Origin of the sequence: Streptomyces sp. CB02400, assembly GCF_001905725.1 — a bacterium.
Lineage (GTDB): Bacteria > Actinomycetota > Actinomycetes > Streptomycetales > Streptomycetaceae > Streptomyces > Streptomyces atrovirens.
The window spans coordinates 295,854-348,243 of sequence record NZ_LIWB01000008.1 but is presented as its reverse complement, the minus strand read 5'-3'; the positions used below and the strand labels follow the sequence as shown (position 1 = coordinate 348,243).

The 52,390-nt window shown below is 71.7% G+C and carries 46 protein-coding genes, 1 tRNA gene and 1 pseudogene (1 of these 48 running past the window's edge); 26 read left to right on the top strand and 22 right to left on the bottom strand.

Annotation, left to right across the window (positions count from 1 at the left end):
• Nucleotides 1-953 precede the first annotated feature (953 nt).
• The 7 genes from AMK33_RS21630 to AMK33_RS21600 all read left to right on the top strand — a co-directional run bounded on the left by AMK33_RS21630 (nucleotide 954) and on the right by AMK33_RS21600 (nucleotide 5,373).
• The gene (locus AMK33_RS21630; protein WP_073934534.1) at nucleotides 954-1,178 is read left to right on the top strand and encodes a cold-shock protein; all 225 of its coding nucleotides are present in this window, start codon (nucleotides 954-956) and stop codon (nucleotides 1,176-1,178) included.
• A gap of 93 nt (nucleotides 1,179-1,271) precedes the next feature.
• A tRNA-Phe gene (locus AMK33_RS42475) sits at nucleotides 1,272-1,335 on the top strand.
• A gap of 133 nt (nucleotides 1,336-1,468) precedes the next feature.
• Nucleotides 1,469-1,693 (top strand): cold-shock protein, encoded by a 225-nt coding sequence (locus tag AMK33_RS21625; protein WP_073934533.1) that lies wholly within the window; start codon nucleotides 1,469-1,471, stop codon nucleotides 1,691-1,693.
• 820 nt (nucleotides 1,694-2,513) lie between these two features.
• Nucleotides 2,514-2,717: a cold-shock protein gene (locus tag AMK33_RS21615; protein WP_073934532.1), complete on the top strand. Its 204-nt coding sequence runs from the start codon at nucleotides 2,514-2,516 to the stop codon at nucleotides 2,715-2,717.
• A 346-nt stretch (nucleotides 2,718-3,063) separates the two neighbouring features.
• Nucleotides 3,064-4,563, top strand: a complete 1,500-nt coding sequence (locus tag AMK33_RS21610) for a DEAD/DEAH box helicase (protein ID WP_073934531.1) — start codon at nucleotides 3,064-3,066, stop codon at nucleotides 4,561-4,563.
• Nucleotides 4,564-4,609: 46 nt separating this feature from the next.
• On the top strand, nucleotides 4,610-5,014 hold the full coding sequence (locus AMK33_RS21605; protein ID WP_073934530.1) for a CBS domain-containing protein: 405 nt from the start codon (nucleotides 4,610-4,612) through the stop codon (nucleotides 5,012-5,014).
• A 50-nt stretch (nucleotides 5,015-5,064) separates the two neighbouring features.
• On the top strand, nucleotides 5,065-5,373 hold the full coding sequence (locus tag AMK33_RS21600) for an SCO5918 family protein (protein WP_073934529.1): 309 nt from the start codon (nucleotides 5,065-5,067) through the stop codon (nucleotides 5,371-5,373).
• Between the two features lie 102 nt (nucleotides 5,374-5,475).
• Here AMK33_RS21600 and AMK33_RS21595 read toward each other — a convergent pair whose 3' ends face one another.
• Nucleotides 5,476-5,835, bottom strand: a complete 360-nt coding sequence (locus AMK33_RS21595) for a hypothetical protein (RefSeq protein ID WP_073934528.1) — start codon at nucleotides 5,833-5,835, stop codon at nucleotides 5,476-5,478.
• 1,085 nt (nucleotides 5,836-6,920) lie between these two features.
• Between AMK33_RS21595 and AMK33_RS21590 the strand changes: the two genes are divergently transcribed.
• Nucleotides 6,921-7,259 (top strand): MerR family transcriptional regulator, encoded by a 339-nt coding sequence (locus tag AMK33_RS21590; RefSeq protein WP_073934527.1) that lies wholly within the window; start codon nucleotides 6,921-6,923, stop codon nucleotides 7,257-7,259.
• Nucleotides 7,260-7,455: 196 nt separating this feature from the next.
• Here the strand turns inward: AMK33_RS21590 and AMK33_RS21585 are convergent.
• A pseudogene (locus tag AMK33_RS21585) lies at nucleotides 7,456-7,701 on the bottom strand (hypothetical protein); the annotation flags it as partial.
• 429 nt (nucleotides 7,702-8,130) lie between these two features.
• On the opposite strand from AMK33_RS21585, the gene AMK33_RS21580 reads away from it, so the two are divergent.
• On the top strand, nucleotides 8,131-9,573 hold the full coding sequence (locus tag AMK33_RS21580; RefSeq protein WP_073934526.1) for a hydrolase: 1,443 nt from the start codon (nucleotides 8,131-8,133) through the stop codon (nucleotides 9,571-9,573).
• 64 nt (nucleotides 9,574-9,637) lie between these two features.
• On the opposite strand, the gene AMK33_RS21575 is transcribed toward AMK33_RS21580, so the two are convergent.
• Together AMK33_RS21575 and AMK33_RS21570 are read right to left on the bottom strand one after the other, a co-directional pair.
• Nucleotides 9,638-10,324, bottom strand: coding sequence for an NAD(P)-dependent oxidoreductase (locus AMK33_RS21575; RefSeq protein ID WP_235618156.1), 687 nt, complete (start codon nucleotides 10,322-10,324; stop codon nucleotides 9,638-9,640).
• Entirely contained in the window at nucleotides 10,321-11,292 is a 972-nt protein-coding gene (locus tag AMK33_RS21570) for an EamA family transporter (RefSeq protein ID WP_073934524.1), read from the bottom strand. The genes AMK33_RS21575 and AMK33_RS21570 overlap by 4 nt, the downstream gene beginning before the upstream one ends.
• A gap of 80 nt (nucleotides 11,293-11,372) precedes the next feature.
• Here AMK33_RS21570 and AMK33_RS21565 point away from each other — a divergent pair, with 80 nt between their 5' ends.
• Together AMK33_RS21565 and AMK33_RS21560 are read left to right on the top strand one after the other, a co-directional pair.
• The gene (locus AMK33_RS21565) at nucleotides 11,373-12,284 is read left to right on the top strand and encodes a LysR family transcriptional regulator (RefSeq protein ID WP_073934563.1); all 912 of its coding nucleotides are present in this window, start codon (nucleotides 11,373-11,375) and stop codon (nucleotides 12,282-12,284) included.
• Nucleotides 12,285-12,545: 261 nt separating this feature from the next.
• Nucleotides 12,546-12,833 (top strand): DUF4190 domain-containing protein, encoded by a 288-nt coding sequence (locus AMK33_RS21560; protein WP_073934523.1) that lies wholly within the window; start codon nucleotides 12,546-12,548, stop codon nucleotides 12,831-12,833.
• A 65-nt stretch (nucleotides 12,834-12,898) separates the two neighbouring features.
• Here AMK33_RS21560 and AMK33_RS21555 read toward each other — a convergent pair whose 3' ends face one another.
• The 4 genes from AMK33_RS21555 to AMK33_RS21540 form a co-directional block, all read right to left on the bottom strand.
• The gene (locus AMK33_RS21555; protein ID WP_073934522.1) at nucleotides 12,899-14,035 is read right to left on the bottom strand and encodes a hypothetical protein; all 1,137 of its coding nucleotides are present in this window, start codon (nucleotides 14,033-14,035) and stop codon (nucleotides 12,899-12,901) included.
• 118 nt (nucleotides 14,036-14,153) lie between these two features.
• Nucleotides 14,154-15,146: a TAXI family TRAP transporter solute-binding subunit gene (locus tag AMK33_RS21550; protein WP_073934521.1), complete on the bottom strand. Its 993-nt coding sequence runs from the start codon at nucleotides 15,144-15,146 to the stop codon at nucleotides 14,154-14,156.
• Complete coding sequence (locus AMK33_RS21545; protein WP_073934520.1) at nucleotides 15,143-16,552, bottom strand: sensor histidine kinase; 1,410 nt, start codon at nucleotides 16,550-16,552, stop codon at nucleotides 15,143-15,145. The genes AMK33_RS21550 and AMK33_RS21545 overlap by 4 nt, the downstream gene beginning before the upstream one ends.
• Before the next feature lie 11 nt (nucleotides 16,553-16,563).
• On the bottom strand, nucleotides 16,564-17,235 hold the full coding sequence (locus AMK33_RS21540) for a response regulator transcription factor (protein WP_073934519.1): 672 nt from the start codon (nucleotides 17,233-17,235) through the stop codon (nucleotides 16,564-16,566).
• A 207-nt stretch (nucleotides 17,236-17,442) separates the two neighbouring features.
• On the opposite strand from AMK33_RS21540, the gene AMK33_RS21535 reads away from it, so the two are divergent.
• The 4 genes from AMK33_RS21535 (at nucleotide 17,443) to AMK33_RS21520 (ending at nucleotide 21,778) form a co-directional block, all read left to right on the top strand.
• Nucleotides 17,443-18,468 carry an amidohydrolase family protein gene (locus tag AMK33_RS21535; RefSeq protein WP_073934518.1) on the top strand — a complete coding sequence of 342 codons (1,026 nt, stop codon included), beginning with the start codon at nucleotides 17,443-17,445 and terminating at the stop codon, nucleotides 18,466-18,468.
• Nucleotides 18,469-18,572: 104 nt separating this feature from the next.
• Nucleotides 18,573-19,493, top strand: a complete 921-nt coding sequence (locus tag AMK33_RS21530; protein ID WP_073934517.1) for an amidohydrolase family protein — start codon at nucleotides 18,573-18,575, stop codon at nucleotides 19,491-19,493.
• Between the two features lie 3 nt (nucleotides 19,494-19,496).
• A complete protein-coding gene (locus AMK33_RS21525; protein ID WP_073934516.1) occupies nucleotides 19,497-20,870 on the top strand; it encodes an MFS transporter in 1,374 nt (457 codons plus the stop codon).
• Nucleotides 20,871-20,959: 89 nt separating this feature from the next.
• Nucleotides 20,960-21,778 (top strand): SAM-dependent methyltransferase, encoded by an 819-nt coding sequence (locus tag AMK33_RS21520; protein WP_073934515.1) that lies wholly within the window; start codon nucleotides 20,960-20,962, stop codon nucleotides 21,776-21,778.
• Nucleotides 21,779-21,873: 95 nt separating this feature from the next.
• Here the strand turns inward: AMK33_RS21520 and AMK33_RS21515 are convergent, their stop codons facing one another.
• Genes AMK33_RS21515 through AMK33_RS21500 form a run of 4 tightly spaced genes read right to left on the bottom strand, consistent with a single transcriptional unit; the run spans nucleotide 21,874 to nucleotide 27,645 of the window.
• Nucleotides 21,874-23,223: a DUF4407 domain-containing protein gene (locus tag AMK33_RS21515; protein ID WP_073934514.1), complete on the bottom strand. Its 1,350-nt coding sequence runs from the start codon at nucleotides 23,221-23,223 to the stop codon at nucleotides 21,874-21,876.
• The gene (locus AMK33_RS21510; protein ID WP_073934513.1) at nucleotides 23,213-24,742 is read right to left on the bottom strand and encodes a hypothetical protein; all 1,530 of its coding nucleotides are present in this window, start codon (nucleotides 24,740-24,742) and stop codon (nucleotides 23,213-23,215) included. Before AMK33_RS21510 ends, AMK33_RS21515 begins: the two co-directional genes overlap by 11 nt.
• A 7-nt stretch (nucleotides 24,743-24,749) precedes the next feature.
• Nucleotides 24,750-26,870 (bottom strand): hypothetical protein, encoded by a 2,121-nt coding sequence (locus tag AMK33_RS21505; protein ID WP_073934512.1) that lies wholly within the window; start codon nucleotides 26,868-26,870, stop codon nucleotides 24,750-24,752.
• Nucleotides 26,871-26,889: 19 nt separating this feature from the next.
• Nucleotides 26,890-27,645, bottom strand: coding sequence for a hypothetical protein (locus tag AMK33_RS21500; RefSeq protein WP_073934511.1), 756 nt, complete (start codon nucleotides 27,643-27,645; stop codon nucleotides 26,890-26,892).
• Between the two features lie 321 nt (nucleotides 27,646-27,966).
• On the opposite strand from AMK33_RS21500, the gene AMK33_RS21495 reads away from it, so the two are divergent.
• Entirely contained in the window at nucleotides 27,967-28,521 is a 555-nt protein-coding gene (locus AMK33_RS21495; RefSeq protein WP_235618155.1) for a hypothetical protein, read from the top strand.
• Nucleotides 28,522-28,547: 26 nt separating this feature from the next.
• Here AMK33_RS21495 and AMK33_RS21490 read toward each other — a convergent pair whose 3' ends face one another.
• The gene (locus AMK33_RS21490; protein ID WP_073934510.1) at nucleotides 28,548-29,267 is read right to left on the bottom strand and encodes a Crp/Fnr family transcriptional regulator; all 720 of its coding nucleotides are present in this window, start codon (nucleotides 29,265-29,267) and stop codon (nucleotides 28,548-28,550) included.
• An 88-nt stretch (nucleotides 29,268-29,355) separates the two neighbouring features.
• On the opposite strand from AMK33_RS21490, the gene AMK33_RS21485 reads away from it, so the two are divergent.
• Both AMK33_RS21485 and AMK33_RS21480 read left to right on the top strand, forming a co-directional pair.
• A complete protein-coding gene (locus AMK33_RS21485; protein ID WP_073934509.1) occupies nucleotides 29,356-29,865 on the top strand; it encodes a glutathione peroxidase in 510 nt (169 codons plus the stop codon).
• A gap of 80 nt (nucleotides 29,866-29,945) precedes the next feature.
• Nucleotides 29,946-30,845, top strand: a complete 900-nt coding sequence (locus AMK33_RS21480) for a MerR family transcriptional regulator (protein WP_079194919.1) — start codon at nucleotides 29,946-29,948, stop codon at nucleotides 30,843-30,845.
• Between the two features lie 114 nt (nucleotides 30,846-30,959).
• Here AMK33_RS21480 and AMK33_RS21475 read toward each other — a convergent pair whose 3' ends face one another.
• The 3 genes from AMK33_RS21475 to AMK33_RS21465 all read right to left on the bottom strand — a co-directional run bounded on the left by AMK33_RS21475 (nucleotide 30,960) and on the right by AMK33_RS21465 (nucleotide 33,301).
• The gene (locus AMK33_RS21475) at nucleotides 30,960-31,151 is read right to left on the bottom strand and encodes a DUF397 domain-containing protein (protein ID WP_073934507.1); all 192 of its coding nucleotides are present in this window, start codon (nucleotides 31,149-31,151) and stop codon (nucleotides 30,960-30,962) included.
• A gap of 226 nt (nucleotides 31,152-31,377) precedes the next feature.
• Complete coding sequence (locus AMK33_RS21470; protein WP_073934506.1) at nucleotides 31,378-32,235, bottom strand: helix-turn-helix domain-containing protein; 858 nt, start codon at nucleotides 32,233-32,235, stop codon at nucleotides 31,378-31,380.
• Nucleotides 32,236-32,545: 310 nt separating this feature from the next.
• Entirely contained in the window at nucleotides 32,546-33,301 is a 756-nt protein-coding gene (locus AMK33_RS21465) for a GOLPH3/VPS74 family protein (RefSeq protein WP_073934505.1), read from the bottom strand.
• A 238-nt stretch (nucleotides 33,302-33,539) separates the two neighbouring features.
• Between AMK33_RS21465 and AMK33_RS21460 the strand changes: the two genes are divergently transcribed.
• The 3 genes from AMK33_RS21460 to AMK33_RS21450 all read left to right on the top strand — a co-directional run bounded on the left by AMK33_RS21460 (nucleotide 33,540) and on the right by AMK33_RS21450 (nucleotide 40,046).
• Entirely contained in the window at nucleotides 33,540-36,248 is a 2,709-nt protein-coding gene (locus AMK33_RS21460) for a D-alanyl-D-alanine carboxypeptidase (RefSeq protein WP_073934504.1), read from the top strand.
• Nucleotides 36,249-36,368: 120 nt separating this feature from the next.
• A complete protein-coding gene (locus AMK33_RS21455) occupies nucleotides 36,369-38,273 on the top strand; it encodes a hypothetical protein (RefSeq protein WP_073934503.1) in 1,905 nt (634 codons plus the stop codon).
• 219 nt (nucleotides 38,274-38,492) lie between these two features.
• Entirely contained in the window at nucleotides 38,493-40,046 is a 1,554-nt protein-coding gene (locus AMK33_RS21450; RefSeq protein WP_073934502.1) for a sodium:solute symporter family protein, read from the top strand.
• Nucleotides 40,047-40,061: 15 nt separating this feature from the next.
• Here the strand turns inward: AMK33_RS21450 and AMK33_RS21445 are convergent, their stop codons facing one another.
• Both AMK33_RS21445 and AMK33_RS21440 read right to left on the bottom strand, forming a co-directional pair.
• Nucleotides 40,062-41,180 carry an ADP-ribosylglycohydrolase family protein gene (locus tag AMK33_RS21445; RefSeq protein WP_073934501.1) on the bottom strand — a complete coding sequence of 373 codons (1,119 nt, stop codon included), beginning with the start codon at nucleotides 41,178-41,180 and terminating at the stop codon, nucleotides 40,062-40,064.
• A 139-nt stretch (nucleotides 41,181-41,319) separates the two neighbouring features.
• On the bottom strand, nucleotides 41,320-43,791 hold the full coding sequence (locus AMK33_RS21440) for a tetratricopeptide repeat protein (RefSeq protein ID WP_073934561.1): 2,472 nt from the start codon (nucleotides 43,789-43,791) through the stop codon (nucleotides 41,320-41,322).
• Nucleotides 43,792-43,901: 110 nt separating this feature from the next.
• Between AMK33_RS21440 and AMK33_RS21435 the strand changes: the two genes are divergently transcribed.
• From AMK33_RS21435 to AMK33_RS21425, 3 genes are read left to right on the top strand one after another with little or no spacing between them, the layout of a single operon-like run.
• The gene (locus AMK33_RS21435) at nucleotides 43,902-44,420 is read left to right on the top strand and encodes a DUF2165 domain-containing protein (protein WP_073934500.1); all 519 of its coding nucleotides are present in this window, start codon (nucleotides 43,902-43,904) and stop codon (nucleotides 44,418-44,420) included.
• 32 nt (nucleotides 44,421-44,452) lie between these two features.
• The gene (locus AMK33_RS21430; protein WP_073934499.1) at nucleotides 44,453-44,914 is read left to right on the top strand and encodes a prevent-host-death family protein; all 462 of its coding nucleotides are present in this window, start codon (nucleotides 44,453-44,455) and stop codon (nucleotides 44,912-44,914) included.
• Nucleotides 44,911-45,264 (top strand): hypothetical protein, encoded by a 354-nt coding sequence (locus AMK33_RS21425; protein ID WP_073934498.1) that lies wholly within the window; start codon nucleotides 44,911-44,913, stop codon nucleotides 45,262-45,264. The genes AMK33_RS21430 and AMK33_RS21425 overlap by 4 nt, the downstream gene beginning before the upstream one ends.
• A gap of 42 nt (nucleotides 45,265-45,306) precedes the next feature.
• Here AMK33_RS21425 and AMK33_RS21420 read toward each other — a convergent pair whose 3' ends face one another.
• From AMK33_RS21420 to AMK33_RS21405, 4 genes are all read right to left on the bottom strand, one after another.
• Nucleotides 45,307-45,873, bottom strand: coding sequence for a hypothetical protein (locus tag AMK33_RS21420; RefSeq protein ID WP_073934497.1), 567 nt, complete (start codon nucleotides 45,871-45,873; stop codon nucleotides 45,307-45,309).
• A gap of 126 nt (nucleotides 45,874-45,999) precedes the next feature.
• Nucleotides 46,000-48,588, bottom strand: coding sequence for a bifunctional FO biosynthesis protein CofGH (locus tag AMK33_RS21415; RefSeq protein ID WP_073934496.1), 2,589 nt, complete (start codon nucleotides 48,586-48,588; stop codon nucleotides 46,000-46,002).
• A 46-nt stretch (nucleotides 48,589-48,634) separates the two neighbouring features.
• On the bottom strand, nucleotides 48,635-49,495 hold the full coding sequence (locus AMK33_RS21410) for an LLM class F420-dependent oxidoreductase (RefSeq protein ID WP_073934560.1): 861 nt from the start codon (nucleotides 49,493-49,495) through the stop codon (nucleotides 48,635-48,637).
• 104 nt (nucleotides 49,496-49,599) lie between these two features.
• Complete coding sequence (locus tag AMK33_RS21405) at nucleotides 49,600-49,806, bottom strand: hypothetical protein (RefSeq protein WP_073934495.1); 207 nt, start codon at nucleotides 49,804-49,806, stop codon at nucleotides 49,600-49,602.
• Nucleotides 49,807-49,911: 105 nt separating this feature from the next.
• On the opposite strand from AMK33_RS21405, the gene AMK33_RS21400 reads away from it, so the two are divergent.
• Nucleotides 49,912-50,307: a nitroreductase/quinone reductase family protein gene (locus AMK33_RS21400; RefSeq protein WP_073934494.1), complete on the top strand. Its 396-nt coding sequence runs from the start codon at nucleotides 49,912-49,914 to the stop codon at nucleotides 50,305-50,307.
• A gap of 125 nt (nucleotides 50,308-50,432) precedes the next feature.
• A protein-coding gene (locus tag AMK33_RS21395) for an AfsR/SARP family transcriptional regulator (RefSeq protein WP_073934493.1) crosses the window boundary here: on the top strand, nucleotides 50,433-52,390 show its 5' portion. It continues 1,000 nt past the right edge of the window; only the first 1,958 of its 2,958 coding nucleotides appear in the window; it begins with the start codon at nucleotides 50,433-50,435; its stop codon lies off the right edge, out of view.

Below are 52,390 nucleotides of genomic sequence, written 5' to 3'. Positions count from 1 at the left end.
CCGACCAGAGCCACTTCAACCAGCCGGAAAACAACCTAAATCACCGGTATTGGGCCTAGCCGTACCTCTCAACGCCTCTGGCGGCACTCGGAGACCTGGTCACTATCAAGTACGGCCGGATGGGGTAGATGCCACCAGGGCAGCGGCGCGGACGCCGTGATGGAGCTGGATCGAGGGTGCAAGAGGCCTGGTGCTGCACCTTACGGATACAGATGCTCCCGCCATCAATGAGTGTCTCACTGCGTGACAACGCCGACGGACACCGTCGGACGATCGCGGACGTCTGCGAACCATCAACGCAGGTGAAAGCCACCCCAGCCCAAGGCAGCACCCTCACGTAAGTTACTTCGGGACGAAGAGGTCACGTGTACAGTCCGGCCGGCGTCAGGGGTGAGAAGTCGGCGACGACTCTCTATTGCCCTGCCACCCTGGACACCGCATCCTCGGCGTATGCCGGTCTTTCCTGATACTCGCAATCTATGCCGGTCCGTCTTCGCTCCGGACGTGGTGGAACTGGCCGTTATGGCTCTGGGGACGTACACCGGGCCAGATGAGACGTGGGTTCATCAGGCCGCCACCAGGCTCAGCGAAGGAGAGCTTCACCGCCTGACCCGCTGGTTGCACGAGGCTGAGCGAAACCCGGATACCTTCCGCTGGTACGCCAGCGAGCCCACCAACGTGTCACCTGAGACACACCGGTTCGCCGTTGAGTTCACAAACGCGCTGATGGACAAGGGTGTCCCCAAGCCGCCAGGACCGCGGTAAGCACCGTGCCAGACCCGTGCCAGATAGCGCGGGAAGCCACGGGGAACAGCGGTCACTCACCGAGCACGTCCACATGTCGTGACGCCGCTGCGCAGCAGGTCAGTGCGCCAATCGAGTGCGGAGGACCCAAGCTTCCCAAGCTGAGGTCCCCGGTATGCCGGCGCAGACGGAGCCGTAAGGTTCCACTCATGGTGACTGCGACTGTCCGCGAGTGGCACGACGAGGAAGGGTGGGGCGTGCTGGACTCCCCTGAGACTCCCGGAGGTTGTTGGGGCCACTTCTCCCACATCCAGATGGAAGGGTTCCGAACGCTGTCGCCGGGACAGCAAGTAGACCTCCAGTGGGAAGCCCCTGGCTTCAAGCAAGACGGGTACGACTACCGGGCGGTGAATATCGTGCCTCGACCCGCCTGACATCACCAGCTGACATCAACGACAACGAACGATGGCGCACCGAAGCGGCCACGACCGGACCCACGAGCGACCACTGAGCCCCGTTTTCGGCACGCCGTGCGACAAGGTGATCGAACTCCTAAAGCGGGTGTCGCAGGTTCGAATCCTGCCGGGGGCACAGAGCAAAGGGCCGGCTCAGGAGGGTTTCCCTCCCGGACCGGCCCTTCGTCGTGTCCGGGGTCGTGCAGCTCTGGGCGTCCCAAGCTGAGGTCCCCGGTATGCCGGCGCAGACGGAGCCGTAAGGTTCCCCCATGGTGACTGCGACTGTCCGCGAGTGGCACGCCGAGGAAGGATGGGGCGTGCTCGACTCCCCCGAGACTCCCGGCGGATGTTGGGGCCACTTCTCCCACATCCAGATGAAGGGCTTCCGAACGCTGTCGCCGGGACAGCGAGTAGACCTCCAGTGGGAAGCCCCCGGCTTCGAACAGGACGGGTACAGCTACCGGGCCGTGAACATCGTGCCTCGACCCGCCTGACATCACCGGCTGACATCAACGACAACGAACGATGGCTCGCGACTTGCTGAAGACAGCCGGCCTGCATGGGCACAAGTACGCCATCGACGCAATTCTGGCGGCCGTGGCCGGGCAGGAAGCCGCGCAGGGAGCTGAGGCAACCGTCTTCACCCCCGACACCGACGACATGAATCAGCTCCTCGCCGGACACTCCGTGCGAGTCGAGAAGGTCCGACGAGACGCCGCCCGCACCTCACTCCGACGACTCGCCGGCTCCCCCGACTGCCCGCTGACCGTACACCGACAGGCACCCTCAGTTACGGGTGTCAGGCCGACCGCCGGGACGGAAAAGCCCGAGCGCGCTCCACAAGTTGCGGAGGCACGAGGAAATCGGCCCAGAACCAACCGTCACCGGCCTCGCCGATGATCGTGGACGGTCGATCGCGCCGTCACACCGCAGGCGGCTCAGCATTATCGACGGAGACGAGGTGGGGCCCTTCGGGGGCAGTCCTTACGCCGACCGCGCCCCGTACTTCCCGAAACGTTGCGCTCCTGGTGAATCAATAGCTGTGCCCGCGAACTGAGATTTCAGCGGGACATGCGGACAGATTCCCTGTCGCGATAAGCAGAGTGGGATTCTTCACCGCACACAGGCTGCTGCGGCGTGCTACCGTCGATCTCAGTTGCAGTTGTGGTTCCCGAAACTTCACATGCTCTCCGGTCGGTTTCTGTACCGCTGGAAGCTCTTGTGTATCCGGCATTTTCCGGGTGGGTGATCATCGCGGCGACACGGGTTCCGCACGGTGCGGACTCCGACGCACTGCCCCGAAGGAGAAATGACATGGCTACTGGTACCGTGAAGTGGTTCAACGCGGAAAAGGGCTTCGGCTTCATCGAGCAGGACGGTGGCGGCGCCGACGTGTTCGCCCACTACTCGAACATCTCCGCCCAAGGCTTCCGAGAGCTGCTCGAGGGCCAGAAGGTGTCCTTCGACATCGCGCAGGGCCAGAAGGGCCCGACGGCCGAGAACATCGTTCTCGCCTGACACCGACGCGCACTTTGCAGCTGGGGCCCGCATCCTTCGGGGTGCGGGCCCCAGCTGCTCGCATTTCCCGCAGTGATTTCACCTGTGGACGACAACCAGGAAATACGTAGGCTCACCGCACACGGGTCGCCCTTCAGGGGTGCAGACGCGTCCCTGCACAGCCGCATCGCCGTGGACGCCCGAACATCGCGCCCACATCGCGTCACTCATTTCAGCGCCTGCGCCCGCACGGATTTTCCGTCGGCCAGATTCGCTGTCGCGTTCTACCGGCCCATTCCTGAAATTCTCCATGCCGCTCATCGCTGCGGGAATTCCTTGATATGTGCCGCATCAAGGAAGGTTCCGCATGAACCGCACACGCCCGAACGACCGCTTCGCCCGCACCCGTGACGGCGGTGCCGACTCCGGAAGGGGTGGCAGCCGATTCGGTTCGTCGGCCCCGCGCCGGTCCGGCGGACCGAGCCGCTCCGGCAGTTACGGCCGTCGGCCCGCCGCGGTCCAGGGAGAGTTCGCCCTCCCCAAGACGATCACCCCCGCGCTTCCCGCCGTGGAGGGCTTCACCGATCTCGACATGCCCCGGGAGCTGCTGGCCGCGCTCGGCTCGCAAGGCGTGACCGCACCGTTCCCGATCCAGGCCGCGACCCTCCCGAACTCCCTCGCCGGCCGGGACGTCCTCGGCCGTGGCCGCACCGGTTCCGGCAAGACCCTCGCCTTCGGGCTGGCGCTGCTGGCCCGTACGGCCGGGCAGCGCGCCGAGGCCAGGCAGCCGCTGGGGCTGGTCCTCGTACCGACGCGTGAGCTGGCGCAGCAGGTGACCGACGCGCTCGCCCCGTACGCCCGCTCCGTGAAGCTGCGGCTGGCCACTGTGGTGGGCGGGATGTCGATCGGCAGGCAGGCAAGCGCGCTGCGCGGTGGTGCCGAGGTCGTCGTCGCCACACCGGGACGCCTCAAGGACCTCATCGACCGCGGCGACTGCCGACTGAACCAGGTCTCCGTCACCGTCCTCGACGAGGCCGACCAGATGGCCGACATGGGCTTCATGCCGCAGGTCACCGCCCTTCTCGACCAGGTCCGCCCCGAGGGTCAGCGCATGCTGTTCTCCGCCACCCTCGACCGCAACGTCGACCTGCTCGTGCGCCGCTACCTCAGCGACCCCGTCGTGCACTCCGTCGACCCCTCGGCCGGCGCGGTCACGACGATGGAGCACCATGTGCTGCATGTCCGGGGCGCCGACAAGCACACGGCCACCACCCAGATCGCCGCACGCGACGGCCGCGTGATCATGTTCCTCGACACCAAGCACGCCGTCGACGGCCTCACCGCGCATCTCCTGGACAGCGGGGTCCGGGCCGCCGCCCTGCACGGCGGGAAGTCGCAGCCGCAGCGCACCCGCACGCTGGCGCAGTTCAAGACCGGGCACGTCAACGTGCTGGTGGCGACCAACGTCGCGGCGCGCGGCATCCACGTCGACAACCTCGACCTCGTCGTCAACGTCGACCCGCCGACCGACCACAAGGACTACCTCCACCGCGGCGGCCGTACGGCCCGCGCCGGCGAGTCCGGCAGCGTCGTCACCCTGGTCACCCCGAACCAGCGCCGCGGCATGACCCGCCTCATGGCAGCGGCAGGCATCGTCCCGCAGACCACTGAGGTCCGCGTCGGCGAGGAGGCCCTGCACCGCATCACCGGAGCCCAGGCCCCCTCCGGCATCCCGGTCGTCATCACCGCACCGGCGGTCGAACGCCCCAAGAAGCGCGGCGGCACGTCACGCGGCCGTCGCCGCCCCGCTCCGGCGGCCCGGCGCGCGCCCGTACCGCGGCGGTCCCCCGTCGGTACGGCCGCATAGAACCTTCATGATCAGGAAACCGACCCGACTCCGCAGGAGGCACCCTTTGACGCTGGTCCAGACGCAGTTCCGCCCGGCGAGTGCCCACCCCGTGCACGGTACGGCGGCCGACGCCATGGACGCGGCCGGACCGCAGGTCTGGGAGGACATGACCGTGGAGGTGGCGCTGTCCGTGATGGCCGCCGCCCGTACGGGTCATCTGATCGTCTGCGACGAGGACGGTCTGTGCACCGGCCTGGTCACACGGGCCGGGCTCACGGCCGTTCGTGACGGTTCCGGATACACGGACCGGATCCGTCTGCGTGACATCGCCGACGTCATCGGGCCCTTCCCCCCGCCGCTGACCACGAGGACCGAAGCCGAGCGCGCGATGCGCTGCCGCCGGCTCGGGGCCCTGCCCGTGGTCGACGAACACGGCAACGCTCCGGGTGTCCTCGCCCTCCCCCGCTGAACCGCTTCACGGCGGTCGGCCCCGTCCCTTCTTCTCCCCTGTGAGGCATCATGCGCTGTGTCATCGCCCGCTTCCCGTTCGAGCTGACCAAGGACGGCGTGCTGGAATCGATGAAGGGCGTCAAGCCCGAGCCGGTCACCGGCGAGTCCGTGCTCATCGGACGACGCCACTACCCCGCCAAGCAGGTCGGCCAGGTCATCACCCGCCAGGACCGCCGCGATTTCAGCGCCGGCGAAGTCCTCCGGGCCATGTCCCGGCTCGGCTTCACCTGTCGCACCCGTCCTGAGGCCGCACCGACGCGCCTCGAAGGCCCGTTGCAGCGGGCTTCCGCATTGCTCGGCACCCCCCTGTCCATCTGACCGACGGGGCGGGCGCGAGCCGAACAGAGCAGTGAGGGCCCTACCGGCGCGTACCGGTAGGGCCCTCACTGCGTGCCATGCCGCTCTCGGCGTGGCGATGGGTCAGTGGTCGGAGTAACTGAAGTCGCCCACGGTCCAGGCACTGACGTCCTCGATCGCGACGCGGTACATCCCGCCCGTCTCCGGGATCCCCACCGCGCCCTGGAGGATCCGGGCGACATGGAAGTGCAGATGCGTGGGCGGCCCCTCCTGCTTCGCGGGGGTGTCGAAGACGGTGGAGAACTCGCCCAGGCGGGCGGAGTCCGTCAGCACCTCCGACACCCTCCGCCTCCACACGGCTTCGGGAGCCAGGCGACCGGTGATGACAGCACCACCGGTGACCACGGTCAGGGACATCTGATTGCTCTGCCCGGACTCCACACGGGCGGCGATGTCAACGATCAGCTCGTCAGGCTTCGGCATGAGATCGGATTCTATGCACCTGCCCGTCCGGGCGGCTCGGGTGGTGAAACCAACGGGCAGGACGAGCGCCCACGGCCCCCCGGTGCCGCAGCACAGGTCAGGAGTGCGCATGCGGGACGGCTGCGAGCCGGGATGGTGGACGGCCGCTCGGTGGTGACCGGGTGGGCCGTCCGCCACCCCGCCGATCCGTCCGAGCCGCCGTGCCTGCCGGAGGGGACCCCGAATCGCAGTCGAGGCGCCGCGCCGGTCGGCGGCGTCACGGAAAGCCCAGCGGGCAGCTCCGGGCCTCACCCGTACGCCGGATCCGTGCCGCGGGCGGCCCCAAGCATGCGCGGACCGGCCCAAGGGGATACCTCATCGTCGAACGCACCAAATCTATGCTCGCCGAAGTAGACATTCGCAGCACTCGCGATTATGGTTTCTCTCGTAGCCGAGATCAATCAAGGCCCGGCAGACACGAACTGCCGGGCAGCAGTACACGCAGGACGGTGCGGTGGTGGAGTTTCGAAGCCGGGTTGTCGTACGACGGTGACGGGACTGACGACCGGACCGGGTGGCCCGCAGTGACGAGGGGCCGCCGTGAGCAGGACCGCAGTTGACGCGGTTGCAGTACCAGCAGTGCTGTATTGAGCGGTGCCCCCGGTGAAGGCGTCGGGCTGCGGACGCGCGTGCCGGGGAGATTCGACAGTGGGGTTCCCGGCCCGAGCAAGACGCAGGACGGGCGACGGGGCCGACTGCCGGAAGGTGGCGCTGCGTAAGGCCACCAGCAGTTCGCGGTACCAGCAGTACAAGCAGTACGCAGTTCCCGTTCGCAAGTGATTGATCGAGAGGGAAGAACGGAGGAGTCGAGCGCCATCAGGATCGCCCGGGCGAAAGACGCGAGCCCGGGTACCGCAGGACATCGATAGGCAGGTGGTCTCCGGTCACGCATCCGCGATCCCCGCACCCCCGTCGGAGTACCGGACGGCCGTGCGGAAACAGAAGGCCGACACAGTACTAGGGTCGGCAGATGGTGTTGTAGTTCCTTCGGGGCCCTGGTGCCGTACGGCACCAGGGCCCCTCCACGCGTTCCACAGAGAGGTGAGATGACAGCAGACGAGTCGCTAGGCCGTCTCGACGACGACGACTACCCCGCCTACACGATGGGCCGGGCCGCCGAGTTGCTCGGTACCACTCCCGGCTTTCTCCGCGCCATAGGCGAAGCACGACTGATCACACCACTGCGCTCCGGGGGCGGACACCGCCGCTACTCCCGCTACCAACTGCGTATCGCGGCACGCGCGCGTGAACTCGTCGACCAGGGCACCCCGATCGAGGCCGCATGCCGGATCATCGTCCTCGAGGACCAGCTCGAGGAAGCCCAGCGCATCAACGCCGAATACCGACGCGCCGGCGGACCGTCCGATCCACCGGCCGGAGCCTGAGGTGAACGGGCCCGCCGGTATCGACGGGCCCTCACCCACACGCATGGCCGGAATGTGACGCGCGGGGACGGTGCCCGTGTCCGAAAGGATTCCCTGGACGTAGTGCTTGGTGCGACCAGGGGCCGACCGGAACTGTCCGAGGCCGGCTGAGCCCCCGTCCGGGCGGGTCGGGGCCTGCACGAGCCCCGTGCCACGCTCACACCGCACAGTCCGTTGCGTTCCCACCGACCCGGCACCAGCCTTCGTGGGGCACCTTCGGCCGGGTGACCGGTACGACGGTGAGGAGATCGTCCAGTCCTTTGAAGCCGTCGGGGTCGGTGGTGAAGAGGGGAAGGTCCTCGGCCACGGCGATGGCGGCGATCACCAGGCCGGCCACCCGGCGGCGCGGCCACCCGGCCACCCGGCGACGCGGCTTGCGGCTCGCGCTGATCACCGCGGCGCAGCCGATCGTCCCGCCGCCCCGCCGGAACCCTGTTCCTGCCCGCACTTGGTGGAGGGCCGGCATCCACGCCTGCATCGACGACCGTGCACCTCGGCAGCCTTGAGCCACCTGGGACGACCGACGTAACCGCAGGACGCCACAGCGCGGACAGTCGCTGATCGAACTCCTCAAGCGGGTGCCGCAGGTTCGAATCCTGCCGGGGGCACGGAGAGAAACCTGGTCAGAGGCCCTCGTCCGATGAGTGGGAGGGCCTCCGTGCCTGCGGCACACCGTACGGTCGCTTCGTCGATCCGTAAGTCGTGGCGTCCCGCTGAGGGGTCGGCGGGATTCCGGTTCCGGGAGGGCGGGCAGCCGGTTCCGCCTCTTCGGGCACTCATCGTGCCCCGTGGGTTCCTGACTTGGCGCCATTGCCGCGTTTAACGTCCGGGAGTGAGCCTCTGGACTTCCCTCGAGCCCGCCTCCGCGACTGTGGACCCGGGTGGTAGTACGACCGTGCGACTGCGGCTGCGCAACACCGGTGACGTGGTGGACGAGTACCGCTTCGAGGTGGTGGGTCCTCTCGCGCCCTGGGCCGTCGTGGAGCCGCAGGCGCTGCGGTTGTACCCGGGGACCACGGGGACGGTGGAGCTGACGTTCGCTCCGCCGCGTACGCCGGACGCGACGGCGGGACCGAATCCGTACGCGGTGCGGATCACGCCGACGGAGCACCCGGAGGCGACGACGGTTCCGGAGGGGAACATCACCGTCACCCCGTTCACGGAGGTGCGGGCGGAGTTGGTGCCGGCGACGGTGAAGGGCCGTTTCCGTGGCCGCCCGAGGCTGGCCGTGGACAACCTGGGCAACACGAAGCTGACGGCGTCGGTGAGCGGCAGCGACAACGGTGATCAGTTGTCGTACGACATCCATCCGAGCAATGTGCAGATCGAGCCGGGCCGTGCGGCGTTCGTGAAGACGACGCTGAAGCCGCGGCAGATCATCTGGTTCGGGTCGGCGGAGCACCGGCCCTACACCCTGGCGGTGCAGCGGTCGGGTGTGGCGCCGCTGGACGTGGAGGGCACGTACGTGCAGCGGGGTTTCCTGCCGCGCTGGCTGGCGGCCTTCCTCAGTGTCTCCATGGCGCTGGCGGTCGCGTTCGTGATGCTGTGGATCGCCTACAAGCCCGAGGTCCGCAGCGCCGCCACCGAAAGGCTCCAGGAAGCCGCCGGCAGCACGCTGCCGCCCGCCCCCTCACCGTCCCTCGACGCGCCGAAGGCCGCCCCGTCCGCCGGTGTCTCGGCGCCCCCGGCCCCGGCCGGGACGCAGCAGGCCGGCGGAGCCGGAGACGGAGCCGGGGCGGGGGGTGGTGGTTCCGAGGAGAAGGAGGCCGAGGCGCCGGAGAGGACCGCGGCGACCGCCGTCCAGCAACTGGCCGCGGAGGATCCGGGCGGACGGCACATCTGCTACCGGGCCTACGTGGCGGGCCAGGGCTGGACCGACCCCGTGTGTGACGGCGAGACAACGGGCACGGCGGGCTCGGGGACGCCGCTCACGGCCGTCAACATCGCCGTGTCCGGAACCAAGGGCACATCCAGCAACGCCTTCGTCCCCAACCCCGGGTCGGCCGATGACACCGGGCACTACCCCGAGGCGTGGAGCAGTGCCGCCGACGGCATCGACAACTACGTCGGCAGTACCGAGGAGGACGCCCCGAACATGCTGGGGTTCGGCATCAACGTCGACGGTGGCAACGGCAACGTCTGCCACTCCACCTACGTCCACGGCGACGCCTGGCTCGGCCTGATATGCGACAAGCCCGGGGACGCGCTCGACCTCACCTACGCCGGCGCCTACGACAACGACTCGTGGATCGAAGCGTTCAGTCTCACGGTGTGAGCCGGGCCGTACGGGTCCGGTGACCGCCCGGCGCGATCGGCTGCCCGCCCGCCGGCCGGCCGGCTCACGCCGACGGGTGTCCGCCGTGGTGGGCGACCGTGATGTGGTGGTCGGGGCCGGGGGTCTCGAGTTCGTCGACCACGGCGACGGCCAGGTCCTCGGCGCTGATCCGGGACCGGCCGTCGGCGTCGACGAGCAAGGTGTCGGTGCCGCGCCGGTAGCGGCCGGTCCGTTCGCCGGGTTCGAGCAGGGCCGGTGGGCTCAGGTAGACGTGATCGGCGTCGGCGTGGGACCGGCAGGTCCGCAGCTGGGCGATTCCGGCGGCGGCGACGGCCTTGATCCCGGCGGGCACGTACGCCGGGTTGTCGGCGACCAGCAGATCGCGGTCACCGGGGCTGCGCAACGCGCCGGCGCCGCCGACCACGAGGACGCGGATCCCGAGCCGTGCGGCGATGTCCAGCACCGTACGGGTGGTGCCGACCAGGAACTCCTCGTCGACCGGCACGGTCCGTACGGTCAGTACGACGGCGTCCGCGGCACCGCCTGCAAGTGCCTCGTGCAGGGCGTGCGGGTCGTTCGCGTCGACCGCGACCGGCGTCACGTTCGGGTTCTTCGGACTCCCCGGGTTCTCACTCCCGGGTTTCCGGGAGAGGGCGAGCACCCGGTGTCCGCGTGCGCTCGCCTCGTCGGCCACCCGGCTGCCGACCATCCCGGTGGCGCCCAGTACGGCGATCGTCATGCCTGTCCTCATCGGGTCCGTCCTTCTCGTATGCGGTCGTCGTGCTTCCGGTCTTCTCGGGTCCGGGCCTCCGCCGGTCCGTCGCGTGCCGGATCGAGCTGTGCCGCGAGCAACGCGGCGAGAGCCAGGGCGAAGCCGCAGGTCTGCGGCAGGCTCCACGCCTCGCCCAGCGCGACGCCGATGACGGTCGCGACCAGCGGGGACAGCAGGACCAGCGGTGCGGACGCTCCGACCGGCAGCTTTCCGATCCCGCGGAACCACAGCGTGGACGCGATCAGTCCGCCCACGCTGCCGAGCCACAGGTATCCGGCGGCGGCTGAGGCGTCGATGTGCGGCGGCGCCCCCTCGATCACGAGGGTGAGCGGGAGCAGGAGCAGGCCGCCCGCCGTCAGTTGCCAGCCGGTCAGGGTCAGTGGGCCGACACCCGCGGGGAGGCCCCACCGCTTGGTGAGGACGATTCCGGCGGCCATGGTGGCCGTACCGCCGAGGCCGGCGACGACCCCGACGGCGTCCAGCCGGGCCTGCGGCCCCAGTACGACGAGTCCGACGCCGACCGCGCCGAGCACGCCCCAGGTCAACCGCCAGGCCGTCGGCCGGTCGTGGAGCAGCGCGACGGCCAGCCCGGCGACCAGCAGCGGCTGGGTGGCACCGAGGGTGGCGGCGACACCGCCGGGGAGTCGCTCGGCCGCCACGAACAAGAGGGGGTACAGGGCACCGATGTTGAGCGCGCCCAGGACGGTGGCCTTCCACCACCAGTCCCCGCGCGGGAGCACGCGGGTGACCGCCAGCGCGAGCAGCCCGCCGGGCAGGGCGCGCAGCATCCCGGCGAACAGCGGATGCCCGGGCGGGAGCAGTTCCGTGGTGACGACGTACGTGGTGCCCCAGGACGCGGGGGCGAGGGCGGTCAGTGCGACGGTGGCCGCCCGCCTCCCGTACGGGACGCGTGGCGGGTCCGGTGCCCGTCCGGTCGAAGTCTGCATGGGATGAAGTCTCGGAACGAGCCCCGTCATGAGTCCAACACATGCTTGTCATCACAGCCATGAACCAGAACGATGACGGCGTGGATCTCCAGCAGATGCGCTACGTCGTCGCCGTGGCCGAAACCCGTAACTTCACCCGCGCCGCCGAGCGTTGCTTCGTGGTGCAGTCGTCGCTCAGTCACCGGATCGCCGGCCTGGAACGGGAGCTCGGGGTCAAGCTGTTCGCCCGGTCCAGCCGTCGCGTCGAGCTGACCCCCGCGGGAGCGGCGTTCGTCGCCGGCGCACGCGAGTGCCTGGCCGCCGCCGACCGCGCCGCCGCCGACGCCGCCGCCGCGACCGGCCTGGTACGCGGCCGGCTCGCCGTCGGCGTGATCGTGACGACGGCTGCCGTGGACGTACCGGAGCTGTTGCAGCGGTACCGCGCCCGGCACCCGGACGTCCAGGTCGCCTTCCGCTCCGGACGCAGCGACGAACTGGCGGCGGCGGTCCGGGACGGCGACCTGGACATCGCCTTCCTCGGGATGCCGGAGAGCGAACGGCCCTCCGGTGTGGAGTGTGTCGTTCTCGCTCATGACGAGCACGTGCTGGTGGTGCCGGCCGGGCACCGGCTGGCGGGCGTTTCCCGGGTCGCGTTGCGGGAGATCGCCGAAGAGACGTTCGTGGACTTCGTGAGCGGGACGCCCGCGCGGGCCCAGTCCGATCAGGCGTTCGCCGCCGCGGGTCTGGTCCGTCAGGTCGCGTACGAAGCCGGTGTCGTGGAGCTGATCACCCGGCTGATCGGGCGCGGGCTCGGCATCGCGCTGCTGCCGTCGGCGTTCATCCGGCCGCGGGCCACCGACGCCCCCGGACTGGCGCTGGTCCCGGTGGTCGACGGGCCGCGTCGCATCGAGTACCTGGTGTGGAACCACTTCAACCCCAGCCCGGCCACCCGGGCGATGCTCGACCTCCTCGGGGCCGGTCCGCCCTCGCCGGAACGGACGCGGCACACGTGACACCGCCCCGCGTCCTCGCCGGCTCGGGAACGCCCTGGCGCACGGGCCGACCGGTGTCGGTTCCTCCGGTCTTCCTGCTGATCGGTTCCTTGATCCCCTGAGCCGTCGCCCCCGTCCAGGGACCGGGGCCGCGGTACGGGCCGGCCCGGTGACGGGGCCGTCGGCATGGGAGTGCCCGGAAGGGGCATTCGGAACGAGCAAGTCAAGAGTGAGGAAACCGCGGCCCGTTCGGTCCGTGCAACCGACAACCGGGAGTATCCAATGACGAGTTACGGCAGCTCATCTGCCGCGTCCTCCGGCTCGCGCACCAATGGCCTGGCGGTGGCGAGCCTGTGCTGCGGCATCATCGGACTGTTCTTCCTGAACATCGTCCTCGGCCCCTTGGCCATCGTCTTCGGTGCCGTCGCCCGCCGTCAGGCAGCCGTCAAGAACGGCGCCGGGATGGCGAAGGCCGGCATCGTCCTCGGTGTCGTCGACATCGTCCTGTGGCTCGTGCTGCTGGCCTTCGCCGCGAGCAGTGGCGGGTTCAGTTGGTACGTGGGCGGCTAGTGGCCCCGCGGGAACGCGAGCGAGGCGTGCGGGTGGGTACCGGGTACCCACCCGCACCGCTTGTGTCAGCCGAGGCGTTGGAAGGCGACGTCGAAGGGGGCCAGGCGGGCGGACTCGCGGGCCAGTTCCCGGAGGAACACCAGGTGGGGGCGGCGGGGCCGCAGCAGGCGCGGGCGGCGGGTGTGCAGGGGGAGGGCGGTCGTCGTCTCGGCCGAGAGCATGGGCACTCCCAGGGTGAGGGTGACCTGCTGTTTCTCCTCCCGGGTCAGGCCGAGTTCGCGTTCGGTCTCGTGGACGAGGGCGTTCAGTTCGTCCTGGGCCGCCCTGATGGCGACGAGATCTTCCTGGTTGCCGAGCTTCGACTCGATGCCGTGGATCCATGTCCGCAGGGCGGTCGCCTTGGCGCTGCGGCGGACCTCGACCGCGGTCCTCAGCAGGGTCGCCCGGCTGTCGCACTGACCGACGACGTACGAGGCGATGAGCGGGAAGTCCGCCGAGATCGCGGCGCCGCCGCCGAACTCGCCGTTGACCCGCTCGCGCATCCCGTCCCTGACCAGGCCGACCTTGTCCCTCACCAGGTCGGCGAAGCGGGCCCGCCGGGGCGCCAGGTGGTTCCGGATCAGTGTGGAGCGCCAGGTGTGCGGCATGTAGGGGACGCCGGCCGAGGACGCCATGCCCTGGTAGTAGAAGCCGCGGAAGGCGAAGTGGGCCAGTCCGCGTACGACCGGGCCGCTCTCGTCGAGGACCCGGGTCAGGTCCCACAACTGCCGGGCCACGGCCTGCTCGTACGGTCTGTCGACCCCCTCCGTCGTCAGGTCCACGAACTGCGCCGAGTCCCGGTAGAGCGGCGGCAGGGTCCTGATGTCGTCCGAGGCTGTGATGAAGCCGAGGTCGTCGAGGAGTTGGCCCGACCGCACCAGGCGCAGCACGTGCGCCGCGCTGTCCCGGAGGAGTCCGGCGTGCAGTTCGCCCGATTCGGCGACGAGGGCCGTCTCCTGGAAGAAGTCGCCGTTCACCCTGCTGACGTCGTACAGCTCGGGCCAGTCGACCTCCTCTTCCCTGCTGGAGTTGTCGACGGTGAAGCCCTCCAGGAGGACGACGGCCTCCAGGACGTCCATGAGCGAGCGCAGATCGACGCCGGAGGACTCCGCGGAGCCCGCTTCATAGGCCCTGCGGGCCCCGAAGATCGTGGTGTTGTCCATCAGAACGAATCCGTCGCCCGGCCCCACACCGGCCCCCGTCCCTCGTCGCCCGACGCTCACCCGTCAACCTACGCAACCGTGGTCACGGACACCAGCGAGCCGGCCGGTCCGGGCGCGTTCAGCCGTGCAGCGAGCGGTACGCCGAGACCGCGCCGGGGTGCAGGGGGACACTGCCGGTGCCGATCAGGGTGCGGACGTCGAGGAACTGGGCGCCGACCGCGTGGGCGGGGACGAGGGCGCTCGCGCGCAGGACGAGGAGGCGGGTGACCGCGTCGGCGACGGCGGGGTCCAGGCCGGGGCGGCACACCAGCAGGTTGGACACGCCGATGGTGGCGACGCCGCCCGCGCCGCGGTAGGCGCCCTGCGGGAACGGCACCTCCTCCAGGCCCGAGCCGGCCAGTCCGTCGTGGCCGCCGAGCCGGGGCAGCAGTCCGGCCAGCGGCAGGAACCGCAGTCCGGGGTCGGCGTCGAGGCCGGTGAGGGTGGGCAGCGGTACGCCGCCCGCCACGAGCAGGCCCTCGACGGCGCCGGTCCGTACGGCGTCGGCCGCCTCGGCCAGCCGCAGGTGGAGGACGGGGACGTCGGTGCCGGGTGACAGGCCCGCGGCGTCGAGGACGCGTTCGCCGAGGAGGGCCGCGCCCGATCCGACGGCGCCGAGCGACACCTTGTGTCCGGCCAGGTCGGACACGGTGCGCACGGGTGAGTCGGCGCGGACGGCGAACTGGAGGTAGGTCTCGTAGAGCCTGCCGAGCGCACGCAGGGGCACCGGGCGCGCGAAGAGGCCGCCGTCCCGGGCGGCGCGCGCGGTGTCGGTGAGGGCGAGCGCGAGGTCGGCGCGGCCGTCGCGGAGCAGCTCGATGTTGGCGATGCTGCCCGCCGTGGTGCGGACGCGGCAGCTCAGCCGGGGGTGCGCCCGTTCGACCTCGGCGGCGAGGAGCCGGCCGAAGGCCGCGTAGAAGGCCGTGGGCTCACCGGTCGCCAGACGCAGGACGCCGCCCGGTCCGGGGCCCTGCCGTGAGGCGTCACCGGCGAGCACACCGCCGAGTGCGACGCCGGCCGTCGATCCGGCGGCCGTGCGCAGCACGGTACGGCGGTCCGGGAGCGGGGTCATGGCGTACCGCCCTCGGCGGTGGCGCGCGGGACGAGCGCACGGGCCCGCAGTCCCCGGGGCCGCGCGGGACCGAGTTCCAGCCGGCCTCCCCGGCCGGTCAGGAGCTGTTCGGCGATCGCCAGCCCCAGGCCCGTACCGGTCGTCGTCCCGGTCCGGCGGGTCGAGCGCCAGAACCGGGTCGTGGCCTGGGCGAGCTCGTCCGCGTCCAGGCCGGGGCCGTCGTCCGTCACCGTGAGCACCGCGAAGGGGCCCTCGACGCCGCAGGCGAGCGTGATCCGGGCGCCGGGGCCGCCCGCGTACTTGATGGCGTTGTCCAGGAGGATGTCCGTGATCTGGATCAGCTCGCGGTCCGTGCAGGCGACGGCGACGGGGACGGGGGCGTCGGTGGTGAGGCCGGTTCCGGCGCGGCGGGCGACCGGTTCCCACCGCCGGTGCTGGCCCAGCGCGACCTCGGCGGCGTCGCACCGGGCGTCCGTGCCGTCGGTCACCGTCAGTTCCCCGGCCCGGTGCTCCGCGGTGGCGAGGGCCAGCATGTCGTCGAGGAGGTTCTCCAGCCGGTCGAGCTCGCCGGTGACGCCGTTGTACGTGCGGTCGGCGGAGGCGGGCAGGTGGGCGCGCAGGGCGTCGACGCGGAGCCGGAGCGCGGCCATGGGGTTGCGCATCTGGTGGGAGGTGTCGGCGACGAGCCGGCGCTGCTGCTCCAGGGCCGCCGTGACGGTGCCCGCCATGCGGTTGAAGCCGGTGGCCAGCTGGCGCAGTTCCGGCGGGCCGCCGCCGCTGGTCTGTTCGGGCGGCAGTCCCGCGGCGAGCTGGCCCACGGCCCGGTCGAGCCGGCGCAGCGGGCTGACCACCCAGCGGGTGGCGGCCCGCGCGAGGGCCGTGCAGGCGAGGGCGACCAGGGCCGTCCCGGCCAGTACGGCCGCCCAGCGCCGGGTGATGTCCCGCGCGGCGGTCTCCACCGACGCCCGCATGACGACGGCCCCGGTGACCCGGGTGCCGGTGCCGGCGGGCTCGGCGAACGTGCGGTGGCCGCGGGACCAGGGGCGCAGGGGGGCCTTGGGGTGGGCGGTCTGGTTGCGCAGGGCCGCGTCGATCAGCGGGGCGACGGCCGGGTCGGCGGCCCGCATGCCTCCGGTCTGGACGACGGGGACCCGGCGGACGTCGGTGACGACGAGGGGTTCGCCGTAGAGCTCGGTGTAGCGCCGGGCCTCGGCGACGACCGCGGAGGTGTCGCCGGTCGCCGCCGCCTGGTCCATCAGGGACGAGAAGCGGTCGAGGGCGGAGCCGCGGGCGAGCACCAGCTGCTGGGTGCGGTCGGAGGCGGTGAACAGCAGCAGGGGGACGGCGAAGGCGGCGACCACGAGGATGCCGAACACCAGCAGCACGGTCTGGACCCGGGTACGCACGCGCCGGTCCCTCAGTCCCCGAAGCGGTAGCCGAAGCCGCGGATCGTGGTGAGCAGGCCGGGGCGGCGCAGCTTGGCGCGCAGCTGTGTGAGGTGGACGTCGAGGGAGCGGGACACGGCGTGGTGGGCGTCGCCCCACACCTCGTCCAGGAGCTGCTCCCGGCTGACCGCCGTACCGGCCCGTGCGGCCAGTGCCGCGAGGACGTCGAACTCCTTCGCGGTCAGGTCGACCTCCGTGCCGTCCACCCGGACGCGGCGCGCGTCGAGGTCGACCTCGACGTCACCGGCGCGGACCGTGCGTGCGGCGGGGGCGGCCGGTGCGGCGGGGCGGGACGCGGTGCGCCGGGTGACGGCCTCGATCCGGGCGAGCAGTTCGGTGAGCCGTACCGGCTTGACCAGGTAGTCGTCGGCGCCGAGCCGCAGTCCGCGCACCACGGAGCGCTCGTCGCCGCGCGCCGTGAGGATCAGTACGGAGACGTCGCTCACCGCCCGCAGTCCGCGCAGCACCTCCAGGCCGTCGACGTCGGGCAGGCCCAGATCGAGGAGGAGCAGGTCGGCGCTGCGGTGGTAGGTCAGGACGTCCCTGCCGTTGCGGACCCGCCGGGTGTCGTGGCCGTGGTCGTAGAGGACCTCGACGAGTGCCGCGGCCACCCCGTCGTCGTCCTCGGCCAGCAGTATCTGCATCCCCGCCCACCTCCTTCCGGCCACGTTGAGGAGTCTCCGGTTCCGAATGTAGACCACGGCCGGCGGTGCCCTCCGGGCGCGGCCGGACGCCCCGGGCCCGGAATGTTAAGGGGAGGTTAGTTCTGTGCCCGGTCGTCTCCTCCGCCGTGGCGGGCGGAGCCAGGCTGCAGCGGTCGAGGACGACGCACCGGAGCAGAGGAACCAGCCATGATCATCGACTGCCACGGCCACTACACGACCGCCCCGCCGGCCCTGGCGGCCTGGCGGGAGAGGCAGATCGCCGGGCTCACCGATCCCACCCGGGCCCCGGCCCGCGCGGATCTGCGGATCGGTGACGACGAGCTGCGCGAGACCATCGAGGCGAACCAGCTGCGGCTGATGGACGAACGCGGCATCGACCTGACGGTCTTCTCGCCGCGCGCCTCCTTCATGGCGCACCACGTCGGGGACTTCCGGACCTCCTCCGAGTGGGCCGCGATCTGCAACGAACTCTGTCACCGCGTGAGCCGGCTGTACCCGGAGCGCTTCGTGCCCGCCGCGATGCTCCCGCAGTCACCCGGTGTCGACCCCGCCACCTGCCTCCCCGAACTGGTCCGCTGTGTCGAGGAGTACGGCGCCGTCGCACTGAACCTGAACCCCGACCCGTCCGGCGGCCACTGGACCGCCCCGCCGCTCACCGACCGCTCGTGGTACCCGGTCTACGAGAAGATGACCGAGTACGACATCCCGGCGATGATCCACGTCAGCACCAGCGTGAACCCCGCCTTCCACACCACCGGCGCGCACTACCTGAACGCCGACACCACGGCGTTCATGCAGCTCGTCCAGGGTGATCTGTTCGCCGACTTCCCCGAGCTGCGCCTGGTCATCCCGCACGGCGGCGGCGCGGTGCCCTACCACTGGGGCCGGTTCCGGGGCCTGGCGATGGCGCTCGGCAAGCCGCCGCTGGAGGAGCACGTCCTGGGCAACGTCTTCTTCGACACCTGCGTGTACCACCAGCCGGGCACGGACCTCCTGTTCGACGTCGTACCGACCAGGAACATCCTCTTCGCCTCGGAGATGATCGGCGCCGTCCGCGACGTCGACCCGTGCAGCGGCCACCACTTCGACGACACCCGCCGCTACGCCGAGGCGGCCGCGCTGCCCGCCGCCGACCTCGCCGCCATCCAGGAGCACAACGCCCGCGCCGTGTACCCGCGCCTGGACGCGCTGCTCAGGCGCCAGGGCCGCTGACCGAACCGGAGGCCCCGGCCCCCGCCCGGTTCCCCCTTCCCCGCAGGCCCCGTCCCACCCCGTCCCCGCCCCCCGCTTCCCCTTCCCCTTCCCCGAGGAGACCCATGCCCACCGCCTCCCCCAAGACCCCGGGCTGGCTCGACTGGCACCCGAATCCGTCCAGGCCGGCCTTCCGGCTCCCGCCGGGCACCGTCGACACCCACTGCCACGTCTTCGGTCCGCAGGCCGCGTTCCCCTTCGCGCCGCAGCGCAAGTACACGCCCTGCGACGCGGGCAAGGACCGACTGTTCGCGCTGCGGGACCACTTGGGCGTCGCCCGCACCGTCGTCGTGCAGGCCACCTGCCACGGCACCGACAACTCCGCCATGGTGGACGCCGTACGGTCGGCCGGTGACCGGGCGCGCGGTGTCGCGTCCGTCCGTCCGGACGTCACCGAGGGCGAACTGCTCGAACTCCACGCGGCGGGCGTGCGCGGGGTGCGGTTCAACTTCGTACGGCGTCTGGTCGACGCCTCGCCCCAAGGCGACCTGCGGGTGATCGCGGACAAGGTCGCCCCGCTGGGCTGGCACGTCGTCCTCTACTTCGAGAGCGCCGACCTGCCGGACCTGGAGGACTTCTTCGCCTCGCTGCCCACCCCGCTGGTGGTGGACCACATGGGCCGGCCGGACGTGACCCGGCCGGCGGACGGACCGGAGTTCTCCCGGTTCCTGCGCTTCGTCGACACCGGTGACGTCTGGGTCAAGGTGACGTGCCCCGAACGCCTCAGCGTCACCGGGCCCGCCGCCCTCGACGGCGCACCGCTCCCGTACGCCGACGTCGTGCCCTTCGGCCGCCGCGTCGTGGAGGAGTTCCCCGACCGGGTGCTGTGGGGCACCGACTGGCCCCACCCCAACCTCACCGACCACATGCCCGACGACGGCCTCCTGGTCGACTACGTGCCGCGCGTCGCGGTCACGGCCGAGCAGCGGCGCAAGTTGCTCGTCGACAACCCGATGAACCTGTACTGGCCCGGCGAGGAGATCTGAACCATGCAGCAGTCACCTGCGCACGCCAACGCGCTGAACCGGCTGAACCGGCTGCCGATCGGCCGGTTCCACAAGGTCACACTGGTGGCCGTCTCCTTCGCCTACTTCTTCGAGTTCGCGGACATCAACACGTTCGCGACGACCGCGCCCAAGCTGATCAAACTGTGGGGCGTGACCATCGACCAGGTCGCCTACGTGACCTCGCTGTCGTTCGTCGGCATGTTCCTCGGGTCGATCGTCGCCGGGGCGATGGCCGACCGGTGGGGCCGCAAACGGACCCTGATGCTGACCACCGTGTGGTTCGGCGCCTTCTCGTTCGTCTCGGTGTTCTCCTGGGACATCGTGTCGCTGGGCGTGTTCCGCGTGCTCACCTCGGCGGGCCTGGCGGCGATGACCGTCGTCGCCGTCATCTACGTCAACGAGATGTACCCGGCCGCCGTGCGCGGCAAGTTCCAGGCGTACGCCATCGTCATCGGCATCTGCGGCACCCCCGCCACCAACCTCATCGCCAGCGCGGTCGTGCCCCTCAACGACTGGTCGTGGCGGCTGGTCTACCTCTGGGGCTCGCTGGGCATCCTGCTCGTCCTGTTCACCAAGCGGCTGAAGGAGTCGCCGCGCTGGTACGAGAGCCGGGGCGAGCACGCCAAGGCGGACGAGGTGCTGCGGGAGATCGAGGCGAGCGTCACCGCGGAGAAGGGCCCCCTCCCCGAGCCGGCGCCCCCGGTGGAGGAGACCCCGTCGACCCGGACCCCGGTGCGCCTGCTGCTGCGGAGGAAGTACCTCTTCCCGACGCTGCTGCTCACGGTGTTGTGGGTGACGCAGACCATCGGCTTCTTCGGCTTCTCCAGCTGGGCGCCCACGCTGCTCGCCAAGGAGGGCTTCAGCGTCGAGAAGTCCGTCTTCTACGTGGCGCTCACCACCGTCGGCGCGCCGCTGGGCTCGTATCTCGCGTCCCTGGTCACCGACCGCTTCGAACGCAAGTGGAGCCTGGCCGCCTTCGGTACGGTCATCGCGCTGTGCGGCCTGCTGTACGGGCTGACCTTCAACCCGGTGCTGATCATCGTCTTCGGCTTCCTGGTCAACATGTTCGAGCGCGGCTACACGGCCCTCGCCTACGCCTACTCCCCCGAACTCTTCGACACCCGCGGCCGCTCGCTGGGCACCGGCGTCTCCTACGGCCTCGGCCGGCTGTCGAACGCCGCCGGCCCGCTGATCGTCGCGGCGCTCTACCAGAGCAGCGGCTACCAGAGCGTCTTCTACTTCATCGCCGGGACCTGGCTGGTCGGGGCCGTCGCCCTGGCCGTCTTCGGACCGCGCACCCGGCAGGCCCGCGCGGCCGCCCCGGAGAGGAAACCGGAGACCGTGCCGACGCAGTGATCGCGCGTCCGCGAACTCCCGGTGTCCACAGGCCGGTTCCCCTAGATTGGGGAACCGGCCTGTGACCGTCCACCCCAGGAGGCTCGCCCGTGTCCGAGGACATCGCCCAGGACAGTTCCGGTTTCGCGACACGTGCCCGGATCGACACGACCAAGCCGCACTCGGCGCGGTTCTGGAACTACTTCGTCGGCGGGAAGGACCACTACGAGGTCGACCGGGAGATAGGGGACCAGATCAAGGGGATCTTCCCCGGGCTGGTCGACGTGGCGCACACCAGCCGGCGGTTCCTGGGGCGGGCCGTCCGGTACCTCGCCGGTGAGCAGGGCATACGGCAGTTCCTGGACGTGGGCACGGGGCTGCCGACCGCCGACAACACGCACGAGGTGGCCCAGCGCGTCGCCCCGGACTCCCGGATCGTGTACGTCGACAACGACCCGATCGTCCTCACCCACGCGAACGCCCTGCTCACCAGCACACCCGAGGGAAGGACGGCGTACCTCGACGCCGACCTGTACGACCCGGAGGCCGTGCTGCGGGCCGCCGCCGGGACGCTCGACCTGTCCCGGCCGGTCGCCCTGATGATCCTCAACACGCTCGGTCATGTCTCCGACTACGGACAGGCCCGTGACCTGGTGCGCCGGCTCATGGCGGGGCTCCCCCCGGGCAGCCACCTGGTGGTCAGCGACAGTACGGCCACCAGCGAGGGCATGATCGCCGCGTCCGAGGCGTACAACTCCAGCGGCGCCGTGCCGTACCACGTGCGCGGCGTCGAGGAGATCACCGGGTTCTTCGACGGGCTGGAGCTGGTGGAGCCGGGCGTCGTACGGGTGCCGGAGTGGCGGCCGGACGGGGACGGGAGCGGCGCGGCGGCCGTGGACGCCTACTGCGGTGTGGGCCGCAAGCCCTGATCGCCCGGCGGCGCGACGACCGGGGCCGGCCTCCGAGGAGGGCCGGCCCCGGATCGGCCCGGATCGGCCCCGGACCGCCCCGCCCGGCCGTTCGCTCAGGCCCTCCTCGTCCGCATGATCCGGTCCATCCGCTCCTCCAGCTCCGTCCGCTCCCGCGCCGCCCGTTCCGCCTGTGCCCGCTGGTACTCGTGCTCCGTGCGGCGCATGCGCTCCTTCGTCTCCTGCTCCACCCGGTGCCGGCGCACCTCGTGCTCCATGCGCGCGCACGCCTGCTGCACCTGGAGTTCCTCCGTGTGCAGCCGGCGGCTCGTGTCGAAGCGGGAGCCGAGGAGGCGGTCGTACATCGTGGCGCCGCTCATGAACTTGGCGAGGACCGGGAGGGCGTCCAGGGAGAGCAGCAGCAGGTGCAGGACGACGGTGATGAAGAGGGCGAAGCCGTCGGAGTCCGCGACGGTGCGCAGGGCGTGCGCGCGGGTGAGGATGCCCTCCGAGTCGAGGCCCTCGGCCCGCTGACGGGTCTTGGTGTCGACGGCCTCCTGCAGCAGGGGCTGGTAGGCGTCGGCGGCCCGGTTCTTCCTGGCCTCCAGGGTCCCCGCCTTGTCCCGCATGCCCGCGAGCTGCTTCTCGTACGTGTCGATCTTGCTGGTCGTGCGGTAGGAGGAGGAGTCCTTGCGGGCCCGCTCGCAGGTGATGGTGACGTCCCAGCCGCCGCCCTTGCGGATCCAGTGGTCCCGGCCGCACTCCCGCTGCTCGGTGGCCATCTTGCCGTCGAGGGTCTTGTTGATCTCGGTGACCCGGCTCTGCAGGGTCTTCATGTCGGCCTTGTTGCTCTTGATCTGCTCCGCCAGCTCGGCCGGGGAGCCGGCCACCTTGAGCTGGTAGCGGGCGCACTCCGGGCGGCCGGCGGTGGACTCGCCGCCGGTGGGGTTGCAGGCGACGAGCATGCCCCGGTAGTCGGCCACCTTCTGTTCGTTGCCGACGGCTATCTCCTGGCGGATCTCCTTGTCGAAGATCTGGAAGAGGATCGGTTCGGCGATGAACAGGCCGAGGAGCACCGACAGGAACAGCCGCAGCACCAGGGACCACTTCTTGACCGTGGTGCCGTGGGTGCTGGACACCAGCCAGCTGTCCATGGCCAGCACCACCCAGAACCAGACCGCGGCGACCCCGAGCACCGCCACCAGCGGCAGGTCGGAGCGGAAGCTGCCGAGCGCCAGCGACATGGACAGGGCGCCGAGCAGCGCGGTGTTGAGGACGAGCGCGCCGTACCAGGTGTAGCGGGTGCGCTCCTCCGGCACCCAGGACAGCAGTGCCTCGTCGATGCCGATCAGGCGGCGCAGCCGCGTCCCGGGGCCGGTGGCCGCCATGGGGACGGGGCGGCCGGCGCCCGGGTCGTCGTCGTAGGGCGCGCTGTCGGCGAGGCGCAGGGACGTGTCAGTGGCCAAGGTTCGCCTCCGAGTCGGTGCCTCCGAGGTCCAGGTCGGCGTCGTCCTCGTCGAAGCCGGCGGGCTCGCCCTGCGAGAGGCTCCTCGGGGCGGCGCCCGGGACCTCCCGCCCGGTGCCGTCCTCCGGCGCCGGCCGGCCCCCGTCGTACGAGATGTCCTGGACCCGGTTGATGTGTGCGCCGGGGTCGCTGAGCTGGCCGTCGAAGAGCCCGCGCTCGAAGGCCTGCTTGCTCAGCTGGGTCCAGGCGGCGAGCCCCTGTTGGTTCAGCTCGTGACGGTCCCGGTGCAGTTGTTGGGCGTCCTCGCGGGCCTCGTGGCGGGCCTGCACCCGGTCCTGGTGCTTCATGTCCCAGCGGCGGCTCTCCTCGTGCTGCCGCGCGGCCTCCTTCTCGCGTGCCGCCTGGCGTTCGAGTTCCTTGCGCCGGTCGTCCTGCTCCACCTGCCAGCGCACCTCGTCCCGGTCGAAGCCGCGCCGCGTCAGCTCGTCCTCCAGCTCGGCCCGCCGGCGCCGGTCGGTGAGCTCGGCCCGGCGCTCGTCGTCCGCGTGCAGCCGCCGGGACAGCTCGTCGGCGCTGATGTCGCCCTGCCGCCAGGCGTTGAAGTCGGCGAGGATCGGGTCGGCGCCGATCAGCCGGACGTCCTCCTTGAGCTGGTCCCGGTTGAAGCGGTTGCGCTCGGACCGCTGCGCCAGCTCGTGCCGCTGGTCCTCGGCGCCGGACTCGCGCCGGAACCGGGAGAGCAGCGTCTCGTGCTTCTGCCGGCCGTACTCCTTCTCCAGTTCCTCCTCCTGCCGGTTGCGTTCCTTGCGCAGCGCGCTGGTGTTGCGCAGTTCCTCGCGCTTCAGCTCCAGTTCGGTCTCCAGCCAGGAGCGCTTGAGGGCGGACTCCTGCTCCCACTCCTGCCTGACCCGGTCGCGTTCCCGCTGCCGGCGCTCCTCCTGGAGCTTGGCGATGTCCTCGGCGAGTTCCGCCGGGGTGAGGACCTCGACCAGTCCGTGCCGGGCCCGCAGGCCGGACAGCGGGGCGGGCCGCATCTCGTGGTACGCGGTCAGCCGGACGTCGATCCGTTCCCGTACGGCGTCCGAGTCGACGATCGGCAGGTCGCTGCCGTCCTCGGTGAGCCCGGGGACCTCGCGCAGATGGCCGAGCAGCAGGGCCTCGATGTCGGTGATGCCGTCGCGTACGACGGCGCAGGCGTCCGTCACCGTGCAGTAGAAGGTCGTCCGTACGGTGAAGTCACCCGCCTCGGCGGACGGGATGCGGGTCTCCACCACGACCGGGACCTCGACCCGCCGGTCGACGACCGTGACGGAGCTCGCCCCGGTCACCAGCGGGTCGTCGGGCCGCAGGTGCCCGGGGTCCTCGACGTACTCCTCGCCGACCCGGAAGACGCGCACCTGGTGCGCGGCGATCAGGGGCAGTTCGTCCTCGTCGCGCACGCTGCGCTTGTTCAGCCAGCCGACGCGCTTCTCCGGCCGCCGGTACTCCCGTTGCTCGACGAGGGGATAGTTCTCGGCCATACCTGTGTCAGTCCTCCGTGCTCAGTACGGCGGTAAGGAAGGTCTCGGTGAGGGCGGCGGTCTCCGGGGCGGGACGTACGGCGGTCCGCCGCAGGGCGGTGGCGAGGTGCTGCCGCTCCCCGGGGGTCAGGGCGGCGCCCAGGGAGCGGCCGAAGCGCCCGGCCGCCGGGTCCGGTTCGGCCGTCACGGCGGTCAGGTCGCGCAGGGTGGCGTGCAGGAAGCGCAGCGCCCATCCCCGGCGCGGTCGGTTCCCCAGCACGCCCGCCCACAGTTCGGCGATCCGGTCGCTCTCCTCCGGGGCGCCGTCCAGCAGCGAGGCGCCCACCAGCCGGCCGGTCCGGGTGTCGCGGGCCCCGAGGAGGGCCTGGACGGTGCCGAGGACGGTCTCCTTGCGGTGTCCCGTGAGCGTGGTGCGCAGGGCCCTGAGCCGGTACGCGAGGGGCCGCAGCACCGCGCCGGTGTCCTCGCCGCACTCCAGGAGCAGGGCGACGAGGCCGGCCAGGGCGAGCGCCGCCTCCTCGGACCGGCCGGTCAGCCGCAGCAGCACGTTCACGGCGTCGGTGGGGAACCGCACGCCGAGCGCCCCGCTGAACGCCGCGGCGGCGGCCGACCGCAGCGCCGGTTCCGGCGAGCGGGCCCAGTCGCGGCCCACGGCGAGCGCGGTGGCGGCGAGTCCCTCGTCCAGGCACATGAACTGCAGCACCAGGACGGCCGTGGACTGCCCCTCCGGTCCGGCCGTGCCGCCCGCCCAGGGGTGCAGGTAGTTCTCGGCGACCTCGTCGAACGCGGGCCGGGTGAGCAGGGCGAGCCCCGAGGCGACGGAGAGCTGCACACCGAGGCCGGGCCGGGTGCCGACGAGTTCGGTCAGCCAGCCGCGTACGCCGTTCCAGTACGCCGTGGAGCGCTTCGCCCACAGTTCCTGGAGCACCCACTGCCGGTACTGGGGGTGGGCGAAGACCAGCGCGCCGCGGGTGAGGGCGCCGTCCTTGCGTTCCTCCACCGCGACCAGGGTGTTGCGGTGCAGCGACAGCCGGCGGTCGGCGTCACGGCGGTGGGCGGCGGCCGTCTCCTCGTCGTTCGCCAGCATCGGGAAGGTGGGTGCCACCCATTCCTCCAGGCGCTCCTGGCAGGTCTCGAAGTCGCGGTAGCCGACTCCGGTGACGAAGGCCAGCGTGGTGACCTCGGCCCACTCGTGCGGCTCGCGCCCGGCCGCGAACCAGTCCCGTACGGGCTCCGCGGCGCCGCTGCCGTACTCCTGCCAGACCTCGTCCGGGTCGGCGCCCCGCGCGATCCGCTCGGCCGCCTCGGCGACCTCCGCGACCCCGCAGCCCCCCGGCAGGCCGGTCACGGCCCGCTCGACGGTGTCCGCGGCGCACCGCGCCCGCAGCAGCCGCACCCGCAGTACGGCGGCCAGGTCCGGCAGCTCCCACGGCACATGGCGTACGGAGCCGGGGGCGTCGCCCTCCACCGGGTGCACGGTGGTGATCACCAGGTGGGCGCCGGCGTCCCGTACGGCGTCCCGGACGCGCCGCCAGTCGAAGTCCGCCGTGCCCGAGGCGGCCTCGTGCATGCGGTCGATCAGCACGTAGCCGACGCCCTTCCCGAACGTCACGCGACGCCCGTCGGCGAGGTCCTCCAGGCTCCGGCCGGGCGAGAGCACCACGTACTCCGTGCCCTCGGCGGCCTTGGCGACGAGCGCGACCGCCGCGGACCGCTTGCCGATGCCGGGCGGGCCGACGAGCACCACCACACCGTCCTGCTCCAGGGCGGCGGCGGCCTCCTCGAAGCAGCCGGGTTCCACGTACGGGGCGAGGAGCGCGTCCGCCTCCCCCGCCTCCAGCCGGCCCACGGCGCGGCGGCGGACGTTGGCGGAGTCACCGGCGCCGATGCCGAAGTGGGCGCCGGGGGCGTCGAGGGCTCCGTAGAAGTACTGGTTGACGCGGTTGTGGTGCACGGGGGCCGCCGCGGGGGTGTCCGGGGCGGCCGGGTCGGGCTGCTTCGGGGTACTCGGGTCGGGCTGCTCGGGGGCGCTCTGTTCGGCCCGGGGCTCGTCGGCCCTCTCGGCCCTCTCGTCCCCCTCCGCTCTCTCGGTCCCCTCGGCTCCCCGCTCGCTCTGTTCCTCGTCCATCCTCAGTCATCACTCCGTGTCACTTGGAGATCCCGAAGACGGCACCCGGAGCGTGGACGGTTCCGGAAATGACTTGAACTACCGTGTCGCCGGGGGCAGTTGGGGTACTCGGAGGGCGCGTGTCCGGAGTTTCACCACCCTCCGCACCACCCTTCGCACGCCCCTGCGCGGGCTCGACAGCGCCGGGACCGGGCGCCCGCCCGTCGTGTCCGGGAACCCGGATCCATATCCGCCCCGCGTACTCCTTCTCCTCGATCCGCACCTCGCGGAACTCCTGCGCCCGGATCGTCGTGTACGCCTCCCGGATCACGTCGTTGAAGACGGTCGAGGAGACCGCGAGGGCCATGCAGGCGTCCGGGGCCGCGTCCAGGGCCGAGCGCAGCGCGGCGCTGTCCAGCATCCGGCCGATCTCGACCGGGGCCCGCCCCTCGAAGCCGTTGGCGGCCGGCGTGGCCGTACCGAAGTGCACGGCCACCCGCAGCCGCAGCCACGCCTCGCGCACCCGGCCGTGGTTGAACTCCCGCAGGCCCGCGTCCAGATGGCGCATGAACGTGTCGACGAGGTGCGGCTCGGAGGCGCCCTCCGGCAGCACGGCGAGCACCGAGTCGCCGCCGACCTGCGTCTCCCAGCGTTCCCTCTCCAGCCCGGACGCGCCGGCCGACTCCGTCAGCAACTTCTGGATGGCCTCCTGCAACTGCCGCTGCGTCACGACGTCGACGCGGCCGTACCCCTTGGCGTCGACCGCCAGCAGCAGCCTGCGACGGAAGGTACCCATGCTCGAACTCCCCGTTCTTTCAGTGGAGTCACACCCTGGGACGTACGTCTCCGGGGACTCCGTGGCACACCGGCGCCCGCTCCCCCGAACCATGCGGACGCCGGTACGCCAGTGGTACACGTCGCGCCCGGGGGGAAACCCCGTCTAAATACGGGATGCGGAAGGGTGCGAAACATACAGCCGGCCACGGAAGTGACGGGCGGGTTCCGGTGCGCGGGGGCGAGAACAAGTCACCCGCGATCCCGCAGAAATGCCGGATCTCCGCGCACGGAGCGGCTCCTAATGGGGAGCGGGAGCCGATCACCGACCGCAGGAGGCCGTATGCCGACCACCGGAGGCCGTATGCCGTCCACCGGAGCCGACCGGGACAGCCGTCCGGCGCGGTACATGTTCACCGCGCTGCAGACCACCCACCAGCACGCGGACGCCAAGGCCGGTGTCCTGGCCGCCGTCCAGGCGGCCCTGGTCGGCACCGCGCCCTGGTGGAGCGGGCCCGCCCTGCACGCCGTACGGGACGGCGGAGCGCCGGGGGTGCTCGCGGGTGTGCTGCTCGCGCTGTTCCTGGGCGCGCTGTTCGCCGGCGCGGGCTTCCTCGCCGCCGCCCTGCGCCCCCGGGTGCTGCGCCCCGGGGGTGCCAACCGCTACAGCTTCGTCCACCTGGCGACCGGCCCGGACATCCTGCCGCCCGTCGGCCCGCCGGGTGACGGCGAGGAGGCCGATGTGGCGCGGGAACGGCTGGAGTTGTCCAGAACCGTTCGTTTCCTGGCCCGGGTGGCGGTGAGCAAGTACCGCCGGCTGACCGGGGCGGTGGTGTGCACGGCGGTGATGGGGGTCAGTGCCGGGCTGCTGGTGGTGGTGCGGCCGCTGCTGTCGTAGCCGGCCGCTGCTGCCGTAGCCGCCCGCTACTCCTCGGGAGCGAGGTCCGCGATCCGTCTGAGCCGGGGCAGGTCGCGGATGACCGTCGATCCGTAGCCGGTCTCCAGCAGCCCCTCCTCGCGCAGTTCGCGCAGCCCCTTGTGCACCGTCGTCTCGGCGGCCCCGGTGAGCGCGGCCAGCTCGGGCTGGGTCAGCCGGCAGCCCAGGACCACGCCACCGCCCACCGGGTGCCCGTAGGTCGTCGCCAGTTCCACCAGCAGCCGGGCCAGCCGCACCTTGACCGGATAGCCGCGGAAGTCCAGGCGCCGGCGGTTGGCCCAGCGCAGCCGGTCGGCGACGATCCCGGTGAGCACGATCGCCACGTCCGGGCGCCGCATCAGCAGGGCCCGCAGGACGCCCGGCTGGAGCACCCGCGCGGTCATGGGTCCGCACGCCGTCACCGTGGCCGAGCGGGGCGCCCCGTCCATGGCCGCCATCTCGCCCACCGTGTCACCGCCCACCCGCACCGCGAGCAGCGACGCCTCCCCGTTCTCCACGCGCGCCGTCACCTTGGCGAAGCCGGACAGCAACAGCAGGACGTGCCGGTCGTGCGCGCCCTCGCTCAGCAGCACCTGCCCCGCCTCGAACCGGGTCTCCACGCCCAGGGCGAGCAGCTCCTGCCGGGCCCGGGGCGGCAGCCTCCCCAGCAGACTGCGCGTGGGCCACTCCGCGGAGCTGGGGCTGGGGCTGGGGCTGTACGGCGGCATCGGCACGGTGGTTCCCCCCGACCTGTCGGTGACCCCACCGATCCTGCCCGCCCGTCCGGCCCCGCGCCATGGGGTTAGGCTCGCGCTCATGACGACTGCGAAGAACAACGGCACCTCTCCCCTCGACGTCGAGATCGGCGCGCTGAACGGCGGCTCCGCCTCGCTCGCCCAGTACGCGGGCCGGGCCGTGCTCGTCGTGAACGTGGCCTCCAAGTGCGGGCTGACCCCGCAGTACGCCGGTCTCGAGCGGCTGCACGAGCGGTACGCGGAGCAGGGCTTCACCGTGCTCGGCGTGCCCTGCAACCAGTTCCTCGGGCAGGAGCCGGGCAGCGCGGAGGAGATCGCCGAGTTCTGTTCGGCGACGTACGGCGTGACCTTCCCGATGACCGAGAAGGTCGAGGTCAACGGGGACGGGCGGCACGCCCTGTACGAGCGGCTGACCGGGTTCGCCGACGCCGAGGGGCACAGCGGGGACATCCGCTGGAACTTCGAGAAGTTCCTGATCGGGCGGGACGGCGAGGTCGTCGCCCGGTTCTCGCCGCAGACCGAGCCGGAGTCGGCGGAGGTCGTGGCGGCGGTGGAGAAGGCGATCGGTTGACCGTTGACCTTGCCCCTGGGGCAGGGGTGAGCGTGTCCGTCGCCGGGCGGAGAGGCCGTCCGGCGACGGAGGATGTCGGCGTGGACGAGGAACTGATCGGCATCGGGGCGTTCGCGGCGCGGGCGCGGCTGTCGGCGAAGGCGCTGCGGCTGTACGACCGGCTGGGGCTGCTGGCCCCGGCACGGGTCGACGCGGCCACCGGCTACCGGTTCTACCGGCCCGGCCAGGTGGAACGCGCCCGCCTTGTGGCGCTGTTGCGGCAGCTCGACATGCCGCTCGCCCGGATCGCCGAGGTCGTCGACGCGGACGACGGCACGACGGCCGCCGAACGGCTCACCGCCTACTGGGCGGACGTCGAGGCGCGGCACGCCGGGCAGCGGACGCTCGCGGCATACCTCCGTGGACGGTTGTCGGGGAGGAGCTCCGAGATGTACGGGAAGTTCGTGGTCGAGACGGTGGACGTGCCGGCGCAGGTGCTGATCACCGAGGTGCGGCACGTGCTGGCGGAGGAGTTGCCGGCGTGGATCGGGGCCTCGCTGGGCCGGCTGGAGGAGGCGGCCCGGGAGTGCGGGGGCGCTACCGGGGCGCCGTTCGTGGCGTACCACTCCGAGGTGTCCATGGAGAGCGACGGCCCCGCGGAGGCGTGCGTGCCGGTCGCCGACGAGGCGGCGGCACGGGCCTGGGCGGGGCGGAGCGGCCGGGCCCGGGGGACGGCGGTGCGGGTGGAGCCGGCGCTGCGGCTGGCCCGCACCCGGATCACCAAGGCGCAGGTGGCGCATCCGCAGATCCTGGCCGCCTTCGAGGCGGTCGAGGAGTGGATGAAGGCGGAGGGGCTGACGCCGACGGGCCCCTGCCGGGAGGTGTACTTCGCCGACTGGGACGCCGCGGGCCCGGGGGACCCGGTGTGTGACGTGGCCTTCCCGATGACCTTCCCGGTGGCCTCTCCGGTGTCCTTCCCGGTGGCCCGTACGACGGGCTGAGCCGAGAGGGCACGGGCCGAGCCCTCTCGGCTAGGACGGCGAACTGGTCGAGAGGGCCCTGTCGGTGGTGCTCGTGCCGGTCCGGTGTCGCCCGGTGGCCGGTCGCCGGACCGGTCAGCTCTTGACCGAGGCCACGAAGGCGCTCCACGCGTCCGCGGGGAAGGCCAGCTTCGGACCCTCGGGGACCTTGGTGTCCCCGAGTTCCAGCGCCGCCTCGGTGGTCGACCTGACCATCACGCACGCGCCGTTGTTGTTGGTGTAGGAGGACGTCGTCCACGTTTCCGTGGCGCCCAGACGAATTGACATGTTCGCTCCGTAGCCAGATGCTGAGTCGCTGTCACCCGCCTGTGTGTTCCGACGTGAACCCACAGAACGGATTTCGCCAACCCTCGCTGGTGGTTGGCGTGATCGACGCTACTCGCCAACATCTTCTTTCGGAGCAGTCGTTCACTCGACCGGGTGGCATATACCAGGTGATACTTCCAACCCGGCATGTCAGCGGTGTATCATCCCGCCGCCTCCCGGTCGGTGCTCAGCGCGCGTACTCCTTCGCGAGGCGCTCGACGCGCTGCCGGGACGCCTCCACGTTCAACGACTGGGCCCGCAGGTGCTCGTACATCACCGTGTACTTCTGCACGTCGTGCGGCTTCTCCAGGTACAGGTCGCTGGTGACGCCCTCGATGTAGACGACGCTGGAGTCGGCCGCGTCGGCGAACTCCAGGATCGAGTACTGCCCGTTGATACCGGCGTGCGCGCCGACCTCGAACGGCAGCACCTGCACGGTGATGTGCGGCTGCTGGGACAACTCCATGACGTGCTCCAGTTGTTCCCGCATCACCTGCCGGCTCCCGACGACCCTGTGCAGCGACGCCTCGTCCAGCACCACCCACAGCCGCAGCGGGTCCTTCTCTGCGGTGATCCGGCTCTGCCGGCGCAGCCGCACCTCGACCCGCTTGTCGTTGTCCTGCTCGGACGACTCCGGTGAACCGCCCTGCACGATCGCCTCGGCGTACGCGCGGGTCTGCAACAGACCGGTGATGATCTGCGGTTCGTAGACCCGGAGCGACTCCGCGTCCGTCTCCAGACCGATGTAGACGCTGTACGGGATGTCGCCGAAGGCGTGCCACCAGCCCTGCTGGCGCGAGTCCTTGGCCATCTGCATCAGCGACTCGACGATCCGCTGGTCCTCCACCTCGTAGACCCCGCACAGATCGCGGACGTCACGCTGGCTGATGCTGCGCCTGCCGTTCTCCAGGCGGCTGATCTTCGACTGCGACACCAGCAGTCGCTCCGCCACCTCCTCGGCGGTCATGCCCTTGACCTCGCGGAGCCGGCGCAGCTCCTGGCCCAGCCGGCGCCGCCTGACGGTGGGATTGACATTGGACGCCACGGGACGTGCACCTCCGGCTGCGTGCCTCGTACTTGCCACTTTGCGTGTCTGCTGATGAGCAGACTGCCACCAAGGTGCTTCCTGCCGCTGGGAAACGGCGGATATACGACGGGTACACGCCACTTCACGGTGTGGTGGCGGGTGTTGGCGCGTGCCGAAGCCGGTCGCGGGTGCGCCGAGCGGGGCGGAAGAGAACCCGTGCGTTCTCCTTCGCCCCGCTCGGACCGCGGCTCCCGTGACCGGGTCTGTCGGCCGTGGATCCGTCGGCCGTGCCGTTGCCTGTGCCGTTGAGCCCTGGGGCCGTACGGGCTCAGTGGGCCGCGGCGCGTGCCATGGATCCGTGGTGCGGTTGCGCCGGAACGCCTCGGGCGGGTTCCGGTGCGCCCCGGCCGCCGGCGGGGGCCTGCCGGCCCGCCGGGGCGGAGTTGCGGCGCGGCTGGGCCGCCACGCCGTTCTGGACGTCCATCACGGCGTGCGCGACGAGTCCGCCCATCGGGTCGTGCCGGATCAGATCCCGCAACCGGGAACGCGAGGAGCGTCCCTCGTTCCCCGGGTACAGGTGCTTGCCGAGGCCGACCGCGTGCGCCAGTGCGGCGAGCGCCGCGGTCCGCGGGTCCGGCGGGACGCCGGTGCGGATCGCGGAGTCCAGCCGGGTTCTGATCTCCCGGCTGATCTCGGTGTCCGTCGCCTGGTAGCGAGTCGTCGGCAGCACCCCGCACATCTGTCCGGCCACGGCGTGCACCATGCCGCACCGCTCCAGATGCGAGAGATAGGTCTGGCGCAGCCCGAGACGCGGCCCGCCGATCCAGTGGACCGCCCGTACCGGAGCGCCGCGCCTTCGCAGCAACTCCAACGCGCAGTCCAGTGTTGGGTCTCCAGTCGGCCGTGGCACCACCACGGCGATACGATCCCCGTCTGGGGCTATCCGTCCGGCCAGCGCCAGCTCCACTAGCTGCGCTCCGGCCAGACCGAGGTCGAGCGACTGCGGCTGTGCAGTGGTACCCGTGGTCGGGTCCAATGCCAGCAGCAGAAGCTCCTCCGGAAGTGTTCTGCGGCTCCTGCCCATCCATGCCTCCCCGCGTGGATGAATGACAGGGTGACCCCTCTCACATTGGTCTGTCGAGGGTGCGTGACCGGTTCGTAGTGGAACCAGTGGCTATGTCGTTCTCGTCTACCACGTGGGGGAAGTCCGCACACAGGACACTGGTACATGGTTCGGACAGCGCTGCGGAGTGCTGTCGCGGGCGGGCGGTTCACGGTTCGGTTGGCGCACGCGGGGCGTGCGGCACATGGAGGAGGCATCGGTGGCGGGCGAGTCCCCCGACAGGTCGAAGCAGCGCGAGTCGTCGGCAGAACCGACGTCGGGGAGCGCGGATCCGGTTCCCGAGAAGCGGGATCCCCGGCTGGCGGTGAGCCGCGAGGCCGAGCCCTCGGAGAGCCGCGGAAGCATCGACACGGCCACCCGCGTGCTGTCGACGCCCTCCGGCGCGGGCGAGGAGTCCGGCCGTCTGCGCGAGGCGGTGGCCGCGTGGGTCCGCTCGGCGGACCCGGACGAATCCGAGGGCGGCGCCGAGGGCGCCACCACCGACACCGAGAACAGCTCGGACCGGACGGCTGCCGCCGGGGACCGCGAGGACACCTCCGAGGCCGGTACGACCACGAGCACCACCAGTGACCAGGGCGAGCGCGAGGCTGAGCCGGGGTCCGGCCACACGGACGACGCGAGCGGTGAGGCCGAGAACGCCTCCGAGCGGACGGCCACCGTCGGGGACCGGAAGAACACCCCCGAGGCCGGTACGACCACGAGCACCATCGCCGACCAGGGCGAGCGCGAGACGGAGCCGGGGTCCGGCCACACGGACGACGCGAGCGGTGAGGCCGAGGACACCCCCGAGCGGACGGCCGCCACCACGAAGTCGAAGGGTGGGGCCGAGGACGCGGCAGACGTCTCCCACGGCCAGGACGGGTCCGAGGCGCCCCGCGCCGGGGACGAGCCCGAGAGCGCCGCGCACGCCGCCGCCGGGACCGGCACGGGCGCGCCGAAGCCCACGGTCGACGTCTCCCGCGGCCAGGACGGGTCCGAGAGCTCCGGGACGGACGCTGACGCGCCCAGGGCCGCGGGTGACGCGCCCCGCGCCGAGAAGAAGCCCGAGGACGCCGGGACGGACACGGACGCTCCCGAGGCCGTCGCCTTCGCGGGCGACGAGGACGGGTCCGAGGGCACCGGAAAGGGCGCGGACGGGTCCGAGGGCACCGCGCAGGACGTGCCGGGCGCCGGTGCGGCGAAGGCCGCCGCCCTCGCGGGCCCGGGCGAGGGGGAGCCCGAGGCGGGTTCGTCCCGGGGTGGTGACGGGAAGCCGGTCGCGGGGGCCCAGGGGGCCACCGAGGACGACCGGCACGGCGAGGACGAGCCCGGGGGCGGGCCGTCGGCGGCTGACGCCGCCGAGGACGGGCGGCCGAAGGCCGAGGGGCCCGTCGATCAGCCCACCGCCGTGTTCCGGACCGGGCGGCCCTCCGCGCCCGCCGTCGATCAGCCCACCACCATGCTCAAGCTGGGCGCCGCGGTCCGCGAGGCCGCTGCCGAGGCCGAGCGGACCAGCAAGTTCGTCGCGCTCAAGCGGGACGACGACCTCGGTGGGCACAAGCCGCCCGCCGCTCCCGCCGCCCCCGCCGGGGCCACCTCCTCCCTCCCGCAGGTCGGTCCCGAGCGGACCACCCAGCAGCCGCTGCCGCCCAGGCCGCCGCTGGACCTGCTGGCCGAGCTGACCAACACCCCGCCGCCGCCGCAGACCCCGCTGCGGACGGCCGTGCGGCGGGTCAAGATCTGGGCGCCGCTGGTCGTGCTCCTCGCGATCGTCTTTGCGATCGTGCAGACCGTACGCCCGCTGCCGACTCCCACCCTGGTGCTCACCGCGGAGAACACCCACACCTTCGACGGCGACCAGGTGAAGCTGCCCTGGCCGGACGAGGGCCAGGGCTGGATGAGTGGCGACGGCATCGGCACGATGGACCACTTCGGCGAGCAGAAGCCGGTCGCCATCGGCTCCGTCGCCAAGACCATGACGGCGTACATCATCCTGCGCGAGCACCCGCTGAAGCCCGGTGAGGAAGGCCCGAAGATCGAGGTCGACGCGAAGGCGGAGGAGGAGGGCGGCTACGACAAGGACGGCGAGTCCACGCTCAACACCGTCAAGGCCGGCGACTTCCTCACCGAGAAGCAGGCGCTGTCGGCCGTCATGGTCCCCTCCGCGAACAACATCGCGCGTCTGCTGGCGCGTTGGGACGCGGGCTCCGAGGAGGCGTTCGTCGAGAAGATGAACGACACCGCCAAGGAGCTCGGGATGACCAACACGACGTACACCGACCCCTCGGGGCTGAAGGCGACCACCGTCTCCACCGCCGAGGACCAGACGAAGCTCGGCGTCGCGGCCATGAGGATCCCGGCCATGGTGGCCATCACCAGCGCGGCCAGCTGGACGGACCCGACCGGGAAGTACTGGACCAACTACAACGAGCTGCCCTACACCATGGGCGCGATCGGCATCAAGACCGGCTCCACCACCAAGGCCGGCGGCAACCTGCTCTTCGCCGGCCGCAAGGAGGTGGACGGTCAGACGGTCATCGTCGTCGGCGCGATCCTCGGCCAGCACAAGGGCCCGTCGATCCTGAAGACGGTCAACGAGGTCAGCAAGCCCGCGCTGCGCGCCGCCCAGGAGGCGCTGACCTCGGCGAAGATCCTGAAGAAGGGCGACGTCGTCGGGTACGTGGACGACGGTCTCGGCGGCCGTACGCCCGTCACCGTCACCGAGGACGTCAAGGCCGTCGGCTGGGCGGGGCTGTCGGTGAAGCTGACGTTCACCGGGGACGACCTGCCGCACACCGCGAAGACCGGCACGAAGGTGGGCACGCTCACCGTCGGCGACGGATCGGGCGGTGCCGTCAAGGTGCCGGTCGCCCTGCAGGAGGACCTCGCGGAGCCCGGCTTCACGGACAAGCTGACGCGTCTCTCCTGACCCGGAGACGTACGAGCCAGGCGGCCGACGCCCACCCGGGCGACGGCCGCCTGGCTGCGTGCTAGCGTCACGAAACGGGCAAGGAACAGGCAAGGAACGGGACACGGGGAGTGCCTTCAGGTGGCCACAGCGGAGCCGACACGCGCCGACGACGCCGATCCGGACCCGGAATCCGGCCCGCGAATACCGCTGACCGGGACACAGCGGACACCCGAGGGCACTGACGACACCCCAGGCGCCCCCAGCACCCCCGGCGCGCTCATGACCGCCGTCCTCGCCGTGCGCACCCGCATGCTGCGGCACCCGGCGCTCTCCGTCACCATTCTCGCCGGCCTGCTGCACATCGCCTGGTTCTTCACGTTCGCCAACAGCGGCGGCGACCTCGCCGCGCAGGACGCGTGGGCCGAGTTCGTCGGCCGGCACCCGGACTCCGCGTACAACCTCGCCTGGTACGGCGGTATGCACCCGGTGTCGTACAGCGTGGTGTCGCCGTACCTGATGTCGGTCCTCGGGGTGCGGACCACGATGATGATCGCGGGCACGGTGTCGGCGGGCCTGCTGACGCTGGTGCTGATGCGCAGCCTCCCCCACTCCCGGCTTCGCTCGAGCGGGGGGACCCCCATGGTGCGCAACCCCCTGTGGGCCGCGCTCGCGGGTGTGTTCGCGCTGCTGTGCAACGCGGCCTCGGGGCGGGTGACGTACGGGCTCGGCACGATGTTCGCGCTCGGCGCGGTCGCCGTCGTCTTCTGCTGGCCCCACCGGTGGCGCTACAAGCGCTGGGCGAAGGCCCTGTGCGCGGCCCCGCTGGCGGCGCTGGCGACGATGGCCTCGCCGGTCGCGGGACTGTTCGTGGGCCTGGTGGCGGTGGCGCTGTTCCTGCAGAAGCGCCGGCCGGGGGCGTGGGCGCTGGGTCTCGCGCCCAGTGCGGTGGTGGCGGTGTCGGCGTGGCTGTTCCCGTTCTCGGGGACCCAGCCGATGGGCATCGGCTCGGTGATCCTGCCGCTGCTGTACTCGGTCCTGGTGTACGTCCTGGTCCCCGCGGAGTGGAAGACCGTACGGATCACGGCCGCGGTGTACGGGCTGGGGATCGTGCTGGTCTGGCTGATCAGTTCGCAGATCGGGTCGAACATGACCCGGCTGGCGATGCTGTTCGGCGGGGTGGTGCTGGTGGCGGCGCTGCCGTTCACGGTGCCGAAGACCCTCAAGTGGTACGCGATCGTCGTCGCCTTCGTCGGCTTCACCGGCTGGATCGGCTTCAAGTCGGTCGACGACGTCGTGCGCACCACACCGCGGGCGTCCTGGGCGCGCGAGCTGGCGCCGCTGCTGAACGAGCTCCAGGAGGTCGGCGCCGAGCGGGGCCGCGTGGAGGTCGTCCCGGCCCGCTCGCACCGTGAGGCGTCCGCCCTCGCCCCGTACGTCAATCTGGCCCGGGGCTGGAACCGGCAGGCCGACATGGAGCGCAACCCGCTCTTCTACGACGACACCCTCAACTCGGCGAACTACCGCGAGTGGCTGAAGCGCTGGGGCGTGCACTTCGTGGTGCTGCCGAAGGACGAGCCGGACGGTGACGGCGGTCAGCGGGAGCGGGAGCTGGTGCAGCGCGGGCTGCCGTATCTGAAGCAGATCTGGGGCGACGCGAACTGGCAGCTCTTCGCGGTGAACGAGCCGACGCCGCTGGCGGAGCCGAACACGGTCGTGGAGCGGGCCGAGCAGGGCGAGTGGACGCTGCGGGTGGAGAAGGCGGGCCGGATCCTGATCCGTGTCCCGTACTCGCCGTGGCTGGGCCTCGTCGACTCCGAGGGCAAGGCGCTGGACCCTCCGCAGGAGACGGAGGAGTCCGAGGACCGCCCGGAGGGCGAGCCGAAGACGTACGAGAACGTCCACGGCTGTCTGATGGAGACGGAGGAGGACGAGAACGGCGACAAGTGGACGACACTGCTCGCGCCTCAGCCGGGGACGTACCGCCTGGCGGCTCCGTACAAGTGGGGGGAGCGGGGCACCACCTGCCCGGACGAGCTGCGTTGATCCCGGAGGTTCCGCCCCTCCGGCCTCGTTCATGATTATGAACGGAGGTCAGCTAGCCGAACATTTTTACTTGCTCTTGACTCGACGGTTTCTTGTCGTGCCCGCGCCACCCCGCCCACGATGAGCGGGCACTTCGCGGCCTTCCTCGTCCCTACCCCGCTCAGGCGAAGTGCCAACCAGCTGAGTGGAGTTCACAAGGCGGACCCTGGAAGGGGGGACATGAACAGTCTCGACTGGGCGGTGCTCATCGGCTACTTCGCCGTGATGGTCGGTATCGGCATCTGGTCCCACAAGCGCGTGGACAACGTCAGCGACTTCTTCACGGCCGGCGGCAAGATGCCCTGGTGGCTCTCCGGCATCTCCCACCACATGTCCGGGTACAGCGCGGTGATGTTCACCGGCTACGCCGGCATCGCGTACACGTACGGCGTGACGTCCTTCGTCACCTGGTCGTTCCCCATCGCCTTCGGCATCGCCATCGGGTCGAAGCTGTTCGCCCCGCGGATCAACCGGCTGCGCTCCCGGCTCCACGTGGCCTCACCGCTGGAGTACCTGAAGAACCGCTACGACCTGAAGACGCAGCAGGCGCTGGCCTGGTCCGGCATGCTGCTGAAGATCGTGGACGTGGGCGCGAAGTGGGCGGCCATCGCCACCCTGCTGTCGGTGTTCACCGGTGTCTCGCTCAACCAGGGCATCCTCATCACCGGCGTCGTCACGGCGATCTACTGCACCATCGGCGGCCTGTGGGCGGACGCGCTGACCGAACTCGGCCAGTTCATCATCCAGCTCCTCGCCGGTGTCGCGATGTTCGTCGCGGTGGTGGCCGAGCTCGGCGACCACGGCGGCTTCTTCGGGGCGTGGGACGAGCCGGAGCTCCAGGGACACGGGGAGCCGCTGGTCGGACCGTACGGCACGATCTTCCTGCTGGCGTTCCTGTTCATCAAGCTGTTCGAGTACAACGGCGGCATGCTCAACCAGGCCCAGCGCTACATGGCCACCCCCAACGCCCGCGAGGCGGAGCGCTCGGCGCGGCTGTCGGCGGTGCTGTGGCTGGTCTGGCCGGTGATCCTGTTCTTCCCGATGTGGATGTCACCGCTGCTGGTGGAGTCCCAGAAGGCGGACGGCTCCGACTCCTACGCCCTGATGACCGAGCAACTGCTGCCGCACGGCCTGCTGGGCCTGGTCATCGTCGGCTTCTTCTCCCACACGATGGCCATGTGCTCCTCGGACGCCAACGCCATCGCGGCCGTCTTCACCCGTGACGTGGCGCCGGTGCTGTCGAAGCGGGCGCGGCTGTGGGGCGACCGGTCGGGTCTGATCGCGGCCCGCGTGACGACGGTGGTCTTCCTCGGCCTGTCCATGGCGGTCGCGACGCAGGTCAACTCGCCGACCTTCAAGGACATCATCACGGTCGTCATCAAGTGGGTGGCCGGGCTGATGGGCCCGATCGCCATCCCGATGATGCTGGGTCTGCTGCGGCCGTTCCGCCGCTCCGGGCCGACGGCGGCGCTCACCAGCTGGGGGCTGGGTCTGCTGGCCTTCTGGCTGGTGAACTACCCGATCCACTGGGCCGTCGACGGTGGGGTGCCGCTGGAGTACCAGGTCTCCATCCCGCTGGCGGTCTCGCTGGTCCTGTACGTCCTGATCGGCTACGTGAAGCCGGAGGACACGCCGGAGCGGATGGCGATCATCGAGCGTGTGAACACGGACGGCGACGACGACTCGGCTGCGGCAGCGGTGCCGTCTCCTGCGCCGGTGCGGGATCAGGCGTAGTTCTCCGCCCCCAGCTCAGGCCCCCCGGGGATACCGCGCCAGCCAGGCCGCCGAAGACCCCGCGGGCCCATGCAGCGCAGCGCCCTGCGTCATCTCCATGGCGAAGTCGTCGGCGAGTTCCAGGATCGTGGGGCGGCCCTCCAGCTCGGCCAGCCAGGCCGGCGGGAGGGCCGTCTCGCCGTGCAGCGCCCCGAGCAGCCCGCCGGTCAGCGCGCCGGCGGCGGCGCTGGGCCCGTCGTGGTTCACGGCCAGGCACAGCCCCTGCCGTACGTCCTCCCCCACCAGCGCGCAGTACACGGCGGCGGCGAGCAGTCCCTCGGCGGTGGCGTTCCCGACCAGCTCCGTGACCCGCCGCGGGGTGGGCATCCCCTGCCGTACTGCGCCCAGCGCGTGCTGGAGCGCGTCCGACACCGGCTGGTGCCCCGGCCGTGCGGCCAGCAGCGCGAGCGCCCGCTGCACCGCCGTGTCCAGGCTCTCGCCCCGGGCCAGCGCGTGCACGATCGCGGCGTACGCGCCCGCCGCGAGGCAGGCGACCGGATGGCCGTGGGTCTGCGCCGCGCACTCCACGGCGAGCTGTGCGACGAGCTGCGGCTCCCAGCCGACGAGCAGCCCGAACGGCGCGGACCTGGCCGCCGCCTCGGGCCCCGCCTCACCGGGGTTCTTGGGCGCCGCCGGCGTCCCCATGGTCTCGTCGCCGAGTCCGAGCAGCAGCGTACGGACGGGCTCCCGGCGTGCGTACAGCCACTCCTCGCGCGCCAGCCAGCCGTCGTCCTTGCGCCGCTCGTCCGGGCCCCAGTCCCGCTGGGTGGTGGCCCAGCGCAGATACGCCCGGTGCAGATCGGTCGGCGGGTGCCAGGCGCCGGTGTCGCGCCGCACCTGGGCGCGGATCAGGCCGTCCACGGAGAAGAGGGTGAGCTGGGTGTGGTGGGTGACGGCACCGCGCCGGCCGTGGGCGGGGGCGAGCTCGGTGAGGCCCTCCGCGCCGTGCGCCTGTCGTATCCCGTCGGCCGTCATTCCGTCCACGGGCGCGCCCAGCGCGTCCCCGAGGGCGACCCCGAGCAGTGTCCCGCGCACCCGGCTGCGGAAGTCCTGCTGCTCGCGCCGCCCCCACACGGGCCCGGCAGTACCGCCCACCCCGACCTCCCGGGACCTCGTCCGTATGTGCGGTGCCAGCACTGTAATCGAACGGGGACGGCCGGTTCAGGGGGCAGATCGGTACGCGGGGTGTGAGGCGTGTGAAGTGAGTGATCGGAAGTGGTCGGACAGGGGGATTTCAGCCGTCGCGGTGTCGTACGACCGCGTCGCGCTGGGTGCGGGCCCAGGTGTAGGAGGGGTCGAGTTCCAGGGCGCGGTCCAGGTCGGCCAGGGCCTCCGTGTGGCGGCCGAGGTTGAAGCGGCTCACGCCCCGGCTCGCGTACGCCGACGCGTACTCGGGGTCAAGGGTGAGTGCGTGGTCGTACGCGGCGAGCGCCTCCTCGTCGCGGCCGGTGGCTCGCAGCGCGTCGCCGCGCTCGCAGTGGGCCCACGGGGAGTCGGGCTGCAGGGCGACGGCCCGGTCGAGGTCGGCGAGCCGGCGTCCGGGGTCGCCCAGAACCCGCCGGACGCGGCCGCGGCGGATGAGGGCCCACGGGTAGTCGGGCCTCAGCTCCAGCGCGCGGTCCAGCGCGGTGAGCGCGGCGGCCGGATCGCCGAGGGCGAGGCGGGTGGCACCGAGGGAGGCCCAGGCGTACGCGTCGGCGGGGTCGAGCGCCACGGCACGCTCCAGATCACCCGCCGCCTGCTCGTGCCGTCCGAGGACACGCCCGTACTCCCCGCGCAGGGCGAGCGCCCCGGCGTCGTCCGGGGCCGACCCGAGCGCCCGGTCCAGGGTGGTGACGGCGGCCTCGTACTCGCCCCGGGCGGCGTGGGAGAGGGCACGGTCGCGGTGGATCCGCGCCATGAGGGCCGGGGGAAGTCCCACGTCCCAGTCGGCGTGTTCGCGGAGCTGTTCCTCGGCCTGCCACGAGGTGTCAGGGCGTTCCACGGCGCCCGGGCCGGGATATCCGTATCCTCCGTGGGGCCGCTCCTCGGTCCGCCGCGAGGTGACGTCGGCCGGTGGTCCCTGAGGGAGGCCGTAGGGTCCGCCGGTCCACGGGGTGGCCGACGGCGCGTGACCGGCGGTGACGAGCAGCTCCTCCAGCACGGCCTGCGTGCCGCCGGCCGCGAGCGCCCGCGACAGCTGCCGCCCCCACGAGGCGATGCCCGCCACGTCGGCGTCCCGGCCGGCGTCCTCCAGGACCCCGACCCACCGTGCCGCGACGGCCTCACCCTGGTCGCACGCCTCCACCAGGTCGTGCAGCACCTCGGACAGCGCCTCCCGGTCCCGGGCGCACAGGCGGTGGTACAGCTCCGCCGTGCGCAGCTCCCACCAGTCCTCGTCGGCCCACGGCCGCCCGGTCTCCCGTCCGGTTTCCGTCTCCTCTCGCCAGCGGCGGAACGCGTCCGCCAGCCGCCGCTGGTCCGCTGCCCAGCCGCGCGGGGAGCGTCCGCGCTGAAGCCGCAGCATCGGGGCGCGCACGACGTCGTGGTAGCGGAGCCGGCCCCCGAGCGGGTCGGCGAACGGCAGGGTGCTCACCCATCCGTACAGCTCGTCGGCCCGTTCCCCGTCGAGGTCGGCCGCCACCCGGAACACGTCCGCGTCCAGCCGGCGGGGCAGTGCGCCCGCGATCGCGGCGGCCCGGCGCACCGGGTCCTGCTCCCCCTTCAGGAACCGTTCCACGGCGGTGGCGCTGGGGTCCCGCACGTCCTCGGGGCCGGCCGGCCGGGAGTCGGCCAGCAGGGAGACGAGGACGGGGAGACCGCCGGTGAGCCGGAGCACCTCGGCGACGACCGGTTCCGCCCTGACGCCCCGGTCCGCGAGCAGTCCGCGAGCCTCCGCCTCCGTGAACGGCCGCAGCGGCAGAGGGGTCACGAAGCCCGGCAGGCCGCCCCAGCGGGCGCTGTCGGCCGGATTCCGGCCGGCCGTGACGACGAGGATCGTGCCGGGGAGGGTCCCGTGACGGTCGCTCGTCATGAGGTCCCACAGCCAGGCGTCGAGGAAGAGCCCCGTGCGCTCGTAGGTGTCGAAGAGCAGGACGATCCACGGTACGTCGGCGGCGGCACCGCGGATCTCGTTCACCAGCACGGGGGTGAGGACGCTCTCCGGGGAGAGGACCAGCTGTACGTCCTCGTAACTGCGGAAGCGCGCGCCGAGGCCGGTGCGCAGACGGTCGGCGCCCTGGGCGAGGTGGGTGGGGTCGAGGACACCGGCGAAGGCGCCCGCGCCCGGGACGAGTCCCAGTCCGGCGAGGCCGGCCCGCGCGACGGCCATGCTGCCGGCGGACGGGCCGCTGTCCGGGCCGGGTTCCAGCGCGGCGAGGGCGGCCAGCTCGGCCTCGTGACGCCGCTCACGGTGGGCGGTCAGCAGCCGTTCCAGGTCCTTGGCCCGGCGGCCCTGCGAGGCGAACTGACGGCAGATCGCCTCCAGCGCCTCCGGGATGCCGGCCGCGCTCTCGTCGACGTACGCCGTCAGTGCCCCGCACTCCCGGGCGATGTGCTCGAACTCCGCGAGCAGCATGGACTTCCCGACGCCGGCGGGGCCGTGCACATGGAACAGGAAGTGACGGCTTCCCGTACCGGGCTCGACCAAGCTCGCCCGGAACAGGTCGCGTTCGGCCGTACGGCCCACGAAGGCGGCACGCCTGCGCTGTCGGACGATCTGCTGCATCGACAGTCGTGCCTGCGCCACGCGTCCGTCCCCTCGTCCGTGTCCCGGCCTGCCTCATTCTGGCTCACGTCAGACGGAATACGGGCCCCGGCAACGGGAATTGAACCGCCATGCCCACCACAACCCCACGCGGCGCACTGCCCCTCACCGCCACCCTCCTCACCGCCTCCGTCGCCCTCTACATGGCGCTGGTCGCCCTCGGCAACATCACGGACTTCGGCACGAACCAGGACTTCGTACGGCACGTCCTCGCGATGGACACCACGTTCAAGGACGACGACCTGATGTGGCGCGCGATCACGAACGAGGGCGTGCAGGACGCCGCGTACGTCGCGATCATCGTCTGGGAGACGGCAGCCGCGCTGGTCCTGGCCTACGGCACCTGGCTCTGGACCCGCTCCGACCACGCGCACGCCCGCCGTGTCTCCACGTACGGCCTGCTGATGGTCATGCTCCTGTTCGGCGCCGGCTTCATGGCGATCGGCGGCGAGTGGTTCGCGATGTGGCAGTCGGAGGACTGGAACGGCCTGGACGCGGCCCTGCGCGTCTTCGTCCTCAGCGGCGTGGTCCTGCTGGTCAACCACCTGCCGGTTCAGCAGGGCGGGCGATCCGGTCACCGCCCCGATTAACTTCGGAACACATTCCGAAGTACCGTCGAGTCGTGTCCACTCCCACGGTTGCCTTTTCCGAGCTCTCGAAGAATTCGAAGCGGGTCGCCGAGACACTCGACCGGACGCAGCGCGTGCACGTCACGCGTCGGGACGGCGAGGACCTCTACCTGACCACCGCCCGCCATGACCAGCAGCGCGAGGAGACGGCGGACATCACCGCCCGTCTCCTGGCCGCCCTCGTGCGCAGTGACGCCGGTGAGCGGGCCATACTGCGCGCGCTGCCGTCGGTCTTCCCGTGGGTCCGCCACTTGAATGCCGAGGAGTCGCAGGAGTTCGTGGCCGAACTCATCAACGCCACGCACGACGCGGCCCAGCTGAACGTCCACGGCAATCTTCATCGCCTCGTCGTCGAATGGCGCGCGACGGCCCGCATCCTCGCCGATCCCGAGCTCACGGCACAGCTCACTCGCCCATGGCCCGACGAGGACCACGGCGAGGTGACGGCACCGTGAGCCCGAAGCGCGGTGATGACGTCGCTCCGCCGCCCATGGACGGTGAATGGCGCCTGCGGTTCGCGAGCAACGAGGCAGCAAAGGGGTGGGGCGAACTGGGCGCGGAGGCTCCGGGCAACACACGCCGCTGCTTCGACGCTCTGCGCCGTGATCCCCTGCCCCGAGCGGACCTCGACCGTCAGCACCCGCTCCGCGGCCGGCTGGCCAGGGCCGTCCTCGGAGGCCGGGAACACCCTCAGTGGGAGTACGAGGTGACAGCGGGCGGCCACGTCCGCTACCTCGTCGACGAGGCGCGCCACACGGTTCATTTCGTGTACGCGTCCACTCGCCACCCGAAGGACACCGAGTAGCCACGCACGTTGTCGCGACCGGTGTTTCGCCCTCCGACGCGGCTACTCGACGACCCGGACCGTCGTGCCCGCCGAGCCGAAGGTCCACAGGGCCTTGCCGTCGGGTTTGGCGATGCGGATGCCGCCCGTCTGCGCGCCCGGTTCGGCGGGCGGGGGCGAGGAGCCGTCGACCGCGTTGGAGAAGGCGACCCAGACGCCGGACTTCTGGGCGAAGTACATGATGTGCTCGACCGGGACGCCGTCGCTGCCGGTGGTGGCCGGGGTGCGCTTGCCGATCGTGTACGTGCCGGGGTCCGGGGCGACCGTGCCCGGCCAGACCGCGAAGGAGCGGCGGGGGGTGTCACTGGCGTCGACCAGCCAGACCCGCTTCTCGCCGAGGGAGTAGACGATCCGGCGGCCGGTGCCCGAGTCGGCCGGGACCGCCGCCGGTTTCTCCTCCTCCGGCTTCGCGGACGGTTTCGCGTCCGCCGTCGCCGACGCGCTCGGCCGGGTCGTGGCGGCGACGGGCTTCGTCCCCTGGTCCGCCTGGACGGCCAGGACCACCACCGCGGCGATCGCCCCCGTGGTCAGCCCGGTCACCCAGGCCCACGAGGGAAGACGGGCAGGCACCGGTACGCATCTCCTCAGCTACGGGTCCCGATCGAAGGCCGCGGGCTCCGGTCCGAAGGCCGCGGGTCCCGATCGAACGCGGGTCGGATCATCCTACTGCCAGTACCCGCGCTTCCCCGGCCCGTCTCAGTCCAGTACCGGCAGCAGTTCCGGGAGGTGTCCGTCCGATGCCTCCGCCGCCCGGCGGCGCTCCTCCGGTACCTCGCCGTAGAGGGTGGTGCGGGGCTTCGCCGGGCGGCCGGCGGCCTCCGCGACCGCGATCAGGTCCTTGACCGACTTGTAGGAACCGTACGACGAACCCGCCATCCGCGAGATCGTCTCCTCCATCAGCGTGCCGCCGAGATCGTTCGCGCCGGAGCGCAGCATCTCCGCCGCGCCCTCCGCGCCCAGTTTCACCCAGCTCGTCTGGATGTTGGGGATGTGCGGGTGGAGCAGCAGGCGGGCCATCGCGGTGACCGCGCGGTTGTCGCGGACCGTCGGTCCGGGGCGGGCGATGCCGGCCAGGTATACGGGGGCGTTGGTGTGCACGAAGGGAAGGGTCACGAACTCCGTGAAGCCGCCGGTTCGTTGCTGGATGCCGGCCAGGGTGCGCAGGTGGCCCAGCCAGTGGCGGGGCTGGTCGACATGGCCGTACATCATCGTCGAGGAGGAGCGGATGCCCAGCTCGTGGGCGGTGGTGACGACCTCGGTCCAGGTCGCCGCCGGGAGTTTGCCCTTGGTCAGGATCCAGCGGACCTCGTCGTCGAGGATCTCGGCGGCCGTGCCGGGGATGGTGTCCAGTCCCGCTTCCTTCGCCGCCGTGAGCCACTCCCGGATGGACAGGCCAGTGCGGGTCGCGCCGTTGACGACCTCCATCGGGGAGAAGGCGTGCACGTGCATGCCGGGGACTCGGGCCTTCACCGCCTTCGCGATGTCGAAGTACGCCGTCCCGGGCAGGTCGGGGTGGATGCCGCCCTGCATGCAGACCTCCACCGCGCCCACGTCCCACGCCTGCTGGGCGCGGTCGGCGACCTGGTCGAGCGAGAGCGTGTAGGCGTCCGCGTCGGTGCGGCGCTGCGCGAAGGCGCAGAAACGGCAGCCGGTGTAACAGACGTTGGTGAAGTTGATGTTGCGGGTGACGATGTACGTCACGTCGTCGCCGACCACCGACTTGCGGACGTCGTCCGCGACCCGGCACAGCGCGTCCAGGGCGGGACCGTCGGCGTGCAGCAGCGCCAGCGCCTCCGCGTCGGTCAGCCTCGTCGGGTCGTCGGCCGCCGTGCGCAGGGCCTCGCGCACATCGGTGTCGATGCGCTCCGGGACCATGCCGGGGGCGGCGGCCTCGCGCAGGGCGTCCCAGTCGCCGTAGACCTCGTCGAAGTCGTCGCGCCGGTCGCCCGTACGCCCCTCGGTGTCGATGGTGCGGTGCAGATCGGTGCGGCCGGTCGCGGTGAACGCCTCGTCCGGTTCCTGCCAGGGCAGCCCCTGCGGGAGGGCGTCGGGGCGCGCCAGACCGGTGGCCGGGTCGGCGAGCGCGGCCACGTGCGGACGCAGCCGCGGATCCAGCCACGGCTCACCACGCCGCACGAACTCCGGGTAGACGCAGAGGCGTTCGCGCAGCTCGAAGCCGGCGGCCCGGGACCTGTCGGCCAGTTCCTCGATCCGCGGCCAGGGGCGCTCGGGGTTGACGTGGTCGATGGTCAGCGGGGAGACCCCGCCCCAGTCGTCGATCCCGGCCCCGATCAGCCGCCCGTACTCGGAGTCGACCAGGTTCGGCGGCGCCTGGAGGCAGGCGGACGGACCGAGGACCAGCCGGGCGACGGCGACCGTGGCGACCAGCTCGTCGAGTTCCGCGTCCGGCATGCCGCGCATCGCGGTGTCCGGCTTGGCGCGGAAGTTCTGGATGATCAGTTCCTGGATGCCGTGGTGGGCGCGGGAGATCTTCCGCAGCGCGAACAGCGACTCCGCGCGCTCCTCGTACGTCTCCCCGATGCCGATGAGGATGCCGGAGGTGAAGGGGACCGAGGAGCGGCCCGCGTCCTCCAGCACCCGCAGCCGTACGGCCGGCTCCTTGTCCGGGGAGCCGTGGTGCGGGCCGCCGGGCTCGGACCACAGACGGGTCGCGGTGGTCTCCAGCATCATGCCCATCGACGGCGCGACCGGCTTGAGCCGCTGGAAGTCGGTCCAGGGCATGACGCCCGGGTTGAGGTGCGGGAGGAGTCCCGTCTCCTCCAGGATCCGGATGGAGATCGCGCGGACGTACGCGATCGTGTCGTCGTACCCGTGCGCGTCGAGCCACTCGCGCGCCTCCGGCCAGCGGTCCTCGGGCTTGTCGCCGAGGGTGATGAGGGCTTCCTTGCAGCCGGCGGCGGCACCCTTGCGGGCGATGTCCAGCACCTCGTCCGGCGACATGAACATCCCGTGCCCGGCCCGGCGCAGCTTGCCGGGCACGGTGACGAACGTGCAGTAGTGGCACTTGTCCCGGCACAGCCGGGTCAGCGGGACGAAGACGCTCTTCGAGTACGTGATGACACCGGGCCGCCCCGCCGCCTCGAGCCCCGCGTCCCGCACCCGGGCGGCCGACGCGGACAGGTCCTCCAGGTGTTCACCGCGTGCCTGGAGCAGGACCGCCGCCTCGGAGACGTCCAGGGAGACGCCGTCCCGGGCGCGTCTGAGGGCGCGCCGCAGGGAGTTCTCGGTGGGGCCGCCGGTTCCGGTGGTCGCGGAAGTCGTCATCCTTTGAGCATACGTTCGGCGTGATCAGGGCCCTTCCCCGTCCACGTCAGGCCTCTTCCCCGCCCACGAATGCCTGGAACGCGTCCAGCGCCCGCAGCACCCCCGCCTCCCCCTCCGGCGGAAGCTGCACCACGACCTCCTCGATGCCCAGCTCCGCGAAGTGGGCCAGCTTGCCCGCGCTGGGACGCACGGCGTACGGCACGACCTGGAGGGCGCCGGGATCGCGGCCCGCGTCGGCCCAGGCGGTACGGAGCGCGGGCAGCGCCTCCGTCAGGCCCCGCCCGCCGATCGGCAGCCAGCCGTCGGCGTACTCACAGATGTTCCCGAACAGCTTCGGCCCCGCCGCCCCGCCGACCAGCGTGCGCGGCCCGACCACCGGACCGCGCGGCTTCCGCACCGGTTTGGGGTGTGCGAAGCTCGCCCGTACGCTCCCGAACTCCCCCTCGTAAGGCGTCGGTTCCTCCGACCACAGCGCCCGCATCAGCCCCATCCGGTCCCGGACCAGCTCACGCCGGGTACGCCACTCCACGCCGTGGTCGGCGGCCTCCTCCACGTTCCAGCCGAAGCCGAGCCCGAGCGTGAACCGGCCCCCGGAGAGGTGATCGAGGGTCGCGACCTGCTTGGCCAGGTCGATCGGGTCGTGCTGCGCGGCGAGCGTGATGCCGGTGCCGAGCCCCAGCCGCTCGGTGACGGCGGCGGCCTGACCGAGCGCGACGAAGGGGTCGAGGGTGCGGCCGTACTCCCTCGGCAGCTCCCCGCCCGCCGGGTACGGGCTGGTCCGCTCGACGGGGATGTGCGTGTGCTCCGGCAGATACAGGCCGGCGAACCCACGCTGCTCCAGCTCACGGGCGAGCCGGACCGGGGTGATCGTCTCGTCGGTGAGGAAGATCGTGACGGCGATGCGCATGAGCGGCCTTTCGTACGCGGACGACTGTCCCATCAATACCCGTGCGGACCCCTCCTGTCCATACCGACCGGTCGGAACCCCCTTGCGGCTCCTCTTTCCTCCGCTCAGTGGAAGGCCAGCCAGCCGATCCCCACGACCGCCGTGACACCGCCGACGGCCAGGTCGGCCGGCCGGTGGCGGTGCAGCGCGAAGCCGAGCAGCGCGGCCGTGATCAGCACGGCGACCGTTCCGATCGCGCCTTTCAGGAGGCCATGGCTGAAACCGAACTCGTTGATGTGCCGGACGACCCAGACGAACCAGGCGAATCTCATGGTCTGCTGCCGATCCCCTTCTTCCGCACGGCAGTTCGCCGCTCCGTACAAAGGTCGCACAGCACCGGCCCCGTCCTCCCGGGCCGCCGGTAGGCTCACAGCACGATGACTTCTCGCGCCGAACGCAAATACCGGGCGGCCACCGCGTTCCAGCGCCGGATCGGGAATCCGGTCCTGCGCCGGATGCCGTTCCAGACCCTGCTGGAGACCACGGGCCGCGTCTCCGGCCTGCCCCGCCGGACCCCGGTGGGCGGGCGTCGGGTCGGCGGCTCGTTCTGGCTGGTGTCGGAGTTCGGCGAGCGGTCGCAGTACGTCCGCAACATCCAGGCGGACCCCCGGGTGCGGGTGCGCGTCCGGGGCCGCTGGCACACCGGCACCGCCCGTCTCCTGCCCGACGACGATCCCCTGGCCCGGCTGCGCACCCTGCCCCGCTTCAACAGCGCCGCCGTGCGGGCCTTCGGGGCGGGGCTGCTGACGGTGCGGGTGGATCTGGACGACTGAGGACGAACTGTGTGGGCCCGGTGACGGCCCGCCGCTCCCCATGTGATCGCCGTCTCGCACGGCTGACGCATCTGCCATGAACAAGGCAAACTGGCGTAGTTGCTCAGGATGCATAGGGGGACTGCATGGACAGTGTGCCGCGAGGACCGGAGCAGCGGCGTCCCGGCTCCTCGACGGAGCCCGAGGTGCTGCGCTTCGGCGTGCTCGGCCCGGTGCGCGCCTGGCGCGACGACGAGCCCGTCGCCACCGGCAGCCCCCAGCAACGCGCCCTGCTCGCCGCCCTGCTGCTGCGCGAGGGCCGTACGGCCACGGCGGCCGAACTGATCGACGCCCTGTGGGGCGAGGAACCCCCCTCCCAGGCGCTGGCGGCGGTGCGTACGTACGCCTCCCGGCTGCGGAAGGTGCTGGACCCCGGGGTGCTGGTCAGCGAGTCCGGCGGCTACGCGGTGCGCGGGCTCGGCGAGGGCGCGCTGGATCTCGCGGCGGCGCAGGAACTGGCGGCGGAGGCGGAGAAGGCCCGGAACACCGGGGACCTGTGCCGCGCGCGGGAGGTACTGAGCCGGGCCCTGTCCCTGTGGGACGGCGAGACGCTGGCCGGGGTGCCGGGCCCGTACGCGGAGGCCCAGCGGGTCCGCCTGGAGGAGTGGCGGCTCCAACTGCTCGAATCCCGCCTGGACATGGACCTGGAGCAGGGATGCCACGCGGAGGCGGTCTCGGAACTGACGGCCCTGACGGCGGCGCACCCGCTGCGGGAGCGGCTGCGGGAACTGCTCATGCTGGCGCTCTACCGCAGCGGCCGCCAGGCGGAGGCCCTCGCGGTGTACGCGGACACCCGCCGCCTCCTCGCCGACGAACTCGGCGTCGATCCGCGCCCGGATCTGCAGGACCTCCAGCAACGCATCCTCCAGGCCGACCCGGGCCTCGCGGAACCCTCGGCCCCCATGGCGGAACCGGTGGCGGTCCCCGTCCGCCCGGCCCAGCTCCCGGCGACGGTGCCGGACTTCACGGGCCGCGCGTCCTTCGTACGGGAGCTGAGCGACGTACTGGCGTCGGCGTCCGGCGCGGAGGGCCAGGTGATGGCGGTGTCGGCGCTGGCGGGCATCGGCGGCGTCGGCAAGACGACACTGGCGGTGCACGTGGCACACGGCGCGCGGTCGGCCTTCCCCGACGGTCAGTTGTACGTCGACCTCCAGGGCGCCGGCGCGAGGTCGGCGGAGCCGGAGACGGTCCTGGGCTCCTTCCTGCGTGCCCTCGGCACGGCGGACTCGGCGATCCCGGACTCGATGGAGGAGCGGGCGGCGCTGTACCGCTCGGTCCTGGACGGCCGCAAGGTGCTGGTCCTGCTGGACAACGCGCGTGACGCGGCACAGGTGAGGCCTCTGCTGCCGGGGACGGCGGGCTGCGCGGCGCTGGTGACGTCGCGGGTGCGGATGGTGGACCTGGCCGGGGCGCACCTGATCGACCTGGACGTGATGTCACCGGACGAGGCGCTGTCCCTCTTCACGAAGATCGTCGGCGAGGAGCGGGTCGCGTCGGAGCGCGAGGCCGCCCTGGACGTGGTGGCGGCGTGCGGCTTCCTGCCGCTGGCGATCCGCATCGCGGCGTCCCGCCTGGCGGCGAGGCGCACCTGGACGGTCTCGGTCCTGGCGGCGAAACTCGCGGACGAACGCCGCCGCCTGGACGAACTCCAGGCGGGTGACCTGGCGGTCAAGGCGACCTTCGAACTGGGTTACGGACAGCTGGAACCGGCCCAGGCCCGCGCATTCCGGCTGCTGGGCCTGGCGGACGGCCCGGACATCTCCCTCGCGGCGGCAGCGGCGGTACTGGACCTGCCGGCGGAGGACACGGAGGACCTGCTGGAGTCCCTGGTGGACACGTCCCTGCTGGAGTCGGCGGCGCCTGGGCGGTACCGGTTCCACGACCTGGTGCGGCTCTACGCGCGTGCGTGTGCGGAGAGGGACGAGCAGCCGCCTAGTGAGCGGGGGGCGGCGTTGTCGCGGTTGCTGGACTTCTATCTGGCCACGGCGGCGGGGGTGTACGCGATCGAACGGCCGGGGGACCGGACCGTGGACCACCTGGAGCC

Excerpts from the sequence above, each read along its gene's own strand:
- AMK33_RS21630 (WP_073934534.1), top strand. The coding sequence starts at position 954 with ATGGTGACTGCGACTGTCCGCGAGTGGCACGACGAGGAAGGGTGGGGC.
- AMK33_RS21625 (WP_073934533.1), top strand. The coding sequence starts at position 1,469 with ATGGTGACTGCGACTGTCCGCGAGTGGCACGCCGAGGAAGGATGGGGC.
- AMK33_RS21615 (WP_073934532.1), top strand. The coding sequence starts at position 2,514 with ATGGCTACTGGTACCGTGAAGTGGTTCAACGCGGAAAAGGGCTTCGGC.
- AMK33_RS21610 (WP_073934531.1), top strand. The coding sequence starts at position 3,064 with ATGAACCGCACACGCCCGAACGACCGCTTCGCCCGCACCCGTGACGGC.
- AMK33_RS21600 (WP_073934529.1), top strand. The coding sequence starts at position 5,065 with ATGCGCTGTGTCATCGCCCGCTTCCCGTTCGAGCTGACCAAGGACGGC.
- AMK33_RS21595 (WP_073934528.1), bottom strand. The coding sequence starts at position 5,835 with ATGCCGAAGCCTGACGAGCTGATCGTTGACATCGCCGCCCGTGTGGAG.
- AMK33_RS21590 (WP_073934527.1), top strand. The coding sequence starts at position 6,921 with ATGACAGCAGACGAGTCGCTAGGCCGTCTCGACGACGACGACTACCCC.
- AMK33_RS21575 (WP_235618156.1), bottom strand. The coding sequence starts at position 10,324 with ATGAGGACAGGCATGACGATCGCCGTACTGGGCGCCACCGGGATGGTC.
- AMK33_RS21570 (WP_073934524.1), bottom strand. The coding sequence starts at position 11,292 with ATGCAGACTTCGACCGGACGGGCACCGGACCCGCCACGCGTCCCGTAC.
- AMK33_RS21560 (WP_073934523.1), top strand. The coding sequence starts at position 12,546 with ATGACGAGTTACGGCAGCTCATCTGCCGCGTCCTCCGGCTCGCGCACC.
- AMK33_RS21555 (WP_073934522.1), bottom strand. The coding sequence starts at position 14,035 with ATGGACAACACCACGATCTTCGGGGCCCGCAGGGCCTATGAAGCGGGC.
- AMK33_RS21550 (WP_073934521.1), bottom strand. The coding sequence starts at position 15,146 with ATGACCCCGCTCCCGGACCGCCGTACCGTGCTGCGCACGGCCGCCGGA.
- AMK33_RS21540 (WP_073934519.1), bottom strand. The coding sequence starts at position 17,235 with ATGCAGATACTGCTGGCCGAGGACGACGACGGGGTGGCCGCGGCACTC.
- AMK33_RS21535 (WP_073934518.1), top strand. The coding sequence starts at position 17,443 with ATGATCATCGACTGCCACGGCCACTACACGACCGCCCCGCCGGCCCTG.
- AMK33_RS21530 (WP_073934517.1), top strand. The coding sequence starts at position 18,573 with ATGCCCACCGCCTCCCCCAAGACCCCGGGCTGGCTCGACTGGCACCCG.
- AMK33_RS21525 (WP_073934516.1), top strand. The coding sequence starts at position 19,497 with ATGCAGCAGTCACCTGCGCACGCCAACGCGCTGAACCGGCTGAACCGG.
- AMK33_RS21510 (WP_073934513.1), bottom strand. The coding sequence starts at position 24,742 with ATGGCCGAGAACTATCCCCTCGTCGAGCAACGGGAGTACCGGCGGCCG.
- AMK33_RS21505 (WP_073934512.1), bottom strand. The coding sequence starts at position 26,870 with ATGGACGAGGAACAGAGCGAGCGGGGAGCCGAGGGGACCGAGAGAGCG.
- AMK33_RS21500 (WP_073934511.1), bottom strand. The coding sequence starts at position 27,645 with ATGGGTACCTTCCGTCGCAGGCTGCTGCTGGCGGTCGACGCCAAGGGG.
- AMK33_RS21495 (WP_235618155.1), top strand. The coding sequence starts at position 27,967 with ATGCCGACCACCGGAGGCCGTATGCCGTCCACCGGAGCCGACCGGGAC.
- AMK33_RS21490 (WP_073934510.1), bottom strand. The coding sequence starts at position 29,267 with ATGCCGCCGTACAGCCCCAGCCCCAGCCCCAGCTCCGCGGAGTGGCCC.
- AMK33_RS21485 (WP_073934509.1), top strand. The coding sequence starts at position 29,356 with ATGACGACTGCGAAGAACAACGGCACCTCTCCCCTCGACGTCGAGATC.
- AMK33_RS21475 (WP_073934507.1), bottom strand. The coding sequence starts at position 31,151 with ATGTCAATTCGTCTGGGCGCCACGGAAACGTGGACGACGTCCTCCTAC.
- AMK33_RS21465 (WP_073934505.1), bottom strand. The coding sequence starts at position 33,301 with ATGGGCAGGAGCCGCAGAACACTTCCGGAGGAGCTTCTGCTGCTGGCA.
- AMK33_RS21450 (WP_073934502.1), top strand. The coding sequence starts at position 38,493 with ATGAACAGTCTCGACTGGGCGGTGCTCATCGGCTACTTCGCCGTGATG.
- AMK33_RS21440 (WP_073934561.1), bottom strand. The coding sequence starts at position 43,791 with ATGCAGCAGATCGTCCGACAGCGCAGGCGTGCCGCCTTCGTGGGCCGT.
- AMK33_RS21435 (WP_073934500.1), top strand. The coding sequence starts at position 43,902 with ATGCCCACCACAACCCCACGCGGCGCACTGCCCCTCACCGCCACCCTC.
- AMK33_RS21415 (WP_073934496.1), bottom strand. The coding sequence starts at position 48,588 with ATGACGACTTCCGCGACCACCGGAACCGGCGGCCCCACCGAGAACTCC.
- AMK33_RS21410 (WP_073934560.1), bottom strand. The coding sequence starts at position 49,495 with ATGCGCATCGCCGTCACGATCTTCCTCACCGACGAGACGATCACCCCG.
- AMK33_RS21405 (WP_073934495.1), bottom strand. The coding sequence starts at position 49,806 with ATGAGATTCGCCTGGTTCGTCTGGGTCGTCCGGCACATCAACGAGTTC.
- AMK33_RS21400 (WP_073934494.1), top strand. The coding sequence starts at position 49,912 with ATGACTTCTCGCGCCGAACGCAAATACCGGGCGGCCACCGCGTTCCAG.